This window comes from Enterobacter sp. N18-03635 (genome assembly GCF_004006055.1).
GTDB classification, from domain to species: domain Bacteria; phylum Pseudomonadota; class Gammaproteobacteria; order Enterobacterales; family Enterobacteriaceae; genus Enterobacter; species Enterobacter vonholyi.
Map to the genome: position 1 here is coordinate 3,040,653 of NZ_CP034769.1, position 57,671 is coordinate 3,098,323.

49 protein-coding genes and 2 pseudogenes (2 of these 51 cut by a window edge) are annotated in these 57,671 nt (G+C 54.5%); 19 read left to right on the forward strand and 32 right to left on the reverse strand.

From position 1 onward, the window contains the following. From ELK40_RS15195 to bglX, 5 genes are all read right to left on the reverse strand, one after another. A protein-coding gene (locus ELK40_RS15195) for an ABC transporter permease (protein ID WP_127731662.1) crosses the window boundary here: on the reverse strand, positions 1–476 show its 5' portion. The gene continues 262 nt to the left of window position 1, outside the view; only the first 476 of its 738 coding nucleotides appear in the window; its start codon is at positions 474–476; the stop codon falls past the left edge of the window. Beyond that, positions 460–1,410, reverse strand: coding sequence for an ABC transporter ATP-binding protein (locus ELK40_RS15200; protein WP_127731664.1), 951 nt, complete (start codon positions 1,408–1,410; stop codon positions 460–462). Before ELK40_RS15200 ends, ELK40_RS15195 begins: the two co-directional genes overlap by 17 nt. After that, positions 1,403–2,560: an ABC transporter permease gene (locus tag ELK40_RS15205; RefSeq protein WP_115875830.1), complete on the reverse strand. Its 1,158-nt coding sequence runs from the start codon at positions 2,558–2,560 to the stop codon at positions 1,403–1,405. The genes ELK40_RS15200 and ELK40_RS15205 overlap by 8 nt, the downstream gene beginning before the upstream one ends. A gap of 12 nt (positions 2,561–2,572) precedes the next feature. Beyond that, entirely contained in the window at positions 2,573–3,490 is a 918-nt protein-coding gene (locus ELK40_RS15210) for an ABC transporter substrate-binding protein (protein WP_115875831.1), read from the reverse strand. 147 nt (positions 3,491–3,637) lie between these two features. After that, positions 3,638–5,935, reverse strand: coding sequence for a beta-glucosidase BglX (gene bglX / locus ELK40_RS15215; protein ID WP_021241491.1), 2,298 nt, complete (start codon positions 5,933–5,935; stop codon positions 3,638–3,640). Between the two features lie 189 nt (positions 5,936–6,124). On the opposite strand from bglX, the gene dld reads away from it, so the two are divergent. Both dld and ELK40_RS15225 read left to right on the forward strand, forming a co-directional pair. Continuing rightward, positions 6,125–7,873, forward strand: coding sequence for a D-lactate dehydrogenase (gene dld / locus ELK40_RS15220; RefSeq protein ID WP_115875832.1), 1,749 nt, complete (start codon positions 6,125–6,127; stop codon positions 7,871–7,873). A 112-nt stretch (positions 7,874–7,985) separates the two neighbouring features. Continuing rightward, positions 7,986–8,540 carry a GNAT family N-acetyltransferase gene (locus ELK40_RS15225; RefSeq protein WP_115875833.1) on the forward strand — a complete coding sequence of 185 codons (555 nt, stop codon included), beginning with the start codon at positions 7,986–7,988 and terminating at the stop codon, positions 8,538–8,540. A 94-nt stretch (positions 8,541–8,634) separates the two neighbouring features. Here the strand turns inward: ELK40_RS15225 and pbpG are convergent, their stop codons facing one another. Then, on the reverse strand, positions 8,635–9,558 hold the full coding sequence (gene pbpG, locus ELK40_RS15230) for a D-alanyl-D-alanine endopeptidase (protein WP_111965977.1): 924 nt from the start codon (positions 9,556–9,558) through the stop codon (positions 8,635–8,637). Between the two features lie 167 nt (positions 9,559–9,725). Beyond that, positions 9,726–10,313 (reverse strand): Yip1 family protein, encoded by a 588-nt coding sequence (locus tag ELK40_RS15235; protein ID WP_023312454.1) that lies wholly within the window; start codon positions 10,311–10,313, stop codon positions 9,726–9,728. Positions 10,314–10,470: 157 nt separating this feature from the next. On the opposite strand from ELK40_RS15235, the gene ELK40_RS15240 reads away from it, so the two are divergent. Continuing rightward, complete coding sequence (locus tag ELK40_RS15240; protein ID WP_115875835.1) at positions 10,471–11,043, forward strand: DedA family protein; 573 nt, start codon at positions 10,471–10,473, stop codon at positions 11,041–11,043. A gap of 63 nt (positions 11,044–11,106) precedes the next feature. Here ELK40_RS15240 and ELK40_RS15245 read toward each other — a convergent pair whose 3' ends face one another. The 8 genes and pseudogenes from ELK40_RS15245 to ELK40_RS15285 form a co-directional block, all read right to left on the reverse strand. Beyond that, positions 11,107–11,871: an SDR family oxidoreductase gene (locus ELK40_RS15245; protein WP_127731666.1), complete on the reverse strand. Its 765-nt coding sequence runs from the start codon at positions 11,869–11,871 to the stop codon at positions 11,107–11,109. Between the two features lie 50 nt (positions 11,872–11,921). Continuing rightward, on the reverse strand, positions 11,922–13,340 hold the full coding sequence (gene mdtQ / locus ELK40_RS15250; protein ID WP_127731668.1) for a multidrug resistance outer membrane protein MdtQ: 1,419 nt from the start codon (positions 13,338–13,340) through the stop codon (positions 11,922–11,924). Between the two features lie 326 nt (positions 13,341–13,666). Then, positions 13,667–15,061, reverse strand: coding sequence for a 6-phospho-beta-glucosidase (gene ascB / locus ELK40_RS15260; protein ID WP_127731670.1), 1,395 nt, complete (start codon positions 15,059–15,061; stop codon positions 13,667–13,669). A 12-nt stretch (positions 15,062–15,073) separates the two neighbouring features. Further along, a pseudogene (gene bglF / locus ELK40_RS15265) lies at positions 15,074–17,034 on the reverse strand (PTS beta-glucoside transporter subunit IIABC); the annotation flags it as partial. Between the two features lie 29 nt (positions 17,035–17,063). Next, the gene (bglG, locus tag ELK40_RS15270) at positions 17,064–17,897 is read right to left on the reverse strand and encodes a transcriptional antiterminator BglG (protein ID WP_115875840.1); all 834 of its coding nucleotides are present in this window, start codon (positions 17,895–17,897) and stop codon (positions 17,064–17,066) included. 166 nt (positions 17,898–18,063) lie between these two features. Beyond that, positions 18,064–19,410, reverse strand: a complete 1,347-nt coding sequence (locus ELK40_RS15275; protein WP_127731674.1) for a carbohydrate porin — start codon at positions 19,408–19,410, stop codon at positions 18,064–18,066. A gap of 301 nt (positions 19,411–19,711) precedes the next feature. Beyond that, a complete protein-coding gene (gene dusC / locus ELK40_RS15280; RefSeq protein WP_127731676.1) occupies positions 19,712–20,644 on the reverse strand; it encodes a tRNA dihydrouridine(16) synthase DusC in 933 nt (310 codons plus the stop codon). Positions 20,645–20,685: 41 nt separating this feature from the next. Continuing rightward, on the reverse strand, positions 20,686–21,483 hold the full coding sequence (locus ELK40_RS15285) for a helix-turn-helix transcriptional regulator (RefSeq protein WP_115875843.1): 798 nt from the start codon (positions 21,481–21,483) through the stop codon (positions 20,686–20,688). A 59-nt stretch (positions 21,484–21,542) separates the two neighbouring features. Between ELK40_RS15285 and ELK40_RS15290 the strand changes: the two genes are divergently transcribed. The 6 genes from ELK40_RS15290 to ELK40_RS15315 all read left to right on the forward strand — a co-directional run bounded on the left by ELK40_RS15290 (position 21,543) and on the right by ELK40_RS15315 (position 26,896). Further along, positions 21,543–22,247: a type 1 glutamine amidotransferase gene (locus ELK40_RS15290; protein WP_127731678.1), complete on the forward strand. Its 705-nt coding sequence runs from the start codon at positions 21,543–21,545 to the stop codon at positions 22,245–22,247. Positions 22,248–22,437: 190 nt separating this feature from the next. Continuing rightward, positions 22,438–22,833, forward strand: a complete 396-nt coding sequence (locus ELK40_RS15295) for a CidA/LrgA family protein (RefSeq protein WP_111965323.1) — start codon at positions 22,438–22,440, stop codon at positions 22,831–22,833. After that, positions 22,830–23,525, forward strand: coding sequence for a CidB/LrgB family autolysis modulator (locus tag ELK40_RS15300; RefSeq protein WP_111965322.1), 696 nt, complete (start codon positions 22,830–22,832; stop codon positions 23,523–23,525). The genes ELK40_RS15295 and ELK40_RS15300 overlap by 4 nt, the downstream gene beginning before the upstream one ends. A gap of 129 nt (positions 23,526–23,654) precedes the next feature. Beyond that, positions 23,655–24,539, forward strand: coding sequence for a cytidine deaminase (gene cdd / locus ELK40_RS15305; protein ID WP_127731680.1), 885 nt, complete (start codon positions 23,655–23,657; stop codon positions 24,537–24,539). 127 nt (positions 24,540–24,666) lie between these two features. After that, positions 24,667–25,383, forward strand: coding sequence for an outer membrane permeability protein SanA (gene sanA, locus ELK40_RS15310; RefSeq protein WP_008500918.1), 717 nt, complete (start codon positions 24,667–24,669; stop codon positions 25,381–25,383). A 124-nt stretch (positions 25,384–25,507) separates the two neighbouring features. Next, entirely contained in the window at positions 25,508–26,896 is a 1,389-nt protein-coding gene (locus tag ELK40_RS15315; RefSeq protein ID WP_127732815.1) for a glutamine synthetase family protein, read from the forward strand. Between the two features lie 50 nt (positions 26,897–26,946). Here the strand turns inward: ELK40_RS15315 and mglC are convergent, their stop codons facing one another. The 7 genes from mglC to ELK40_RS15355 form a co-directional block, all read right to left on the reverse strand. Further along, the gene (gene mglC / locus ELK40_RS15320) at positions 26,947–27,957 is read right to left on the reverse strand and encodes a galactose/methyl galactoside ABC transporter permease MglC (protein ID WP_008500921.1); all 1,011 of its coding nucleotides are present in this window, start codon (positions 27,955–27,957) and stop codon (positions 26,947–26,949) included. A gap of 15 nt (positions 27,958–27,972) precedes the next feature. After that, positions 27,973–29,493: a galactose/methyl galactoside ABC transporter ATP-binding protein MglA gene (gene mglA / locus ELK40_RS15325; RefSeq protein ID WP_047174129.1), complete on the reverse strand. Its 1,521-nt coding sequence runs from the start codon at positions 29,491–29,493 to the stop codon at positions 27,973–27,975. 79 nt (positions 29,494–29,572) lie between these two features. Beyond that, positions 29,573–30,571 carry a galactose/glucose ABC transporter substrate-binding protein MglB gene (gene mglB / locus ELK40_RS15330; protein ID WP_008500923.1) on the reverse strand — a complete coding sequence of 333 codons (999 nt, stop codon included), beginning with the start codon at positions 30,569–30,571 and terminating at the stop codon, positions 29,573–29,575. A gap of 294 nt (positions 30,572–30,865) precedes the next feature. Further along, the gene (galS, locus tag ELK40_RS15335) at positions 30,866–31,888 is read right to left on the reverse strand and encodes an HTH-type transcriptional regulator GalS (RefSeq protein WP_115875849.1); all 1,023 of its coding nucleotides are present in this window, start codon (positions 31,886–31,888) and stop codon (positions 30,866–30,868) included. A gap of 155 nt (positions 31,889–32,043) precedes the next feature. Further along, positions 32,044–33,201 carry a DUF418 domain-containing protein YeiB gene (yeiB, locus tag ELK40_RS15340; RefSeq protein ID WP_115875850.1) on the reverse strand — a complete coding sequence of 386 codons (1,158 nt, stop codon included), beginning with the start codon at positions 33,199–33,201 and terminating at the stop codon, positions 32,044–32,046. Between the two features lie 19 nt (positions 33,202–33,220). Then, on the reverse strand, positions 33,221–33,889 hold the full coding sequence (folE, locus tag ELK40_RS15345; RefSeq protein ID WP_023312471.1) for a GTP cyclohydrolase I FolE: 669 nt from the start codon (positions 33,887–33,889) through the stop codon (positions 33,221–33,223). Between the two features lie 102 nt (positions 33,890–33,991). After that, a complete protein-coding gene (locus ELK40_RS15355; protein ID WP_127731682.1) occupies positions 33,992–35,140 on the reverse strand; it encodes a YbfB/YjiJ family MFS transporter in 1,149 nt (382 codons plus the stop codon). Between the two features lie 138 nt (positions 35,141–35,278). Between ELK40_RS15355 and fghA the strand changes: the two genes are divergently transcribed. Beyond that, positions 35,279–36,106, forward strand: a complete 828-nt coding sequence (gene fghA / locus ELK40_RS15360) for an S-formylglutathione hydrolase (protein WP_127731684.1) — start codon at positions 35,279–35,281, stop codon at positions 36,104–36,106. A gap of 99 nt (positions 36,107–36,205) precedes the next feature. On the opposite strand, the gene cirA is transcribed toward fghA, so the two are convergent. The 3 genes from cirA to yieE all read right to left on the reverse strand — a co-directional run bounded on the left by cirA (position 36,206) and on the right by yieE (position 40,894). Continuing rightward, positions 36,206–38,176, reverse strand: a complete 1,971-nt coding sequence (gene cirA, locus ELK40_RS15365) for a catecholate siderophore receptor CirA (RefSeq protein ID WP_127731686.1) — start codon at positions 38,174–38,176, stop codon at positions 36,206–36,208. 224 nt (positions 38,177–38,400) lie between these two features. Then, complete coding sequence (locus ELK40_RS15370; RefSeq protein ID WP_024908170.1) at positions 38,401–39,870, reverse strand: amino acid permease; 1,470 nt, start codon at positions 39,868–39,870, stop codon at positions 38,401–38,403. Between the two features lie 157 nt (positions 39,871–40,027). Then, positions 40,028–40,894: a DNA-binding transcriptional regulator YeiE gene (gene yieE / locus ELK40_RS15375; RefSeq protein WP_047346566.1), complete on the reverse strand. Its 867-nt coding sequence runs from the start codon at positions 40,892–40,894 to the stop codon at positions 40,028–40,030. A 97-nt stretch (positions 40,895–40,991) separates the two neighbouring features. Between yieE and ELK40_RS15380 the strand changes: the two genes are divergently transcribed. Together ELK40_RS15380 and nfo are read left to right on the forward strand one after the other, a co-directional pair. Beyond that, positions 40,992–42,038 carry a YeiH family protein gene (locus tag ELK40_RS15380; RefSeq protein ID WP_127731688.1) on the forward strand — a complete coding sequence of 349 codons (1,047 nt, stop codon included), beginning with the start codon at positions 40,992–40,994 and terminating at the stop codon, positions 42,036–42,038. Between the two features lie 64 nt (positions 42,039–42,102). After that, the gene (gene nfo, locus ELK40_RS15385; protein ID WP_127731690.1) at positions 42,103–42,960 is read left to right on the forward strand and encodes a deoxyribonuclease IV; all 858 of its coding nucleotides are present in this window, start codon (positions 42,103–42,105) and stop codon (positions 42,958–42,960) included. Between the two features lie 47 nt (positions 42,961–43,007). On the opposite strand, the gene fruA is transcribed toward nfo, so the two are convergent. The 3 genes from fruA to fruB are packed head-to-tail and all read right to left on the reverse strand — an operon-like array spanning position 43,008 to position 46,778. Then, positions 43,008–44,693 carry a PTS fructose transporter subunit IIBC gene (gene fruA, locus ELK40_RS15390; RefSeq protein WP_127731692.1) on the reverse strand — a complete coding sequence of 562 codons (1,686 nt, stop codon included), beginning with the start codon at positions 44,691–44,693 and terminating at the stop codon, positions 43,008–43,010. Between the two features lie 16 nt (positions 44,694–44,709). Further along, the gene (fruK, locus tag ELK40_RS15395; protein WP_115875857.1) at positions 44,710–45,648 is read right to left on the reverse strand and encodes a 1-phosphofructokinase; all 939 of its coding nucleotides are present in this window, start codon (positions 45,646–45,648) and stop codon (positions 44,710–44,712) included. Continuing rightward, positions 45,648–46,778, reverse strand: coding sequence for a fused PTS fructose transporter subunit IIA/HPr protein (gene fruB, locus ELK40_RS15400; RefSeq protein ID WP_111965334.1), 1,131 nt, complete (start codon positions 46,776–46,778; stop codon positions 45,648–45,650). Before fruB ends, fruK begins: the two co-directional genes overlap by 1 nt. 361 nt (positions 46,779–47,139) lie before the next feature. Between fruB and setB the strand changes: the two genes are divergently transcribed. Then, positions 47,140–48,321, forward strand: a complete 1,182-nt coding sequence (setB, locus tag ELK40_RS15405) for a sugar efflux transporter SetB (protein WP_127731694.1) — start codon at positions 47,140–47,142, stop codon at positions 48,319–48,321. Here the strand turns inward: setB and ELK40_RS15410 are convergent. Beyond that, positions 48,318–48,503, reverse strand: a complete 186-nt coding sequence (locus ELK40_RS15410) for a Fe-S-cluster oxidoreductase (protein WP_127731696.1) — start codon at positions 48,501–48,503, stop codon at positions 48,318–48,320. The genes setB and ELK40_RS15410 overlap by 4 nt on opposite strands. An 89-nt stretch (positions 48,504–48,592) precedes the next feature. Between ELK40_RS15410 and ELK40_RS15415 the strand changes: the two genes are divergently transcribed. From ELK40_RS15415 to ELK40_RS22890, 4 genes are all read left to right on the forward strand, one after another. Continuing rightward, positions 48,593–50,509, forward strand: a complete 1,917-nt coding sequence (locus ELK40_RS15415; protein ID WP_127731698.1) for a recombinase family protein — start codon at positions 48,593–48,595, stop codon at positions 50,507–50,509. 505 nt (positions 50,510–51,014) lie between these two features. Continuing rightward, entirely contained in the window at positions 51,015–51,776 is a 762-nt protein-coding gene (locus ELK40_RS15425) for a lysozyme inhibitor LprI family protein (RefSeq protein WP_206529366.1), read from the forward strand. Then, positions 51,766–52,134, forward strand: coding sequence for a hypothetical protein (locus tag ELK40_RS15430; protein WP_127731702.1), 369 nt, complete (start codon positions 51,766–51,768; stop codon positions 52,132–52,134). Before ELK40_RS15425 ends, ELK40_RS15430 begins: the two co-directional genes overlap by 11 nt. Beyond that, positions 52,118–52,702, forward strand: coding sequence for a hypothetical protein (locus tag ELK40_RS22890; RefSeq protein ID WP_063929242.1), 585 nt, complete (start codon positions 52,118–52,120; stop codon positions 52,700–52,702). Before ELK40_RS15430 ends, ELK40_RS22890 begins: the two co-directional genes overlap by 17 nt. 77 nt (positions 52,703–52,779) lie before the next feature. Here ELK40_RS22890 and ELK40_RS15440 read toward each other — a convergent pair. Then, positions 52,780–52,976: pseudogene (locus ELK40_RS15440) on the reverse strand (integrase core domain-containing protein); the annotation flags it as partial. A gap of 269 nt (positions 52,977–53,245) precedes the next feature. Between ELK40_RS15440 and ELK40_RS15445 the strand changes: the two are divergent. After that, the gene (locus tag ELK40_RS15445) at positions 53,246–54,454 is read left to right on the forward strand and encodes a type II restriction endonuclease (protein ID WP_127731704.1); all 1,209 of its coding nucleotides are present in this window, start codon (positions 53,246–53,248) and stop codon (positions 54,452–54,454) included. 40 nt (positions 54,455–54,494) lie between these two features. On the opposite strand, the gene ELK40_RS15450 is transcribed toward ELK40_RS15445, so the two are convergent. After that, the gene (locus ELK40_RS15450; protein ID WP_050863415.1) at positions 54,495–55,913 is read right to left on the reverse strand and encodes a DNA cytosine methyltransferase; all 1,419 of its coding nucleotides are present in this window, start codon (positions 55,911–55,913) and stop codon (positions 54,495–54,497) included. Positions 55,914–56,312: 399 nt separating this feature from the next. On the opposite strand from ELK40_RS15450, the gene ELK40_RS15455 reads away from it, so the two are divergent. Further along, the gene (locus ELK40_RS15455; protein WP_127731706.1) at positions 56,313–56,927 is read left to right on the forward strand and encodes a recombinase family protein; all 615 of its coding nucleotides are present in this window, start codon (positions 56,313–56,315) and stop codon (positions 56,925–56,927) included. Between the two features lie 246 nt (positions 56,928–57,173). On the opposite strand, the gene ELK40_RS15460 is transcribed toward ELK40_RS15455, so the two are convergent. Further along, a protein-coding gene (locus tag ELK40_RS15460) for an EAL domain-containing protein (RefSeq protein WP_244599389.1) crosses the window boundary here: on the reverse strand, positions 57,174–57,671 show its 3' portion. 78 nt of this gene lie beyond the right edge of the window; only the last 498 of its 576 coding nucleotides appear in the window; its start codon lies off the right edge, out of view; its stop codon occupies positions 57,174–57,176.

A 57,671-nucleotide genomic window follows, 5' to 3' on the forward strand; every position in this document is an offset into this window, starting at 1 on the left:
AGCCGCTGGCCGCGACTCATCCCCATCCCTTCTGCCACGCTCAGCACTGACGCCGGTACCGCCGCGAGGCCCGCTAGCGTGCCCTGCAGCACCGGCAATACGCCGTATAGAATCAGCGCAATGATCGCCGGCTGCTGACCAAAGCCCATCACCGGAACCGCTATCGCCAGCACCGCCACCGGGGGAAACGTCTGACCAATGGCCGCAATCGTCTCCACCAGCGGGCGAAACTCCCGACCCGCAGGCCGCGTGACCGCGATGCCCGCCCCCACGCCCAGCACGATCGCGACAGCGCTTGAGAGCGCCACCAGCCAGAGATGCGCCAGGGCGAGATTAATAAAGCTCTCCTGCTGATACACCGGCCGCGGCAGCCCGGGAAAGAGGCTGTTAAACAGCGCCGCGCTGTGGGGCATCAGAAACAGCAAGGCGACAAAGAGCGCTACCAGCCAGAGGAGCGGATCACGCAGAGCCTTCACGCGTCACCTCCCCGGCCAGCAGATCGCGAAAATGTAAGGTTCCGCACGGCGTCCCGCCGGAGTCCGAGACGGGCAATACCTCGCACTGTCGCGCGACAAACGCGGAGAGGGCATCCCGCAGGCTCATCTGCGCCTGCAGCGGTTCGCCGCTCACCGGCACCGCATCCCGGCGCATATAGTCGCTGACCGTCCGCAGGGAGAGCAGCCTGACGCCCAGCTCGCTGCGGCCAAAAAACTCGCGCACAAAGTCGTTCTTCGGCCAGGTTAACAGCTCAAGCGGCGAGCCCTGCTGCACCACTTCGCCATGATCCATCAGCACCAGATGGTCGGCCAGGCGCAGGGCTTCATCAATATCGTGCGTCACGAGAACGATCGTGCGTCCGAGAATGCGGTGGATGCGGGTCATCTCCGCCTGCAGCGCCCCGCGCGTGACCGGGTCCAGCGCGCCGAAGGGTTCATCCATTAGCAGTACCTGCGGGTTGGCCGCCAGCGCGCGCGCCACGCCCACGCGCTGCTGCTGCCCGCCGGAAAGCTGGTGCGGATAGCGATCGCGCAGCGCAGGCTCTAACCCCAGCAGGGACATCAGTTCATCCACCCGGTCAGCGATTTTCGCCCGCGACCACTTCTCCAGCTGCAGCACGGTGGCGATGTTCTGCGCCACCGTCCAGTGCGGAAACAGGCCGATAGACTGAATGGCATAGCCCATCCGACGGCGCAGCTCCAGCACCGGCAGGCTGCGGATCTCTTCTCCGGCAAAGCGAATCAGCCCGCTGTCATGCTCAACCAGACGGTTGATCATCTTCAGCGTGGTGGATTTTCCCGAGCCCGAGGTGCCAATCAGCACGGAAAACGCCCCCTCGGCAAAGTTCAGGTTCAGATGGCTCGCCGCCGGGCGACCGGCAAAGGTTTTACTGACATCATGAAATTCAATCATTGGCTCTTCTCCCGAGCAGCGCGAGCCATAAGGCAAACAATGCGTCTACGACCACCGCCAGCGCAATCGTGGGCACCACGCCCAATAGCACCAGATCCAGAGCGCTGCTCAGCAGCCCCTGGAACACCAGTGCGCCAAAACCACCCGCGCCAATCAGCGCCGCAATCACAGCCATGCCGACGGTCTGGACCGCCACCACCCGCAGGCTGCGCAGCAGCAGGGGCAGCGCCAGCGGGAGCTGAATTTTCCAGAAACACTGCCGGGCGCTCATTCCCATCGCATGGGCGCTTTCCAGCACGTCAGGTGCGACCTGACCTAAGCCCGCGACCACGCCGCGCACCAGCGGCAGCAGCGCATACAGCACCAGCGCGATTAGGGCGGGCGTTAACCCCGTTCCGGCAATACCGAGCGTTCCCAGCACAGGAAATGACTTCACCAACCCGGCCAGCGGGGCAATCAGCAGGCCAAACAGCGCAACGGAAGGAATGGTCTGGATAACATTGAGCACGGTAAAAACCCCGCCCTGGCGTGAAGGATGGCGATAGCACCACATGCCAAGGGGGATCCCAACCAGAAGCGCCGGAACGAGCGTACCGAAGAGGATCGTCAGGTGCTGCGCGAGGGCATCATCAAACACCTCCTGACGGTTGGCGTACTCTTTTAACAGCGAGAGGTTGTTCAGCTCACCGCTGAACAGCAGGAGTAAAGGAATACACCATATCTGCGCATGGAGCACCCAGCGCCAGACCGCGCTGGCGATGAGTCGACGAATGGCATCGCTGCAGGCCAGCAGACACAGCGCCAGCCACAGCCACAGGCCGCTGCCGATAGTGGTTCTCGCCAGCGGACTTTCCGCCGATGCCATATGCGTCGCCGCCAGTCCGGCGCTCCAGAACAGGAGGATAAACAGCCCTTCAGAGAGGAGCAGCGTCAGCCACTGCGCCGGGCGTCCCTGCCAGAGCGACAGGATCACCCACGCGCTCAGCGACGCCACAAGCCACGCCGGCGTAAACGACCAGACCTGCCAGAGCGCTTTGCCCTCCCCCGACATCAGGCGGTTTGGGGCAACGTTGACAAACGGTAACGCGACCGCCGCGATGGCCACGCAGGCCAGCAGCAGCAGGACGCGGTTATGACATTTTATTGGCACAGCCCTTTCCCGTTACTTCACAAGCCCTTGTTGTTTCAGGAAGTCGGCGGCCACTTTTTTGGCATCCAGCCCCTCGACGGCAATGCTGGCATTCAGCTGCTGCAGCGTTTTTTCATCAAGCTTTTCGAAAACCGGTTTGAGCCATTCGGCAATCTCCGGATAGGCTTTCAGTACCGCCTCACGCACGACCGGGGTCGGAGCGTAAATCGGCTGTACGCCTTTAGGATCGGTCAGGGTTTGCAGGCCGAGCGCCGCCACCGGGCCGTCGGTGCCGTAGGCCATTGCCGCGTTAACGCCGGAGGTTTGCTGCGCCGCCGCTTTGATGGTTACCGCCGTGTCCCCGCCCGCCAGCGAGAGCAGCTGAGCCTGGTCGAGCTTGAAGTCGTAGGCTTTTTCGAACGCAGGAAGCGCGTCGGGACGCTCGATAAACTCCGCGGACGCAGCCAGCTTAAAGTCGCCCTTCTCTTTCAGGTAGCGGCTGAGATCCGCCAGAGAAGTCAGCTTCCCTTTCTCCGCCACGTCCTTGCGCACGGCGATAGTCCAGGTGTTGTTGGCCGGTGCCGGGGTCAGCCAGACCAGCTTGTTCTGTTCCGCGTCGAGTTTTTTGACTTTCTCATACCCGGCCTTGGCGTTTTTCCAGGCAGGATCGTTTTCATCTTTGAAGAAGAATGCGCCGTTGCCGGTGTATTCCGGGTAGATATCCAGCTCGCCGGAGGTAATCGCGCCGCGCACGACGGGCGTGGTGCCGAGCTGGACTTTATTGACCGTTTTCACGCCGTGACTTTCCAGCACCTGCAAAATAATATTGCCGAGCAGCGCGCCTTCGGTATCGATCTTTGAGCCCACTTTTACCGGCTCCGCCGCCTGTAACGGCAGGCTCAGCGCCGCCAGTAACACCGCAGATCCCAACATCCCCTTTGCAATCGTCATTCCGCTATCCTCATTTTTTTGCTGCCTTTTTCAGAGGCTTGAGAGAAAAGCGTAGCTTAAAACGGCGGAATTAACCGTCAAAATGCCTTTTTAGCATAAGGTAAGACGCCTCCCCCGCAGGACGGGGGGAGGCAAAGGAGGGAAAGGTTACAGCAGCTCGAACTCGCCTTTATTCACGCGGGCGGAGTCCACGCCGATAAAGACGTTAAATTTGCCTGGTTCCGCATCATATTTCATCTGCTGGTTCCAGAACTTCAGCGCATCCACGTCGATCGGGAAGCTGATGGTTTTGGTTTCCCCTGGCTTGAGGTTGACCTTCTCGAAGCCGCGCAGCTGCTTCACCGGACGGCTCATCGACGCGGTAACATCCTGCACGTACATCTGAATCACCGTAGCCCCTTCGCGCTTGCCGGTGTTGGTTACCTCGACGCTGGCGGTAACGTTGCCGTCACGCTTCAGGGTCGGCGCCGACATTTTCACGTCAGAGACCTTAAAGGTGGTGTAGCTCAGGCCGTAACCAAACGGATACAGCGGGCCGTTAGCTTCGTCGAAGTAACGAGACGTGTACTTGTTCGGCTTGTCGGCATTGTACGGACGACCGGTGTTCAGGTGGCTGTAGTAAACCGGGATCTGCCCGACGGAGCGCGGGAAGGACATCGGCAGCTTGCCCGACGGGTTGTAATCACCAAACAGCACGTCGGCGATGGCGTTACCGCCTTCGGTACCGGCGAACCACGTTTCCAGAATGGCGTCAGCCTGCTGGTCTTCTTTCACCAGCGCCAGCGGGCGACCGTTCATCAGCACCAGCACCAGCGGCTTGCCGGTCGCTTTCAGAGCAGCGATCAGATCGCGCTGGCTCTGTGGAATCGTGATATCGGTACGGCTGGAGGCTTCGTGCGCCATACCCTGCGCTTCCCCCACGACCGCGACCACGACGTCAGACTGCTTCGCGGCGTTCACCGCCTCGTCAATCATCTCCTTCGGCGTGCGCGGATCGACCTTCACCGCTTCCTCGTACTGGTTGAGGAAGGTCACGATGTCTTTATCGTTGGTGACGTTCGCCCCTTTGGCATAGACCACTTTGGCATTTTCACCGACGGCACTCTTGATACCGGTCAGCACGGTCACGGACTGGTCAGCCACGCCCGCGGCAGACCAGCTACCCATCACGTCGCGCTTGCTGTCGGCCAGCGGGCCCACCACGGCAATGGTGCCGGATTTTTTCAGCGGCAGCGTGTCGAGGCGGTTCTTCAGCAGCACCAGGCTTTCGCGCGCGACGTCACGCGCCTCTTTGCGGTGCAGGCGGCTTTCAGCGTTGGTATCTGCCGGGTCAGAGTCTTTCGGACCCAGGTGGCTGTACGGATCGTTAAACAGCCCCATGTCGTATTTCACGTTCAGCACGTGGCGCGTGGCATCGTCCAGCTCCGCCATCGTCACCTTCCCGCTCTTCACCAGCCCCGGCAGGTATTTGCTGTAGTACTCGTCGCTCATGCTCATGTTGATGCCGGACTTGAGCGCGACGCGCACCGCGTCTTCCGGATCGGAGGCGGTGCCGTGTTTGATCAGCTCTTTAATCGCGCCGTGGTCGGATACGGTGATGCCCTTAAAGCCCCACTGGTCGCGCAGCACGTCTTTCAGCAGCCAGGAATCGGACGTCGCAGGCGTGCCGTTCAGCGAGTTCAACGCTACCATCACCGCGCCGCTGCCCGCATCCAGCCCTGCCTTGTACGGCGGCATGTAGTCGTTGAACAGGCGCTGCGGGCTCATGTCGACGGTGTTGTACTCTTTCCCGCCCTCCACCGCGCCGTAGGCCGCGAAGTGTTTGACGCTGGTCATCACCGAGTAGCGGTCCGCCGGGCTTTTACCCTGCATCGCTTCCACCATGGTTTTACCCATCGTGGAGGTTAAGTACGTATCTTCACCAAAGCCTTCCGAGCCGCGGCCCCAGCGCGGATCGCGCGAAACGTCCACCATGGGCGCCCAGGTCATGTTCAGGCCGTCGTCCGCCGCTTCATAAGCCGACACGCGCCCGACGGTTTTCACCGCATCGAGGTTAAAGGAAGACGCTAAGCCGAGGCTAATCGGGAAGACGGTACGCTGGCCGTGCACCACGTCATAGGCGAAGAACAGCGGAATCTTCAGGCGGCTGAGATCCATCACCTGATCCTGCATCTTGCGGATATCCTGGCGGGTGACGGTATTAAAGATGGCCCCTACCTGCCCGTCTTTGATCATCTCGCGGATGGCCTCTTTCGGGTTATCCGGGCCGACGCTGATCAGACGCAGCTGGCCGATTTTCTCATCGACCGTCATTTTCTTGAGCAATTCCGTGACAAACGCATCCCGCGCTTCAGGCGTGAGCGGGTGATTGCCAAACAAATCCTCTGCCAGCGCAGGTTGCAGCGCCAGGCTGACGGCGACACCTACAGAACATAGCCATTTCATGTCGTTTTACTCTCTCATCAATAACCGCCGGACGATCTCGGCCATACCGTGCGAAAAGCGCAGTGTGCCACAAACCCTCTGAACGTTGCAGGGTTATTCTCTGATTTTTCTCGTGAATACTCGACCCCTTAACAGTTAATCGCGCTATGCTTTACAGCGAGAAATTTGCCCCACCACAAGGAGTGGAAGATGTCTTCTGTTCGAACTGACGATAACAAAGCATTTATTAACGAACTGTCGCGCCTGGTTGGCTCCTCTCACCTGCTTACCGACCCGGCTAAAACCGCCCGCTACCGCAAGGGCTTCCGCTCCGGTCAGGGCGAGGCGCTGGCGGTGGTTTTCCCCGGCACGCTGCTGGAACTGTGGCGCGTGCTGAGCGCCTGCGTCGCCGCCGACAAGATTATTTTAATGCAGGCGGCCAACACCGGCCTGACCGAAGGCTCCACGCCGAACGGCAACGATTACGATCGTGACATCGTGATTATCAGTACCCTGCGTCTCGACAAGCTGCACCTGTTGGACAAGGGCGAGCAGGTGCTCGCGTTCCCCGGCACCACGCTTTACTCCCTCGAAAAAGCGCTTAAGCCGCTGGGCCGCGAACCGCACTCGGTGATTGGCTCCTCCTGCATTGGCGCCTCGGTGGTCGGCGGGATCTGCAATAACTCCGGCGGCTCGCTGGTGCAGCGCGGCCCGGCGTATACCGAGATGTCGCTGTTCGCCCGTATTGACGAAAACGGCAAGCTGACGCTGGTGAACCATCTGGGAATCGATCTCGGCGTGACGCCAGAACAGATCCTCAGCAAGCTTGACGACGATCGCGTGAAGGACGAAGACGTGCAGCACGACGGCCGTCATGCGCACGATCACGACTACGTGACCCGCGTACGGGATATCGACGCCGATACGCCGGCGCGCTACAACGCCGACCCGGACCGCCTGTTTGAATCCTCCGGGTGCGCCGGGAAGCTTGCCGTTTTTGCTGTGCGTCTGGATACCTTCCCGGCAGAGAAAAAGCAGCAGGTATTTTACATCGGTACCAATCAGCCTGAGGTTCTGACGGAAATCCGCCGTCATATTCTGGGCGAATTCAGCAATCTTCCGGTGGCGGGCGAGTACATGCACCGGGACATTTACGACATCGCCGAACGTTACGGCAAAGATACCTTCCTGATGATCGACAAGCTCGGCACCGACAAAATGCCGTTCTTCTTCACCATGAAGGGCCGCACCGATGCGATGCTGGAGAAAGTTTCGCTGTTTAAACCCCACTTCACCGACCGCTTTATGCAGAAGCTGGGCAACGTTTTCCCGGCGCATTTACCGGAGAGAATGAAAACCTGGCGCGACAAGTACGAACATCACCTGCTGCTGAAAATGGCCGGGGACGGGATTGCCGAAGCGCAGTCCTGGCTGACCGAATACTTCAAAACCGCCGAAGGGGATTTCTTTGCCTGTACGCCTGAAGAGGGCAGCAAAGCCTTCCTGCACCGTTTTGCCGCCGCAGGCGCAGCCATCCGTTACCAGGCGGTGCATTCCGAAGAAGTGGAAGATATTCTGGCGCTGGATATCGCCCTGCGGCGTAACGACAGCGACTGGTTCGAGCATCTCCCGCCGGAAATCGACAGCAAGCTGGTGCACAAGCTCTATTACGGCCACTTTATGTGTTATGTCTTCCATCAGGATTACATTGTCAAAAAAGGGGTCGACGCACACGAACTGAAGGAGCAGATGCTCGCCCTTCTGCGTGAACGCGGCGCACAATATCCTGCGGAACATAACGTCGGACATCTTTATGAAGCCCCTGACGCACTTAAGCAGTTTTATCGCGAGAATGACCCTACAAACAGCATGAATCCCGGCATTGGTAAAACAACGCGGAAGAAATACTGGAAAGAGAGCGCAGACGCGGAGCAGCGCATAACGCAAACGTCTGATTAATTCCTACAGCCAAATTTGAGAGATTGTTAAGCGCTCCTTAATCGTAATAGAGTAACTGCTTATCGCCGGAGAAACGTTCCTCCGGCTTTCTATAACGAGGAGCAGGCACATCATGTCGGCTGTTGATGTTTTATCCGAGACCGAACTGGAAGTGCGCGACGCCCTTCCCGATGATGTGCATGCTATTGCCGCCATCTATGCCTGGCATGTGCTTCACGGGCGCGCGTCGTTTGAAGAAGTCCCCCCCACCATCGACGAAATGCGACATCGTATGAAAAGCGTGGCTGAGCACGGTTTACCGTGGCTTATCGCGCTGTATCGCGGCATCGTGGTGGGCTACTGCTACGCCACGCCTTACCGTCCACGGCACGCCTACCGCTATACCCTGGAAGAGTCGATATACGTTGATGCCAGCATTACCGGGCGCGGTTTTGGCTCGGCACTGATGGATGCGTTGATTGAACGCTGCGAGCAAGGGCCGTGGCGGCAGATGATTGCCGTGGTGGGAGATGGCAATAATAATGCCGGCTCGTTGCGGCTGCATAAAAAGCACGGCTTCGAGATTGTCGGTCAGCTGCGCAGCGTGGGGTATAAGAAAGGCGACTGGCGGGATACGGTGATTATGCAGCGCCCGCTCAACGATGGTGACTGGACGCTGCCGGAATAAACGCAAAACGGTAACCTGGGTTACCGTTTTTAGTGTTTTCTCCCTCTCCGACAGGGAGAGGGTCGGGGTGAGGGCATCTGCGGGCAGAGGGAAATTAATCGTTCTGCGCCGTCGCCATCTGCTCGGCTTTCTGCTTTTTATACGTCAATGCCGCGGCCGGTACAGGCTGCACTTTTCCGGTTTCAATCCAGGTACGCAGGCGGCTCGCGTCCGCGAAGTGGGTATATTTGCCGAAGGCATCCATCACCACCAGCGCCACCGGCTTACCGTTAAACACGGTGCGCATCACCAGACAGTGTCCTGCCGCGTTGGTAAAGCCGGTTTTCGTTAGCTGAATATTCCAGTTATCGCGGTAAACCAGATGGTTAGTGTTGCGGAACGGCAGCGTATAGGCCGGGTTCGCAAAGGTCGCCATCTCTTCACGGGTGGTACTGAGCTGACCAATCAGCGGATACTGTTTGCTGGCAATCAGCAGTTTCGTCAGATCGCGCGCCGTGGAGACGTTGTTGATCGACAGCCCCGTCGGTTCAACGTAGTGCGTATTATTCATCCCCAGCGCTTTGGCTTTTGCGTTCATCGCGCGGATAAAGGCGTCGTAGCCGCCCGGATAGTGGTGCGCCAGGCTCGCCGCCGCGCGGTTTTCAGACGACATTAGCGCCAGCAGCAGCATATTTTTACGGCTGATTTCACTGTTCAGCCGCACGCGGGAGTAGATCCCTTTCATCTCCGGCGTGTGGCTGATATCTACTTTTAGCTTTTCGTCCAGCGGCAGATGTGCATCAAGCACCACCATCGCGGTCATTAATTTGGTAATCGAGGCGATCGGGCGCACCAGGTCCGGATGGCTGGCGTAAATCACCTTATTGGTGTTGAGATCGACAATCATCGCGCTGCCGGACGCAATTTGCGGTTGAGCAGCGGCGGCGCTCACCGCGGGCGTTTTGGCGACGGCCGGCACGGCAGCGGACGCGCCCAGCAGCAGCGCCAGGCTAAGTAAAGAGACTCGGAATTTCTGCATGGTGAGACTTCTGATAATTATTCACGCACGTCATGACGTACACCGCCTGTATCAACGGATAAACACAGGCTGGCTTCGGCATCATAGCGGTCACAGAGCGTTGTCGCTAGCGGATAATCGTGAACAGATGCTGCATTGCTGGCATTTACGCCAGCAATGCAGTGAACTCAGAAGAGACGGTATCCGTAACCCCAAAGAATAACCGTCAGCGCCAGTAGCGCCTCCAGCACCAGCACCCCAATGGCGAGTGTTGAACTGGAAAAACTCAGGCCTTCTTCTTTATTGATATTCAGGAAGGTTGGAACCCCCAGATACAGCAGATACCCGGTGTAAAAGAGGGCAATGGTACCGATCAGCGCGCACAGCCAGACCAGTGGATAGAGCGCAACAATACCGCTTAAGAACAGCGGGGTCGCGACATATCCGGCAAAGACCATACAGTGCGCCAGCGATGGACGCTGCGGATAGTTACGCGCCATCCAGTGTATGACGCGCCCCATAACCGCCACACCCGCCAGCATCAGGCCATAAAAAACGATGGCCAGATAAAGCCCGGTAAACCAGGAAAGCTGAACTACGGTGCCGTCACCGAAGTTCCAGCCGATTTGTGTTGTTCCGATAAAGGCGCATATTACCGGCACCGCAGCCATCAGCAGCACATGGTGCGTGTAATGATGCGAGACCGTTTCGTTCTCACTTTTAATGACATGCATTTCACGATCGGGATGGGAGAAAAGTCCCCAGACATGGTTCATAGCGCCCCCTTGTTGTCGGCCCGTCAGCGATACCTTAAGTATAATGCAGGCTTTAGATTATTTTATGTACAGTGGGAAATTTCCGTTGATTTCCCCGCTGTTGATTCACGGGGTATATGATTAAACGAGGTACGCTGAGGGAGATAACATTTACGTAATGGATATTAACGCACTCATTGAGCAATATGGCTATGCCGCGCTGGTCATCGGCAGCGTGGCAGAAGGTGAAACCATCACGCTGTTAGGGGGCGTCGCCGCGCATCAGGGGTTACTGAAGTTCCCGCTGGTCGTTGCCGCGGTCGCGCTGGGTGGAATGATTGGCGATCAGCTGCTCTACTTTCTCGGGCTGCGATTTGGGCCAACGCTGCTTAAACGCTTCGCAAAGCATCAAAAGAAAATCCGCCGCGCTCAGCGGCTCATTCAACGTCATCCCTATCTGTTCGTCATTGGCACGCGCTTTATGTATGGCTTTCGCATTATCGGGCCGATACTGATTGGTGCCAGTCATCTGCCGCCAAAAATTTTTCTGCCGCTCAATATTTTGGGCGCGGTTGCCTGGGCGCTGATCTTTACGACGCTCGGTTACGCAGGGGGCGAAGTGATTGCGCCATGGCTGCATAATCTCGACCAGCACCTGAAACACTGGGCGTGGTTGATTCTGGTGGTTGTGGCGGTGATTGGGGTTCGACTGTGGCTGAAGCACCGGGAAAAGACGCGGGATGAGGAGTGAGTGCGGTCTCCTCCCCTCACCCCAGCCCTCTCCCTCAAGGGAGAGGGAGAGGGAGAAAGGTTACTACCCCTCCGGCTTAAACTGCGGGTTCGCCAGCATAAAACCCCCGTCGACGATAAACGATTGCCCTGTGGTATAGCTGGCGTCGCTGTCGCAAAGCCATGCCACCAGGCTGGCGATCTCTTTAGTGTGGCCCGGCCTTGCCAGCGGTATTTCCGGCATTGAGCCTTCCTTCACTTCGCTGTCGTCCATGTCATTCATCGGCGTGGCAATGGCACCCGGCGCGACGGCGTTCACCAGAATATTGTGCTTAACCAGCTCCATCGCCATGGATTTGGTTAACCCGCCGAGCGCGTGTTTCGCCGCCGTGTAGGCGCTGGCCTCCGGCAGGGGCGTGTGTTCATGTACCGAGGTGATGTTCACAATCCGCCCCCCTTCCCCCTGCTTCACCATCTGCCTTGCGGCTATCTGTGAACAGAGAAACGCCCCGTCCACGTCGACGGTGAAAATATTCCGCCAGTCGTCAAACGGCATTTCAAGGAACGGCGCTTTGGTCATCGCACCCGCATTATTGACCAGCACGTCCAGCCGGCCAAAACGCGCAATCAGCGTTTCAATAGCCTCTGCGCCTTCCGGCAGTGTGCCTAAGTCAAGATGGATAGCCTCTGCGCGCTGCCCCTGCGCTTCAACTTCGCGGCAGGTTTCCAGCGCCCCTTTTTCATCCGAATGCCAGGTGACGCCAATATCAAACCCGCGCTCTGCAAGCATCAGCGCCGTGGTTTTACCGATCCCGGAATCCGATGCGGTCACAATCGCTACTCTGGTCATACTCACCTCCTGAAAAACTGCAAAGAGGTAAGTATAGATAATGACCTTTTTTAGCCATGATGATAGCCACCGCCCAGCACCGAGGTCAGCTGCAGCGAGGCGTCGACATACTGCCCCTTTAACAGTAATCCTTCGAGATGTTCTTTTAGGGCAGGTATTCTGGCTTCACTGACCCGAGAGCCCGCAACGATCCCCGCGCTGAAACGCGCCTGGGCAAGCGCCACAACGCGTGCCGCATCTTTTTCAACCTGCTGCTGGTGGCTATTCTTCGCCGTCAGCGTTTCGACTTCACTGGCCGTGCGTGCCACCTGATTGACGGCTTCGACCACCGCTTTGTTGTAGTTCGCCACCGAGAGATTATTCTGCGCCTGTGCAATATCCAGGCTGGCGTTCAGCCTGCCGCTGTCAAAAATCGGCAGCGTCAGCCCGGCGGTCATGCCCATCTGCTGCGCGGAAGAGCGGAACAGATCGCTCAGGTGCAGGGCATCCTGCTGTAAGAACGCCATCAGGTTCACGTCAGGGTAGAAAGCCGCTCGGGCAGCCTCCACTTCGCTCATAGAGGCTTCGATATACCAGTGCGCCTCCTGAAGATCCGGACGACGTGCCAGCAGTTCATAGCCGAGCGTCGACGGTAACGAGGCTTCCACCGTCGGCAGGGCGTGCCGCGTCAGCGTCACGGAAGAGGCGTTCGTCAGCGCGACCAGGCGCGCCTCAACGGCTTTCATCTTCCCGTTGACTTCTGCCAGCTGCGCTTCGGTTTTGTTGGCGTTGATATCCGTTTCGACGCCCTCCACGGAGGAGGTGATGCCGTGTTGATACAGCTCGCGATCGGCACCGATAATATTGTCCTGCTCATGTTTGATCTGGGCGAGAACCTCCCCCACGGCGGCCTGCGTTTGCCACTCCCAGTAGAGCCGCGCCACGCTGCTGGCCAGCAGCTGACGCGTCTGCTCCAGCTCCGCTTTTTGCGCATTCACTTTGCCAATCCGGGACTCGACCCGGGCGCGATTTTTTCCCCAAAGATCGAGATCCCAGCCTGCGGTCAGGCCAAAGGTGCCGTTGGTGTACCACGGCCCGGTGGTGCCTGCAGCCGGGTCGGTAAAGGCAAACGGTCCCATCAGCCCTTCGGCGGACATTTTCTGACGTTCCGCATCGGCGGAAAAATTAATCTGCGGACCGTCGGCTGCCATTACGGATTTGGCCTGGGCTTCGGCAAGCGTAATGCGCTGACGGGCAATCTGCATATCCGGCGCATCACTTAATGCTTTCGCAATAAGCCCGTTAAGTTCGGGATTGTTATACTCTTTCCACCACTCATTTTTCGGCCAATCGGTATGACGAAGCTGCGTATTCACCGACGCCGCAGCGGTTTGCGTTTTAATGGGAGATACCGTGGCATGTTCAGGCGCACAGGCAGCCAGAATAAAAACGAAGGGAGCACTCAGAGAAAAAATAAGAGAACGTTTCATGACGCCATAAACTCAAAAAATAAAGGCGCACGTTACGCTCAGTGTCGTTCATTTTTTTAGTAACGCGTGGCAATCCGCAAATTGTCATACATCTTAATACACGGAAATTTATTCCTAAAAATAATGATTAAATTTAATACATTCATGCCAACCATAAATACGCTGCTACACTTATTCAGGACATACATGAGCGGGAGAAGGGAATGAAAATATTACTGTGGGTTATTTTGATTATATTTCTGATAGGTCTCTTAGTGGTTACCGGTGTATTCAAGATGATTTTCTGATTCCTTTGCCCGGCGCATCGCCGGGCAACGTCCATGATATCAGGCTTTCAGCGAAGCCCCTTTCGTAGCAATAACCTCTTTATACCAGTAGAAACTCTTTTTGCGGCTGCGCGCCAGCGTGCCTTTTCCGCTGTCATCGCGATCGACGTAAATAAAACCGTAGCGCTTAGAGAGTTCAGCTTTAGACGCGCTCACCAGATCGATTGGCCCCCAGCTGGTATATCCCATCACCTCAACGCCGTCATCAATTGCCTCACGCACCTGTACCAGATGGTCGTTAAGGTAGCTGATGCGATAGTCATCCTGCACCACACCGTCCGCATCCGGTTTATCCTTCGCCCCGAGGCCATTTTCCACGATAAACAACGGCTTCTGATAGCGATCCCAGAGCACGTTTAACAGGGTACGCAGGCCGATGGGGTCAATCTGCCAGCCCCATTCGGAACTTGCCAGATGCGGGTTTGGCACCATGCTCAGGATGTTGCCGCGCGCCTGCTGGTTGAGAGCTTCATCCGCGGTAACGCAGCCCGTCATGTAGTAGCTGAAGGAGATAAAATCGACGGTCGATTTCAGCGCCTCGCGGTCGGCGTCCGTGACCTCAAGCTGAATACCGCTGTCGCGGAAGAAGCGCTGCATATACCCCGGGTAGGCGCCGCGGCACTGCACGTCGCCAAAGAACTGCCAGGTGCGGTTTTCCTGCAGCGTCTTCAGAACATCTTCCGGCTTGCAAGTCAGCGGATACATCAGGCCGCCCAGCAGCATGTTGCCAATTCTGGCATCAGGAACGATCTCGTGGCAGGCCTTCACCGCCAGCGCGCTGGCAACCAGCTGGTGGTGGATTGCCTGATACACTTCACCTTTGCTGCTGGTTTCCGGCAGGCCCACGCCGGTCATCGGCGCGTGCAGAGACATATTGATCTCGTTAAAGGTAAGCCAGATCTTCACCTTCTCTTTGTAGCGCACGAACACAGTACGGGCATAGCGTTCAAAGAAGTCGATAGTCTGGCGGCTGCCCCACCCGCCGTACTGCTTCACCAGCCCCCACGGCATTTCGTAATGCGACAGCGTCACCAGCGGGGTAATGTTGTGCACAGCAAGCTCGTCAAACAGCCGGTCGTAAAACGCCAGCCCCGCCTCGTTAGGCTGCTGCTCATCGCCGTTCGGAAAAATGCGGGTCCAGGCAATGGAGACGCGCAGGCAGCTAAAGCCCATCTCAGCGAACAGTTTGATGTCTTCGGGATAGCGATGATAGAAGTCGATGGCAACATCCTTGATGCCGCTGTCACCCGCCACGCGCTCAACCACCGGGCCAAAGACACCGCGCGGCTGAACGTCTGAGGTGGACAGCCCTTTTCCCTCTTCCAGATACGCGCCCTCTACCTGATTCGCGGCAACCGCGCCGCCCCATAAAAAATCGTCCGGGAAAGTTTTCATCACGTTCTCCTGTTATTGATGGCTTACGCTGAGTAACGGCGCACCGGCACTGACGGACGTTGCCGCCACGGTCACCACGTCGCGATACTCATCGCTGTTACTGATAATAATCGGGGTCGCCAGGTCGAATCCGGCATCGATAATCGCCTGTCGGTCAAACTCCAGCAGTAGATCGCCGGGCTGTACTTTGTCACCCACCTTCACGTGGGCGGTAAACGGCCTGCCGTCGAGCTTCACGGTGTCGATACCCACGTGGATTAACACTTCAATCCCGCTGTCGCTAAGCAGGCCGATGGCGTGTTTGGTCTGGAAAAGAGAGGCCACCACGCCGGCAAACGGGGCAACCACTTTGTTATCGGAGGGAATAATCGCGGCACCGCTGCCCAGCAGGCCGCTGGCAAAGGTGGTATCCGGCACCTGGTCGAGCGCCAGAACGGTGCCGGTCATCGGTGCCAGCACATCGTTTTCACCCGCGGAGACCGCCCCTTCTGTCGCGGTGTTTCCTGGCATACCGGCGACCAGCGTCAGGCCGCAGCTCAGCACCAGCGCCACCGCGGTGCCGATAATGCCGCCCCACAGCGTGGCGTCCACGCCGCCAGGCGGGATCATCTGGGCGACAGTAAAGATATTGGCGAAGCCGAAAGAGTAAACGTGGGTGTCGCTGAAGCCGACAATCGCCCCGCCGATAGCCCCCGCCACGCAGCCAAAAATAAACGGACGGCGCATCGGCAGGTTTACGCCATACACTGCGGGTTCGGTGATACCGAAAATACCTGCCGTCACGGATGAACCGGCCAGCATTTTCTGACGCGCATCGCGGGTGCGCAGGAAAATGCCCAGCGCCGCCCCCACCTGACCAAACACCGCGGGCAAGAGCATGGGCAGCATGGAGTCATGCCCCAGCACCGCCAGGTTGTTAATCATCAGCGGCACCAGCCCCCAGTGCAGGCCAAAAATAACGCAGACCTGCCATAGCGCGCCCATCGCCGCACCCGCCAGCCACGGCGCCAGAACGTAAATACTCTGATAGCCGTTCGCCAGCAGCTGGCTCAGCCAGGTCGCCAGCGGCCCGATCACGAGGAAAGTCAGCGGCACGGTTACGCCCAGACAGATCAGCGGCGCGAAGAAGTTTTTCATCGAGGAAGGCAGCAGCCTGGTGCTCTGTTTTTCAAGCCAGCAGCTCACCCACGCGGCGAGAATAATCGGGATCACCGACGAGCTATAGTTGAACCAGGTGACAGGGATGCCCAAAAAGGCGTCCGACACCGCGTCCGGCTGCTGGCTGGCGTTAAACGCCGCAATCATTACCGGATGGGTGAGCGCCCCACCGATCACCATGGTAATAAACGGGTTGCCGTCGAATTTTTTCCCGGCGGTATAGCCCAGCACCATCGGGAAGAAGAAGAACAGCGCGTCGCTGGCGGCAAACCAGATTTTATACGTGCCGCTCCCGGTCTTGAGCCAGCCGCATACCACGGCCAGCGCCAGCAGCCCTTTCAGAATACCGGACGCGGCCAGAATACCGATAAACGGGGTGAAGATCCCGGAGACGATGTCGATCAGGCGGCCCAGCAGGTTCCCCTTTTCACCCTTCTCTTCCACAACAGGGGCGTCATCCGTAAGGCCTGCTTCATTACGGACAGCCTGCCAGACGTCGTGAACGTGGTTGCCAATCACCACCTGAAACTGGCCGCCGCTTTCGACCACCATGATTACGCCCGGATTTTTCTTGAGCCCTTCCGCATCCGCCCGTTGATTCTCTTTCAGTTTGAAGCGAAGCCGGGTCGCGCAGTGCACAAGACTGACGATGTTCTCTTTTCCGCCAACGTGGCCGAGAATATCCTTCGCTAAAGCCTGGTATTCCATCTCGATTTCCTTACATCCGATGCCCGCAGGCACCTGTTGACTGAGTACAAAAAATAAAAAAACCCGAGAACGGCCTTCTGACGAAGGCCGCGCTCAGGTTTTGCCTGCGTAGTGCAGTAACAATCCTGTTTGAGGCTTAACGCCCCTCTTTTCTCACCCGCTCGATATGAATGGCGAGGAACATAATTTCTTCGGTCGTCAGCTCACGCTGATAGCTTTTGTTCAGGTGCTGGGCGATTTTCTCGGCGCATTTCCACGCTTTCGCGTAGTTGTCTTTTACTGCCGTATGCAGCGAGACATCGTCATCTTCCACCACGGTGCGGGTGAGCATCCGCTGGGCAAAAAACTTCAGGTGGGTGACAAAACGCTGATAGCTGAGCGACTCTTCGTCATACTCAAGCTGCAGCTGATACTTCACCAGCTGGAGGATCTCCTGCATCACCCGCGTCACGTGCATCACCTCCGGCATTTCGCTGTTCAGCTGCGCGGTGACCAGATGCAGCGCGATAAAACCGGCCTCATCCTCCTCCAGTTCGACGTTCAGGCGTCTGGCGATAATGGCCCGCGCCTCCTGCCCTAACTCGAACTCCTTCGGATACAGCCGTTTGATATCCCACAGCAGCACGTTTTTGATGGCCAGCCCGTTCTTCTGCCGCTCAATAGCAAAGTAGCAGTGATCGGTGAGGGTGATATACAAGCTCTCCTGAAGCTTGCCCAGCCGCTGCGTCGCCAGCCCGATGATGCGATCGCAGGTGGTCATCACCTCCAGCGGAATTTGACTCAGCAGCTCTCCGAGCCGACGCACCAGTTCATCGCTTTGTAATGCAAACACCTTTTCAACCAACGCGGTATCCAGCGCTTCACCGACGCGCTTCTGAAAGGCCAGCCCACGGCCCATCACCACCTGTTCGCGCCCGCGCTCATCCTGAACAACCACCACGTTATTATTGAGTATCTTGGCGATTTTCATCGGAACCCCAGAAACAAAAAAACCTGACCTCCGGCAGATGCCAGAAAATCAGGTTTTGCCTGCATAAGCAGTAACAATCCAGTTCTGGCACTCTATCAGTTTCATTCGTAGCCTCAATGCGTCACGCGTCAGAAACGTGACGCGGATCGAACTTGCTACGGTGATATCAGAAGGTCACCACCGTTTTCAGCTCGGTGACCCAGGCATCCTGGGTGCGGCTGACCCCGCCGGGATGATGCCAGTACTGAATGCCCGGCTGCAGCTCGAGCCATGACGCCGGACGAAAACGGTAGTAAAACTCGCCGTTCAGGGAATGGCCCGGCACCGGGTGATACGCCGGATTGTCATAATCGCTTACGCCGCTCAGGTTGTTCAGGTAACGCTGGTTGCGGGCGTACTGGCTGCTCATATCAATCCAGGTTAAGCCAAAGCCAATCCAGTCTTCCGGTCGCGCATCAAACAGCCCGCGGTAGCGCAGCGAGGCGGCGTATACCTGGTGCATGTAGTTACTGCTCTGCTCCGCAAGGCTCATGCTGAACGAGGTACTCAACCCGCGATTCGGATCGTCCTGATGCTGCGTTAGCTGCTGGTTCAGTCCGGCGTACATAAACCAGGTCCGGCTGTGCGTATCGAATCCGTCCGGGTCCGTCGCCCCCGCCCCACCCGATTTGCCGCGATAGAGATCGGTTTGCGGCGCGTTGGTAAATACCACGCCCAGGTTGTACGCGCCCGGCAGGCCGTTAATCAGCGGACGCGCTTCGATTTCAACCGGCAGTAAGATCCCTTTGCTGCCCTTCGTCGACCAGCTCCACGCATGGCTGCGGCTGGCGGCCTGCGGATTCTGCTCCATCACGCCGCCTTTTAAGGTCAGCGTCGGCGTGAGTTTATAGGCAAGCGTGGTGCCCCAGGTGTGCACGTTCCAGTTGTTCCAGGTCAGCGAGTTGGCGGACTTTCCGCCGCACTGGGACAGCAGCTGGAAATCACAGGGGATAATTTGATCGAAGGTCTGTACCTTGTTCATCATCCCTATGCGCCAGGTCAGACGCCGGTCGTCAAAGCTGCGGGCAAAGGTCAGCCAGCCCAGACGGGTAATCGACTGCCCGCCCCAGCTCTCCTGGGTCAGATCGTTGAAGTTGACGCGCGGATCCTGCACGCGTTTGGTGGTGAGATCGTCATTGTGGTTGCGGTTAACGATGTTTCCCTCGATACGCGCGTCCGGGATACCGGTCCAGCGCTCCAGGTCCTGGTTGAAGGTCAGCGCGAACTGGTCAATATAGGCCACGTGGGAGTCGTGGTTATAGCCACCGCCGCCGTTCCAGCCGATCTCATTCAAATAGCCGAGATTGTACGTAAAGCCGTTATCGTTGAGAATTTTACGCACACCGACCATATTGCCGAGAAGCGGCGCCGGTGGAGCCTCAAAACCTAGTACCGTACCGTTCCAGTCTTGCGCCATCGACAGCGGGGATATCGCCAATAAGGCGAACGCATAGAGTTTATTTTTATATGCCATGATAACAACCTGTGATTGAGTATTGAGTGCGTAACCGGCCGCAGGAAATTTTTCTATTTCCTGTCGATAATTCATTTTTTAAAATCATTAAAAAGCGCTAAGCCAAATGTCTCTCCTGCGTAAACGACAGGCAAAAAAAAACCTAAGCGCTCCACAGCGAAAATGCTGTGAAACGCTTAGGTTTTGCCTGTTAACCAGTAACAATCCTGCGTTGAAAACAGTGGCACCTTAACACCGTCGCGCCACGTTGAAAACCTGAACTGTTTTCTGTTTTAAAAAAGTGTGAGCAATTTAACGCTTATTATTTCGACTGAATTACCCGGGCAATATCAGCCGACGTCTGTAATGTCCGAATCTCCTGAAATAACCCCAGCGCTTCATCATACTCTTTGCGTAAATAACTCAGCCACTGTTTAACACGCGCGACGTGATACAAACCGGTATCGCCCTGCTTTTCCAGACGGCTGTATTTTTGCAGCAGCGTGACGACGTCTGCCCACGGCATTCGCGGCTCGTTATATTTCACCACCCGGCTGAGGTTGGGCACATTCAGGGCGCCGCGACCGATCATTACCGCATCGCAGCCGGTGGCCTGCAGACAGGCCTGCGCGCTCTCGTAGTCCCAGATTTCGCCGTTAGCGATCACCGGAATAGAGAGGCGTTTGCGGATCTCGCCGATCGCCTGCCAGTTTATGCGCTCGGCTTTGTAGCCGTCTTCTTTGGTGCGGCCATGCACCACCAGCTCGGTGGCTCCGGCCTGCTGCACCGCATCGGCGATTTCAAACTGCCGCGCGTCGCTGTCCCATCCCAGGCGCACCTTAACCGTCACCGGCAAATGCGCGGGCACGGCCTCGCGCATGGCTTTCGCGCCGCGATAAATCAGCTCAGGATCTTTCAGCAAGGTCGCCCCGCCGCCGCTGCCGTTCACCAGCTTCGACGGGCAGCCGCAGTTGAGATCCACTCCGTATGAGCCCAGCTCAACCGCGCGGGCGGCGTTTTCCGCCAGCCATTCGGGGTACTGGCCGAGCAGCTGAATTCGCACCAGCGTGCCGGAAGAGGTCCGGCTCTGGTTGTGCAGCTCGGGGCACAGGCGAAAGAAGGATTTTACCGGCAACAGCATATCGACCACGCGCAGAAATTCCGTCACGCAGAGATCGTAGTCGTTCACCTCGGTCAGAAGCTCGCGCACGAGGGAGTCGAGCACGCCTTCCATTGGGGCCAGTAAAACACGCATAGCAGTACCTGTGAAAAAAGACGCGCTATAGTAGCCGCTCTCTATATCGCTGGGAAGCGCTTCTGTTCAGGGAGAAAGTCAGCCGGAGTTGCCCCGACAACGGCGCGAAACGCCGCCGCAAATGCCGCCTGCCCTGAAAACCCCAGCATCCAGGCCACCTGCTTAACCGGGTATCCGTTGGCGAGCAGGTCCAGCGAGGCACAAATCCTTGCGCGCTGTCGCCAGGCCCGGAAGCTAAAGCCGGTATCTTTGATAAACGCGCGTGAAAACGTGCGTTCAGACATCGCGGCCCGTTCCGCCAGCCTTTCCAGAGAAAGATCCCAGAGATTGTTGGCAATGATGTCACAGGCAACGCGATGTAAGCGCTCATCCACGGGCATCGGTAATTCGGCCGAGATTTGCTGAGCTTCACTGAGAATATCGAGCAGCAAAACGGCCATGCTGCGCTGAGTGGCTGGCCGGTATTCCGCACTGAACAGCCCGGCTATCAGCTCTTTGAACAACGCTGTCGCCATAATGACGTGAACCTCTTCTTTCCGTTTAAAAGATCCGCATTGCGATATCAGCGCAGGGCTAAACCAGACCGCCCGGAGCTCCGTTGCGGATAACACGCTGTAGGTATGCTCCTGAAAGGGAGGGATCCACAGCGCGCGCTGCGGCGGTATGACCCAACGCTTATTGCCGGTTTCGACCAGCATCACCCCTTTGATGGCAAACAAAAGCTGTCCCTGTGAATGCTGGTGAGGCGGATCCACTTCGCCGCGCGTATAGCTAATAGCCCCTCTGGACCATCCGATGTCATCGTCATGAATTGGCGTTTTATCGATAACGGTTGGCATCTCACATTCCTCCCTTCCACTTATGATGCTGCTTGTACACGTAACCGGAGAGAGACGCAATGCACATTCAATTTATCATTCATGAACATTTCGAAGCGCCGGGCGCCTATGAAATCTGGGGGAAAAGCCGCAGCCATACTCTGAGCTACACCAGAGTTTATCAGGGCGATCCTTTACCCGAGGAGCTGGGGAGCACGGACCTGCTTATCATCATGGGAGGCCCGCAGTCCCCCGCTACCACGCCTGAGGAATGCCCCTGGTTCGATGCACAGGCGGAAAAGGCACTCATCAGCCGCGCGATAGAGGCAGGTAAAACGGTGATAGGCGTTTGTCTTGGCTCGCAGCTTATCGGCGAAGCGCTGGGGGCAGCGTTTAGCCATAGCCCGGAAAAAGAGATCGGCAAATTTCCCGTCAGGCTCACCGATGCAGGCAAGGCGAACCCGCTGTTTGCGGATTTTGGCCACGAATTGAACGTCGGTCACTGGCATAACGACATGCCAGGGTTGACGCCGCAGGCTAAAGTGCTGGCTTACAGCGAGGGCTGCCCCCGTCAGATCGTGGAATATGGCGAACGGGTTTACGGTTTTCAGTGCCATATGGAGCTGACGCCGGAGGTTGTAGAGTTGCTGATTGAGCATTCGCAGAATGACCTCAGCCGCGCGGATGAATTCCGTTTTGTCGAAACGGCGGAAAAACTCCGCTCGCATGATTATCGCGAAATGAACCAGGTGCTGTTTTCTTTTCTCGATAAACTGACCGCCTGACGCTGATGCCTTCTCTGGCGCGTTACTTCGCCAGTGCAATTCCTTTCCTCTAAACTATTGCCTGCACCAGTAAGATGATACCGGACGTTCCATTCCGGAATGTCTGGTATGCTCAAATTTCATGATGTGATCCGTGGCACATTTTTGGGTTTAATTGTATGATGAATGCGTTTCAGCAAGGACTATCACCATGAGCAAAACATTGAACATTATCTGGCAATATCTGCGCGCATTCGTCCTGATTTATGCCTGTCTGTATGCCGGGATTTTCATCGCGTCGCTGCTGCCCATCACCATTCCCGGCAGCATTATCGGCATGCTGATCCTCTTCGTGTTGCTGGCGCTGCAAATCCTGCCTGCAAAGTGGGTCAATCCCGGCTGCTTCGTCCTCATTCGCTATATGGCGCTGCTTTTCGTGCCTATCGGCGTCGGGGTCATGCAGTATTTTGATTTGCTCAAGGCCCAGTTCGGCCCGATTGTTGTCTCCTGCGCGGTCAGTACGCTGGTGGTTTTCCTGGTGGTGAGCTGGAGTTCGCATCTGGTGCATGGCGAACGTAACGTGATTGGGGAGAAAACAAAAAAATGATGGCCAATATCTGGTGGTCGCTGCCGCTCACCCTCGCAGTATTCTTCGCCGCACGTAAGCTTGCCGCGCGTTTCAAAATGCCGTTGCTGAACCCGCTGCTGGTGGCAATGGTGGTGATTATTCCGTTCCTGCTGCTCACCGGCATTCCTTACGAACGCTACTTTGCCGGCAGCAAAATTTTAAACGACCTGCTGCAGCCCGCCGTTGTGGCGCTCGCCTTTCCTTTATACGAGCAGCTGCACCAGATCCGCGCCCGCTGGAAATCCATCATTACCATCTGCTTTGTCGGCAGCCTGGTGGCGATGATCACCGGTACGTCAGTGGCGCTGTTGATGGGGGCCTCCCCGCAAATTGCCGCCTCTATTCTGCCTAAATCTGTGACCACGCCTATCGCGATGGCGGTTGGGGGTAGCCTCGGCGGTATTCCAGCAATTAGCGCGATGTGCGTTATTTTCGTCGGTATTCTCGGCGCGGTGTTTGGCCACAGCCTGCTGAACGGTATGCGCATTCATACTAAAGCGGCACGAGGACTGTCGATGGGGACAGCTTCCCACGCCCTGGGCACTGCCCGCTGCGCGGAGCTGGATTATCAGGAAGGGGCGTTTAGCTCGCTGGCGCTGGTGATCTGCGGAATTATCACCTCCCTGCTGGCCCCGTTCATTTTCCCGCTGATTCTGGCGGTGATGGGCTAAAATTTGCGATGCGTCGCGCAAATTTCATTTTGCTTTCATAAGTTGCATACATAATGAGAAGTGGATCACATATAAAGCCCTAACGGCTCCGTAAACTACCGATCCATTAACCTTTATGAGGCAAACGCCATGCACCCACGTTTTCAAGCTGCTTTCGCCCAGCTTGCAGAGAATTTGCAGTCAGCCCTGGCTCCCGTTCTGGCAGATGCACACTTCCCCGCCCTGCTGACCGCGGAGCAGGTCACGATGCTGAAACAGGCAACGGGACTGGACGAAGACGCGCTGGCTTTCGCACTGCTTCCTCTGGCTGCCGCCTGCGCGCGGGCCGATCTCTCCCATTTTAACGTCGGGGCCATTGCGCGCGGCGTCAGCGGAACTTGGTACTTCGGTGGCAATATGGAGTTCCTGGGCGCGACCATGCAGCAAACGGTTCACGCCGAGCAGAGCGCCATCAGCCACGCCTGGCTGCGCGGTGAAAAAGCCCTGAGCGCCATTACCGTTAACTACACTCCGTGCGGCCACTGCCGTCAGTTTATGAACGAGCTGAACAGCGGGCTGCAGCTGCGCATCAACCTGCCGGGTCGCGCGCCGCACACGCTGGGCGATTATCTGCCTGACGCATTTGGTCCGAAAGATCTGGAGATCAAAACGCTGCTGATGGACGATCAGGACCACGGTTACGCCCTGTCCGGCGATGACCTGAGCCAGGCGGCGATTACCGCCGCCAACAAGAGCCACACGCCGTACAGCAAGTCCCCGAGCGGCGTGGCGCTGCGGTGCCGTGATGGCCGAATCTTCACCGGCAGCTATGCGGAAAACGCCGCGTTTAACCCAACGCTGCCGCCGCTGCAGGGCGCACTCAACCTGCTGAGCCTGAACGGCTATGATTATCCGGACATTCAGCGCGCCATTCTGGCTGAAATTGCCGATGCACCGCTGATCCAGTGGGATGCCACCGCCGCAACGCTCAAAGCGCTGGGCTGTACGACGATTGACCGCGTACTGCTGGCGTAATCCTTCCGGCGGGCAAAAATGCCCGCCCGTTTGCTGAAAAACCCCTCAGTTGAGTCGCTGTTTCTTGCGCTAACCAGGCGGGTAAAGTAGCCTGAATTAAATTTCACCTTCGGTACGAGCCATCTGCATGTTAAAGCGCGTTTTTTACAGCCTGTCTGTCCTGGTCGGCATACTGCTGTTGATCGTGCTGGGCCTCGACCGCTGGATGAGCTGGAAAACCGCCCCCTACATCTTTGATGACCTGCAGGACCTGCCGTATCGTCAGGTTGGCGTGGTGCTCGGCACCGCCAAGTATTACCGCACCGGCGTCATCAACCAGTATTACCGTTACCGCATTCAGGGCGCGCTGAACGCCTACAACAGCGGCAAGGTGAACTACCTGCTGCTGAGCGGCGATAACGCCCTGCAAAGCTACAATGAACCGGTGACGATGCGTAAGGATTTGATTGCCGCGGGCGTGGATCCGGCCGATATCGTGCTCGACTACGCCGGGTTCCGCACCCTGGACTCCATCGTGCGCACGCGCAAAGTCTTCGACACCAACGACTTCATCATCATCACCCAGCGCTTCCACTGCGAGCGCGCGCTGTTTATTGCCCTGCATATGGGCATTCAGGCGCAGTGCTACGCGGTGCCGTCGCCAAAAGATATGCTGAGCGTGCGCGTGCGCGAGTTCGGCGCCCGCTTTGGTGCCCTGGCCGATCTGTATATCTTCAAACGCGAACCGCGCTTTTTAGGCCCGCTGGTGCCGATTCCGGCGATGCACGAAGTGCCGGAAGACGCGCAGGGTTACCCGGCCGTCACGCCCGAGCAGCTGCTCGATATGCAAAAAAAAGAGAAATAGCGGGACCGCCTTTATACTTTCTTTACGGCCGGCCTGACGCTTTTTATCTCCCCTTTACGTCTGCTCTTTTAAGCTGAGTTCATTGCCGCTACGGCTTCATTGAAGAATGACTATGAACTCGATAATGAATGCGTTTTTCCTCAAAAGTCTCCGCCCGTACTTTAACTTTCCCGGCTTATCACTCCCTGGCGCACTTACTTCTGGTCTCTGGCTGGATGAAAAAATTTACGCCCTGCAGCACAACGTTGCCGTGGAAGTAGCCGATTACCTGGAACGTTACCCTCAAACGAAACATGTTGACGTTTACCTGAACGATATCAACGGCACGATGCGCGGCAAGCGTCTGTCGGCTGAGAGCATGCTGAATCTGGAAAAAGGCTGTTATTTTCCGCTTTCCGTCTACTCGATGGATCAGAAAGGAAAAATTGCCGCGCCGCTTCATGATGAACCCGACCGGCTGTGCGTCCCGGTCGCCGGCTCCCTGCGCCCCTGTCCGCAGGATCCGGAGCACACCGCGCAGATCCTGCTGACGATGAAGGACAGCGACGGTAATCCCTGCCCGCTTGAGCCGCGCGTGATACTGCAGAACGTGCTGGCCCGCTTCCACCAGCACGACCTCTTCCCTGTGGTTGCCCCGGAAATCGAGTTTTACCTGACGGGACATGACGAACGCGATCCGCAAAATCAGGGCTGCTTTCATATGGATACCTCGTCGGCGCATGCGGCGCTGTTTGACGAGCTGGAACAGCTGGCCCACCTGCAGCGCATCCCGCTGTCAGGGGTCGTGGCGGAAGCCGAGTCCGGACAGTACGAATTAAACCTGAAGCACAGCCATCGCGTCGTTGAGGTCTGCGATAACGTGCTGGCGCTTCGTCGCCTGACCCGTTACGTTGCTGAAAAGCACGGTCTGCAGGCCAACTTTATGGCTAAGCCTTTCAGCCAGCTTGCCGGCAGCGGTTTGCACTTCCATTTCAGCCTGAACAATCGTCACGGCGAAAACGTCTTTGCTTCCCCGGTGAACGCGCTTAACAGCATGATACGTTTGTGCGTCGCGGGCCAGCTGGCGCTGATGCCCGCCTCCGTCGCCATTCTTGCGCCAGGCGTCAACGCGTTTCGTCGCCTGCGTAAAAGCCTGACGGAACCCGTCTTTAACTCCTGGGGCTATAACACCCGCTCCGCCGCCCTGCGTATTCCCTGCTCGGATGAGAGTAACCGTCGTATCGAGTACCGGCTGGCCGGGGCCGATGCGAATCCGTATCTGGTGGCGGCCACTATCCTGACCGGCATGCTGTATGGGCTGGAACATATCGACGAGGGGGATCTCCCTGAACCGCAGCACGACCAACCGGAACTGCCGCTGTTCCAGCAGGAGGCGATTGAGGCCTTTGCCCGCTGTCAGTATCTCACCGACAGCCTGGGCGATGCCTTTTCCGAACAGTGGGTCGCCCGCAAGCTCTCTGAACTCGACTGGTTTGAGCGCATTGTGACCCGAGAGGAGTCCCATCTGGCATAGAGCATAAAAAAAGCCCGCTCGGTGAGCGGGCCGGGTATGGAGAGAGACGATTACTTCTTACGGGCGTACTTCAGTGAATCCAGCGCAACCGCGAAGATAATGATGGCGCCCTTGATGATGTACTGCCAGTACGGGTTCACGCCGATATAGGTCAACCCGTAGTTGATGACGGTGAAAATGATCACACCGGTCACCACGCCCAGTACCGTACCCACACCGCCGCTGAAGGAGACGCCGCCCACCACGCAGGCTGCGATCGCATCCAGCTCATACATGAAGCCGAGGTTGTTGGTTGCAGAGCCGATACGGCCCGCTTCCAGCATCCCACCGAAGGCGTAGAACACGCCGGACAGGGCATAGATGATGAGCAGGTTCAGAGCTACGTTAACGCCGGAGACTTTCGCCGCTTCCGGGTTACCGCCGATGGCGAAGATGTTTTTGCCGAAGCGCGTTTTGTTCCACAGGATCCAGACGAAGGCCACCGCAATCAGCGCATAGAAGGTGATGTACGACAGGCGGAAGCTGCCAAGCGCAATAAACCCTTGCGTAAAGGTCGAGAAGCCGCTGTCAAAGCCCGAGATTGGCGAAGCGCCGACGAAGTCGTAGTACAGGGAGTTGATACCGTAAACGATGATCATCGTACCCAGGGTGGTGATAAACGGCGTCACGTTCAGGTAGGCGATGATAATTCCGTTGATCAGACCAATCACCGCACCAATGGCGCAGACAATCAGGATCACCACGAAAATCGGCATGGTGGCCATTTCCGGGAAGACCTTGTTAGCGTTTTCCATCGACTGCAGCAGAGTTGCCGCGATAACCGCCGCCAGACCCACCTGACGACCGGCAGAAAGGTCCGTCCCCTGGGTCACGATCAGGCCCGCCACGCCCAGCGCAATGATAATACGCACGGAGGACTGGGTCAGAATGTTACTCAGGTTCAGCAGGCTTAAGAACGTAGGGTCCTGGAAAATAATGATAGCCAGCAGTACTAAAAGAACAACGTAAATACCGCCTTCTTTCAGGTAAGTGAGAAAACTTTTTTTATTTAACGCACTCATGAGGAGCCCCTGATCTTAAAGGTGCAAAGACGCAAGACGCAAAATTTCATTTTGCGTTGTCGTTTTAGTGTCAACAATACCGGCGACGAGACCATTGCTCATAACCAGAATACGATCCGTGATCCCTAACAATTCCGGCATTTCGGAAGAAATAATAATGATCCCTTTATTCTTTTTCGCCAGCTCGGCAATCAGCTGATAAATTTCAAACTTCGCGCCGACGTCAATACCGCGGGTAGGTTCATCCAGCATCAGAATTTCTGGCTGGGTTAATAACCAACGGCCGATAATCACTTTCTGCTGGTTACCGCCTGACAGCGAACCAATTTGGGTGCGATGGCCTGGCGTTTTCACGCGCATGGAGTCAATCACCCATTGGGTATCGCTTTTCATGCGGGAGTTATCCAGCAGCCCGACTTTGTTTTTGTAATTGCGAATGTTAGAAATTAACGAGTTAAAGTTAATATCCAGATAAGCATAAATACCGGTCGAACGACGCTCTTCCGTCACCAGCGCGAAACCATTATTAATAGCTTCGTTGGCGTTGTGGTTGTTAATTTTCTTACCGTGCAGCGTAATGGTGCCTTGAGCCTTCTCACGGATACCAAACAGGGTTTCCACAATATCGGTACGTTTTGCCCCGACCAGGCCGGCAATCCCCAAGATTTCACCTTTATGCAGGTCGAAGGAGACATCGCGTATAGACGGCTGACGTAACGAGGTCAGGTTGCGCACTTCCAGAATCACTTCACCCGGCTTGTTTTCTTTGTCAGGGAAGCGCTGGTTCAGGGAACGGCCGACCATCATGGCGATGATCTTGTCCATGTCCAGCCCTTCCAGCGGCTGCGTGGCAATCCACTGACCGTCGCGCAGGATGGTGATCTCATCGCACAGCTGGAAGATCTCTTCCATTTTGTGGGAGATGTACACAATGCCGCAGCCGCGATCTTTTAGCTTACGAATAATGGTAAAAAGGTGGTTAACCTCTTTTTCCGTTAATGACGATGTTGGTTCGTCCATGATGACGATTTTCGCATCATAGGAGAACGCTTTGGCGATTTCGATCATCTGCATCTGGGAGACGGATAATGTTCCCACGCGGGCGCGCGGATCGATATCAATATCCAGCTCGTCGAAAATCGCTTTGGTGTCGCGATACATTTTGTCCTGATCGACAAAGACACCTTTGGTTGGATAACGTCCCAACCACATGTTATCCATAACTGAACGCTGCAGCACCAGGTTTAATTCCTGATGAACCATCGAGATACCGTTTTCCAGTGCTTCTTTCGCTGAATGGAAATCGATCTCTTTCCCCTGAAAAAGAATGCTGCCAGAATCTTTTTGATAGATCCCAAAAAGACATTTTAATAATGTTGATTTACCCGCACCGTTCTCCCCCATTAAGGCATGAATAGAGTGAGGACGAACTTTTAAATTAACATTATCGAGTGCCTTAACGCCGGGAAATGACTTGTTGATACCGCTCATTTCCAACAGGTATTCACCGGATGACTGAGTTGTTGTGCTGACCATAATTATACCTTGTTGGCCTCGCATATCGCGTTATAAAAGGGCGCAACGAATTGCGCCCAGTGGAGACAGTACCGCTAACTTATTTACCGATAAACTCAGCCAGGTTGGACTGGTCTACGCCCACGTAAGGTACGCGAACGATTTTGTTGTCAATTTTCCAGTTGGTGCCATCTGCCGCGCCTTTGCCATCGGCGAGGTTTTTCGCCAGATCGAAGGTGGCTTTCGCCTGGTTGTTGGCATCGTTCAGCACGGTACCGGCCATCGCACCGGATTTAACCAGCGCCAGCGCTTCTGGCAGTGCATCCACGCCGAATACCGGGATTGAGGATTTGTTGTGTGCTTTCAGCGCTTCTACCGCACCCATTGCCATCGCATCGTTGTTGGCGATAACGACTTCGATTTTGTTGGCATTAGGGCCAGACAGCCATGCGTCCATCTTATCTTTCGCCTGAGCGGTATCCCACATCGCGGTATCTAACGCCAGCTGCTGGGTTTTAAGGCCTTTGTCGTTAAGCTCTTTGATAACGTAGGTAGTACGCGCTTCAGCATCCGGGTGGCCTGGCTCGCCTTTCAGCAGCACGAACTGAATCTGACCGTCTTTATTCAGGTCCCAGTTCGGGTTCGCCGCCCAGTGTTTCGCGATCAAATCGCCCTGAATAATACCGGACTCTTTGGAGTCAGTACCGACGTAATACGCTTTGTCGTAGCTATCCAGCGCCTTACGGGAAGGTTCTTTGTTGAAGAAGACGATCGGCACGTTCTGACCGCGCGCTTTTTCAATGACCGTGCCTGCTGCAGCCGGGTCAACCAGGTTGATGGCCAGGGCTTTCACGCCTTTCGCCAGCAGAACGTCGATCTGGTCGTTCTGTTTGGACTGGTCATTCTGGGAGTCGTTCATCAGCAGCTGAACGTCTGGCGCTGCTTTCGCATCTTTCTCAATCGCTTTACGCACAACAGACATGAAGTTGTCGTCGTATTTATAGATGGTCACACCAATACGGGTATCCGCAGCGTGCGCTGCTGCACCAAAAAGCATGCTTGCCATTACAGCAGACAGGGTCAACACCTTCTTATTCATGGTATCTCCGGTTTTTTTATGCAGGGTAGTTCTTGTGAATAACGATCGGCGGGCAGGTGTTAATAAAACGTTACTGACAGCCGAAGTTCACTTATAAAATTTCTATCTTCCGTGTTCGGTAACGCTCCAGAAATGCGTTTTATTCGTTGTTTGCGGCACATTGGCTATAGTGAAAGTGAATAATCACTGTTACATAGCGTTTCAGCCCCTAAAACGCTGACATCATAGTCAGCGCCTTGTTAAGATACTGTGAATTTACTCACAGATTGAAAACGGTTACATCACCTGATCTAATCAGTTAGTGATCGGAACCACAATTTGCCGGGCCGCGACGGAGTGGCGACGTACTAAAGTCGGCATGAAACAGTGCGTTGCGCCCGGATCCAGCAGCCCTGCCGCTCCCTGTAATGCCAGCTCAGTCGCCAGTTTCGCCATAGAGGCAATGGGGTAGCGCACCGTTGTCAGCTGCGGGTCGGTGTAACGGGCAATCGGGATATCATCAAAACCAATGAGTGACAAATGCTGTGGCACCGCAATGCCGTTATCCTTCAGCGCCGTCAGGGCGCCAGCCGCCATGCTGTCGTTATAGGCAAACACCGCAGACAGCTGCAGATTGCGGCCCAGCAGCTCCACCATTGCCGCCTCACCGCCCTGCATGTCCGGCGTGCCGGTTCCCACCCAGCTTTCGGATGGCGTAATGCCGTGCTCTTTCAGGGCATTTTGCCACCCCTCGCGCCGCAGTTCGTCATCTTCAATCTGATGGCTGGAGGCCAGATAACCGATCCGCTGATGCCCGTTGTTGATGAGCATTTTCGTGGCCATCATGGCGCCGCTGACGTTATCGAGCCCGACGCAGCGGTGGGCATAGCCGGGGACAATGCGGTTGATCAGCACCATGCCCGGGATCTGCTCCATCAATCCGGTTAGCTCTTCATCGCTCAAGGCTTTTGAATGGACAATCAGGGCGTTACAGCGCTGGCGGATCAGCACTTCAATGGCATGGCGCTCTTTTTCCGCCTCATGATAGCTATTACCGATCAGGACATATTTCTGATGCTGCTGTGCCACCATGTCGACCGCTTTCACCAGCGCGCCGAAAAAGGCATCCGAGACATCCATCACCACCACGCCGATGGTGTCGCTGACCTGCGTCGCAAGCGCCTGGGCATTGGCATTTGGCCGGTACCCGAGCTGGGTCACGGCTTTCATTACGGTTTCTCGGGTTTCAGGGCTGACCAGCGCGCTATTATTGAGCACGCGTGAGACGGTAGCCACAGAAACGCCCGCCTGACGGGCGACGTCACGAATGGTGATCATATTCACCATCCTTCAAAGGATTGCAGCAACTCACAGACACCCCCTGTGTTTAGCAAGGTGGCTATTTTGGCAGCGAGAGAAAGGGGACTACGTGAAGAAGCTCACAGTCATGAAAACGCTTACATCCGTTTTGTTAATGATTGTGATCCAGATCGTTATCTGGATGTGTTTTTCAATGATACCCCTGAAGCATATGCGGTTAACTGACGCCACACCCACTCCAGCGGTCCCTGGCGGAAATAGCGTAGCCAGAGAATAGAAAACGCCAGGTTTACCACCCAGACCGGAATAACAAACGCCAGCAGCGTAAGGCGGTCGAATTTCATAAACAGGCCAAAACGATAGAAAAGCGTGGTACATATGAGCGTTTGTAGGAGGTAATTGCTCAACGCCATTCGGCCCACGCAGGCGATAGCGCTGACAATCCACAGGCGGGAAAGCGTTGGCCAGAAGCCATAGATCAGCGCCGCGTAGCCGATGGTCTGGAACGGCGCGCTCAGTTCACGCGGCACCTGGAGCAGAAACGCGCACCAGCGGTAATCCCAGTGGATATGCCACTGCACAATCACCGCCGGGAGGTTAATCAGCACGCCGAGCAGCACCAGACCGGCGCCGGTACAACGATAGTGACGCAGGCTGAATTCTCCTTTCAGCCAGCCGGTGCGCATCAATGACGCGCCCATCAGCATCATGCCCGCCAGCTGCCAGCCGTATTGCGCGCCCAGCGCAAGGAGGTTGTCCCCCAGCATATCCGCACGGTTGCTTATCGCTTCCGTACCGCCTTTCAGCTTCCAGAACTGTTCGTACTGCAGGTTAGCGGCATCCGGGATCCATGAACGGTTTGTCGCCTCGCCGGAGATCATCCCCAGCAATAGCAGGACGCCAAGCCCCATCACATACAGCATCACGCCGGTGTTAAACAGGCTTTTTACGCTGTGCGCATCGCGAATGAGACGCCAGCAGATGAGCCCGACTAACCCATACGCGAGAAGAATATCGCCGTCCCAGAAGAACAGGCCGTGGATAAAGCCGAGGAGAACCAGCAGCGTCAGGCGCGACTGGATCCAGCGCGTACCGCGTTTGAGGAGAAGCTGCAGGCCTGCGCCAAACAGCAGGGCAAAGAGCGTGAGGAATTTGACCTGCGCAAAGAGATCGAGGATCGCCCACGTCCAGGCATCACTGCGCGTGATGTCGCCATACCACGCAGGATTGAGATAAGCCGCCTTCGGCAAACCGAAGGCGGCGATATTAAGCAGCAGGATACCGAGAATGGCGACGCCGCGAACAAAATCGAGCGTGACGTTTCGCTCCATGGTCCCTGCCCTGTAAGACTTAGTTGTGATGACGTACGGCGCGCAGGAACTCCTGGCGGGTATTCTGGCTTGACTTAAACAGGCCGCCCAGCGAGGTGGTGGTCGTTGCACTGGTCGCATCACGCACGCCGCGCGCCTTCACGCAGTAGTGAACCGCGTCGATAGAGACGGCCACGTTATTGGTGCCCAGCAGCGTTTGCAGCGCGGTCAGGATCTGCTGCGTCAGACGCTCCTGCACCTGCGGACGCTGGGCAAAGAACTGCACGATGCGGTTGATCTTCGACAGGCCAATCACCGTATCTTTGGGGATATACGCCACGGTCGCTTTACCGTCGATGGTCACGAAATGGTGTTCGCAGGTACTGGTCAGCGTGATATCGCGCACCGTCACCATCTCATCCACTTTCATCTTGTTTTCAATGACGGTGATTTTCGGGAAGTTGGCGTAATCCAGGCCGGAGAAAATTTCGTCGACGTACATTTTCGCGATGCGGTGCGGCGTCTCCATCAGACTGTCGTCACTCAGATCGAGATTCAGCAGCTCCATGATTTCGGTCATATGACCGGCAATCAGACGCTTGCGGGTTTCATTGTCCAAATCCTGTACGGGCGGACGCAGTGGCGTTTCAAGACCGCGCGCAACCAGGGCTTCGTGGACCAGGGCAGCTTCTTTACTGAGTGATGACATTTTGTTCTCCTGCAGGTGTGGCGTCTTTTGCCCTCGTTGTGGCAAAAGTATGCGCTCATTGTGCGTGAGGCGACGCACATAATCCAGTATTCACGACGATAATTATTGCAATTGCTGTTGCCTTTCAGCGTGACGATTCCAGACCAACGCTCCTCCAACGAACAGCGCAATGCCCGCCAGGCCAAGCGCGGGCTCCAGCCGGTGGGTAAGCCAGGTTGATAACGCCGAGGTGACCGGCCCAATCAACTGACCAATCGCATACCCGGTGGTGAGCAGGCCTGCCATATAGCGCGTGTGGTTTGGCGCCAGCTCGCGACCGTATAAAAGAGAGAGCTGCACGGCACACAAAAAGCCGCCGCCCACCAGCAGCCCACCCGTCAGCAATCCGCCAATCCCCGGCAGCAGCCAGGCCGCCAGCACGCCCGCCCCCTGTAACCACAGGACTATAGCCAGCCTGCGGTTAGCCGTTGAGGTATGGCGTAAAAGAATACTGAGCATTATCCCCACCACGGCGGCGATACCAAAAATCGGCCAGACGAACTGCGCAAACAGGCTGCCGGGAAAACGCACCGCCGCCATTTGCGACAGGAATGTCGCCGGGAGGATATATCCAAAGCCAGCCAGACTGTAGCTCCAGACCAGGCGTTTTAAATCCGCCGTCAGCACCAGCGGCTCTGGTGCGGTGCCCGGTCGATGGAGCTGACCGGATCGCGGCAGGTAGCGCGCCACCAGCACAATCAGCACCAGCGCCAGCACGCCGTAGATTTGCCATGCCGCCCCGGCCGACAGGGACTTCGCCTGGATATAGACGGCGAGCAGCCCGCTCAGGGCAATGCCCGCCCCCGGTCCGGCAAATACGGCAGCGCTCAGGCCCGGTTTACCCAACTGCCCAAGCCGTTCGTTAGTCCAGGCGGCAATCAGTACCATCGACCAGCCGCTCATGCAGCCAATCACAAAACGCAGCAGGCCGTGTACGACGGCGTTATCCGCCGCCGCGGAGAGCAGCGTCAGCGCCACCGCGCCGGTGATGCCAAGCCAGAGGCGCGTTTCCACAAAGCGGTGCGCGCGCATGGCATCCCATGCGCCCACCAGATAGCCCAGATAGTTCATCGCCGCGACCAGACCCGCGCTGGTCAACGTAAGCTGCCCGGCAGCAATCATCAGCGGCACCTGAGGCGTAAAGGCAAAGCGTCCTATCCCCATCGCCACCACCAGAACGACAAACCCACTGAGCGCAATACGCAGCGCCATGACCGCTCCAATTGTTAAAGAAAAGTAAATTTATGATGCAGCATCTGGCCGTCAGGCGAAAGTGAAAGTTGCTCACAGGTCAATGAAAAGGCTGTATTATGGTTTTTATGAATACGCATTCTCATTAAGGAGCCCTGCATGGAACTGCTCGAAGAGCACCGTTGTTTTGAAGGTCGACAGCAGCGCTGGCGGCATGACTCCACCGTCCTGAACTGTGCGATGACCTTCAGCATTTTCCTGCCGCCGACGGAAAATCCGCCGGTTCTGTTCTGGCTTTCCGGCCTGACCTGCAACGACGAAAACTTCACCACCAAAGCGGGGGCGCAGCGTATTGCCGCCGAGCTGGGTATTGCGCTGGTGATGCCTGATACCAGCCCGCGTGGTGATGATGTGGCCGACGATGCGGGATACGACCTGGGTAAAGGCGCCGGGTTTTATCTCAATGCCACCGAGCAGCCCTGGGCGCGCCACTACCGCATGTATGATTACATTCGCGATGAACTTCCTGCGCTGGTGCAGTCGCAGTTTGCGGTTGGCGAGCGCTGCGCGATCAGCGGCCACTCGATGGGCGGACACGGGGCGCTCATCATGGCGCTGAAAAATCCGGGGAAATACGTCAGCGTGTCGGCATTTGCGCCAATTGTGAACCCAACGCAGGTGCCGTGGGGGCAGAAAGCCTTCACACACTATTTGGGTGAGGATGCGGAAAAATGGCAGGCATGGGACAGTTGCGCGCTGATGCTGGCCAGCAAAGCTGAAGAGGCCATTCCCACCCTTATCGATCAGGGTGATGCGGACCAGTTCCTCGCCGGTCAGCTGCAGCCTGCGGTGCTGGCAGAAGCGGCACGCCAGAAAGACTGGCCGCTGACGCTGCGCATCCAGCCGGGATACGACCACAGCTATTATTTTATCGCGTCCTTTATTGAGGATCATCTCCGCTTCCATGCGGAGCATTTGTTCGGCTAAGTGCGGCCGATTGCCGGGTGGCGGCCTCGCCTTACCCGGCCTACATTCGTGGGTTTTGTAGGCCCGGCAAGCGAAGCGCCACCGGGCATCCAGGCTACATCAGAACTTATAATCCACGCCGACAAAGTAGCGACGGCCATCTTCCGTGTAGCTGTAATCGTCGCGGCTCAGATCTTTGTCCAGCAGGTTCTGCACGCCCGCACGCAGCTTCACGCTTTTCGTCGCCTGCCACGCGGCGCCGGTATTCCAGATGACATAGCCACCCGGCGTTGGAGCGCTGCTGGTCAGCGCGCGTTTCTCACCGGTGTAGTTGCCCTGAACGTAGAACGACCAGTCCTGCGTCGCCTTCCAGTCAACGGTACCGTTGGCGGTGTGGAACGGCAGATCGGACAGCGGCTTGTTGCCGCCGTTGCTGATATCACGACCGTCGTTGTAGGTGTAGTTCAGCGTCAGTTTCCAGTCGTCCGCCAGCGGGAGTTTCAGCTCGGTCTCCACTCCGCGGATGCGCGCCTTGTTAACGTTGTAGTAGCGGAAAATCGGTTCACCGTCCGCATTCAGGCCAACGTAGTTAGGGTAGCCCTGGGCCTGTTTCGCATTCGCCGTACGGCTGATGCTGATACGGTCATCCACATTATTCTGGAAGGTGGTGACGCTGGCCTGCACGCCCTCTAACCAGCCCTCTTCCCCACTGTAGTACAGACCGAATTCGAAGCTCTCGCTGGTTTCCGGCTTAAGGTCCGGGTTACCGACAATCTCACAGGCACCGCGACACGAGCCGGTGACCCAGTCCGGGCTCAGCTGCAGCAGTGACGGCGCTTTAAACGCGGTAGCCCAGCCCCCTTTCACCGTTACGGTATCGGTCGCGTTGTAGACCAGATAGGCGCGCGGGCTCCAGTGGTCGCCGTAGGTATCATGGTCATCCATACGGATGCCGGTGGTCAGCGCCAGAGGTTCAAAGATACGCCACTCATCTTCAAGGAACAGGGCATACTGGCTTGTCGACGTACTGCTGCTGGAACCGCCCGTCAGGTTGACAGGATCCTTCAGCTTATCGTGACGCCATTCGCCGCCGAAGGTCATCAGCTGGTTGATTTCGCCCAGCGGCAGCACGTATTTTCCGTCCACCGCGTTGCTCTCGGAGGTGATCGGATTGCTGTTGCCCGGGTTCTTGTTATCTACCTTTTCGCCGTAAACCTTCAGCTCGCTGTTGCCGACGCCCCAGCGGCCGTTGTGGCTGAGCGAGTAGTTCTGCCGCTCAAGGCGGTTTTTGTCGAGGGAATCCGAGTCACGATCCTGACGGTCGAAGCCGTAGCCCGCCGTAAAGTCGTGGTTTTCAGACGGTGTCCAGGCGAACTCCACATTCGCATCGCGGCTGGTGAAGCCCTCAATGCGCGGCGTTTCACCGCTCGCCGTGGTAGAGGACTTCTGCTGACCGTCTTTCTCACGCTTCGCGAGGCTACCGTAGGCTTTCAGCCCCAGCAGACCGTCCACCAGCGGACCGCTGGTATAGAACTGACCGTTATACGTGTCGCCACGGTCGCGATGTTCCTGAATTGTGGAATCGGCGCTCAGGGTTCCCGTCCATTTCTGGCCGATTTTTTTGGTGATAATGTTTACCACGCCGCCCAGCGCATCGGAGCCGTAAAGAGAAGACATCGGTCCGCGCACCACTTCAATTCGTTCGATGGCGTCAACCGGCACCCAGTTGAGGTCGAAATCATTATGGCGGAACACCGCGTTACGGGAATTGACGCGCTTGCCGTCGATCAGGATCAGCGTGTAGCTGCTGTCCAGTCCACGGATACTAACCCCTTTACGGTTGTCCCCTTCGCTCGTGAGCTGAACGCCCGGCACATCCCGTAACACATCTTTCAGGTTCTGAACGGGTTTGCGCTGCAAATCTTCCTGGGTAATCACGCTGATGCTTGCCGGTGCGTCTTTCAGGTTTTGCTCGGTCGCGGAGGCCGTGACAACCATTGTGTCGCCGGATTCCGCTGCGATAACAGGCAGGGCCAGGGACATTGCGGACGCACAAAGTCCTCCCCTGACGAAGGGATTCAACCTAAACATTCCATATCTCCATGAGGTAAATACAACTAAATCAAATCATCATTGCTCACAGCGTCTTCCCTGCCGCCCACATCTGCGGTGGGTCGGTGACACGCTTATTTGTGATAACGATAAAGCAAACGATAATTATTATCAATTAAATTGTTAAGAAATATATCTTTGTTTCAGGATACGGGAATAAAAAAACCCGCTCGAATGAGCGGGTTAAAAGAGAGGAAGTGCGGTTATTGTTTAAATCGTTCCGGGAATTCCATTTCACTGTAGCGAACGAATTTTGTTCCTTTCGTCAGCTTGTAGCCAAACCAGATAACGAGGAACAGCGGAATACCAATGTAGGTCGCCGTGACGGCGCCCCAGTCAATGGTGTCCGCCAGGAACGCTTCATAGTTCTGTCCCAGTGTAATGATCAGGCACAGAATGAAGGCGAAAATGGGACCCAGCGGGAAAAACCCTGAGCGATACGGCAGCGAGTTAATATCGTGACCCTGTTTGACGAAGCCACGGCGGAAACGGTAGTGGCTAATGGCAATCCCCAGCCAGGCAATAAAGCCCGTCATCCCGGACGTGTTAAGCAGCCACAGGTAAACCGTCTGGTTGCCAAACATGGAGGTCAGGAAGCACAGACCGGCAATGACCGTTGTGGCATACAGCGCGTTACGCGGTACGCCGCCACGGGAAAGTTTCGCGAAAATACGCGGCGCTTTACCGTCGCATGCCAGCGTATAGAGCATACGGGTGGACGCGTACATCCCGGAGTTACCGGCTGAAAGCACAGCGGTCAGGATAACGGCATTCATCACTGCCGCAGCTGAAAGCAGACCGGCGTGCTGGAAGACCAGCGTGAACGGACTGACGCTAATGTCTTTAACGTCATTACGCAGCAGGCTTGGATCGGTGTACGGAATGATCAGGCTGATAATCAGGATCGCGAACACATAGAACAGCAGGATACGCCAGAAGACCTGACGAACCGCGCGCGGAATATTCTTCTCCGGGTTTTCTGACTCACCGGCCGCGATGCCAATCAGCTCGGTCCCCTGGAAGGAGAAGCCGACAATCATTGCCACGCCAATCATTGCCGACAGTCCACCGGCAAACGGCGCATCGCCTGTTGTCCAGTTACTCCAGCCCGCAGGTTCTGCGCCTTTGAAAATACCAACGATCATCGCCACACCGACGACGATAAAGATGATGACGGTTGCCACTTTGATCAAAGAGAACCAGTATTCCGCTTCGCCGAAACCGCGCACGGAGATGTAGTTCAGCAGGAAAATAACGGCGAGGAACAGGGCGCTCCAGATCCAGCCTGGCGTATCCGGGAACCACCAGTTCATCACCAGCTGCGCGGCGACAAGGTCAACGGCGATAGTGACCGCCCAGTTGTACCAGTAGTTCCAGCCCAGCGCGAAGCCAAAGCCTTCTTCAACGTATTTTTGACCGTAGGTCGAGAACGAACCGGATACCGGCATGTACGCGGCCAGTTCGCCAAGACTGGTCATCAGGAAGTACACCATCAGGCCAATCAGGATATAAGAGAAAAGTGCCCCACCCGGGCCTGCTGCCGAAATCGTTGCGCCAGAGGCAACGAAAAGACCTGTACCGATGGAGCCGCCAATGGCGATCATCGTCAGGTGACGCGCCTTGAGTTCACGACGTAGCGTGGGCGCTTCTGTGGTTTTAATTTCTGAAACCATATGAAAATGCTGTCCATTTAATAAATGAGGCGCGATTGTAGCAGACGATCCGCGTTCCTTCCGGCAGAAATACTCAGTTATAAGAGAGCTTCATGACTGGGCCTGGATTATAAGTAAAGCATAATTTTTCCCTCTCCCCTTTGGGGTGAGGGGAAGATTACATCTCGCAATAGCGCAGAAAACGCTGCAAAGAACTGGAAAGGTGTTTCTGACGATGATGAATGCACCACAGCGTGCGCACCAGTTTCGGGAGCGGGATGGGGATTTCAACCAGCGATCCGGTCTCCAGCTGTTCGGCAATAACGCGCCGGGAAAGACAGCTGATGCCGAGCCCGTGGCGCACCGCGTGCTTGATGGCCTCAGAGTTCCCCAGCTCCATCCCTAACTGGAAATGCGGCAGATGAGAAAGCAGCAGATAATCGACAATTTCACGCGTGCCGGAGCCCTGCTCGCGCAGGATCCACTGCGCCTGCGCCAGGCGCTCCAGCGTCACCTCGCCCTGCAATAACGACGAGGCCGGGGAGGCAAACACCACCAGCTCATCTTCCAGCCAGGGCTCGGCAATAATATCGACGTTATGGCAGGGTCCTTCGATGAGGCCGATATCCACGCGGAAGTCGATCACCGCGTTGATGACGTCCTGGCTGTTCCCCACGCTCATCTCCAGCGGCAGGGTCGGGAAATCCCGGCGGTAGCGGGCAATCACTTCCGGCAGGATGTAGTTCCCGATGGTGCTGCTGGCGTAGACGCGGATCGCACCGTTGTCTTCGCGGAACAGCTGCTCGATTTCGATAGCCTGCTCCAGCAGCGCCAGCGCGCGCGGATAAAGAAGACGACCGTGCTCGTTGACCACCAGACGCTTCCCTACCCTGTCAAAAAGCTGAACGCCCAGCTGTCCTTCAAGATCGGTTAACGCCGCGCTGACCGCAGACTGCGAGAGCGCCAGCATTTGTGACGCCTGGGTCGTCGAGCCGCTTTTCAGCACCTCGGCAAACACTTCCAGCTGACGCAAAGTAATGTGCATGGTTGCTTACCACTTATATAGATTGATTATAAGTATATAATCAATTTTATTTTTAAGCCAGAGCGCCGTAACCTTTAGCCAGACAAAGGAGAAGGTTATGTCAGAAATCACCTTACAACATCATCGTACAGTGTGGCACTTCGTGCCGGGTCTTGCGCTCAGCGCCGCAGTGACCGCCGTCGCGCTATGGGGCGGCAGCATCCCGGCCATCGCAGGCGCAGGTTTCAGCGCGCTGACGCTGGCCATTTTGCTGGGCATGGTCGTGGGTAACACCGTTTATCCACATATCTGGAAATCCTGCGACGGCGGCGTGATCTTTGCCAAGCAGCATCTGCTGCGTCTTGGGATCATTCTCTACGGCTTCCGTCTCACCTTTTCGCAGATTGCGGATGTGGGCGTGAGCGGGATCGCCATCGACGTCCTGACCCTGACCAGCACCTTTTTACTGGCCTGCTTTATCGGGCAGAAAGTCTTTGGCCTGGACAGACAAACCAGCTGGCTGATCGGTGCCGGGAGCAGTATCTGTGGGGCCGCGGCGGTGCTGGCAGCGGAACCCGTCGTTAAAGCCGAAGCCAGCAAGGTGACGGTGGCGGTAGCGACGGTGGTGATCTTCGGTACGCTGGCGATTTTCCTCTACCCGGCCATGTATCCGCAGGTTGCCCACTGGTTTAGCCCGGAAACCTACGGCATCTATATCGGTTCGACCATGCACGAAGTGGCCCAGGTGGTGGCGGCAGGACATGCTATTAACCCTGAAGCCGAAAACGCGGCTGTGATTGCCAAAATGCTGCGCGTGATGATGCTGGCGCCGTTCCTGATTTTCCTTGCAGCACGGGTTAAACAGCTGGCACCGGCGGACAGTAATCAGAAAAGTAAAATCACCATTCCATGGTTTGCGATCCTGTTTATCGTGGTCGCTATCTTTAACTCCTTCCACCTGCTGCCCAAATCGGTAGTGGATATGCTGGTGACGCTGGATACCGTACTGCTGGCGATGGCCATGGCGGCCCTGGGGGTGACTACACACGTCAGCGCACTGAAAAAAGCCGGTGCGAAACCGCTGCTGATGGCGCTGGTACTCTTCATCTGGCTGATTGTCGGCGGCGGCGCGATTAACCTCGCGGTCCATAGCCTGATGGCATAAACCACTACATCCTTCTCCTGTTAACCCGCTATCATAGGCATTTCGGGTTAACAGGAGTCCCTTTATGAAATATGTTGGAGCGCACGTCAGCGCTGCAGGTGGCCTTGCGAATGCCGCCATTCGCGCCGCCGAAATTGAGGCGACCGCTTTCGCCCTGTTCACCAAAAATCAGCGCCAGTGGCGCGCCGCACCGCTCACCGCCGAGGTGATTGACGATTTCAAAGCTGCCTGTGAGAAGTACCACTACGGGCCAGGCCAGATCCTTCCCCACGACAGCTATCTCATTAACCTCGGGCACCCGGTTGAAGAGGCGCTGGAAAAATCCCGCGAGGCGTTTCTTGATGAAGTTCAGCGCTGTGAGCAGCTTGGGCTGACGCTGCTGAACTTCCATCCTGGCAGCCATCTGATGCAGATCGATGAAGATGCCTGCCTCGCGCGCATTGCCGAATCCATCAACATCACGCTGGACAAGACCAAAGGCGTCACCGCGGTGATTGAGAATACCGCCGGTCAGGGCAGCAACCTCGGCTTTAAGTTCGAACATCTGGCGGCGATTATCGACGGCGTGGAGGATAAATCCCGCGTCGGCGTGTGCATTGATACCTGCCACGCGTTTGCCGCCGGTTATGACCTTCGCACCACCGAGGCAACGAAAAACACGTTTGATGAGTTCGAGCGCGTAGTTGGCTTTAAGTACCTGCGCGGAATGCACTTAAACGATGCGAAAAGCGCCTTTGGCAGCCGCGTTGACCGCCACCACAGCCTGGGCGAAGGCAACATTGGCCACGATGCGTTTCGCTTTATCATGCAGGACGCCCGCTTCGACGGTATTCCGATGGTGCTTGAAACCATTAATCCGGACATCTGGGCAGAAGAGATTGCCTGGCTGAAGGCTCAGCAAACTGCTGAACAGGCGGCATAAAAAAAGCCGGGTGCGTAATGCGACCCGGCTTTTTTATTATTTATCGCTTACGCTGCTTTTGCCACAACTTCCGCTTCCGGACGTTTCAGCACCGCGTAAGAGAGACCCGCGACCAGCGTACCGGCGACGATGGCCAGCAGGTAGCCCAGTACCGGCGTGATGGCGCCAGGGATCAGCAGAACAAACAGACCGCCGTGTGGTGCCATCAGCTTCGCGCCAATCGCCATGGAGATCGCCCCGGTCACTGCACCACCCGCGATACAGCACGGCAGTACACGCATTGGGTCACGGGCCGCGAACGGAATCGCGCCTTCGGTGATGAAGCACAGACCCAGCACCAGCGCGGCTTTACCGCCTTCCTGCTGCGCTTTATCGAACTTACGACGGGCAATAATCGTCGCCAGGCCGAGCGCCAGAGGTGGCACCATACCTGCCGCCATGATCGCTGCCATTGGCGCGTAGGTCTGGGTACTCAGCAGGCCAACACCAAAGGCGTACGCCGCTTTGTTTACCGGACCCCCCATGTCGGTACACATCATGCCGCCGAGAATTGCCCCCAGCAGAACCGCGTTCGCGGTACCCATGGTTTGCAGCCAGTGGGTCAGACCCGCCAGGATGCCTGCAACCGGCTTACCAATCAGGTAAATCATCGCCAGACCGACCACCAGGCTGGAAATCAGCGGGATGATCAGAATCGGCTTCAGCGCTTCCATACTCTGCGGCAGCTTGAGCTTCGAGCTGATGAGCTTCGCGACGTAACCGGCGAGGAAGCCCGCGATGATACCGCCGATAAAGCCGGAACCGGTGCTTACGGCCAGCATACCGCCGATAAGACCCGGCGTGAGGCCAGGACGATCAGCGATGGAGAAAGCAATAAAGCCTGCCAGAACGGGTACCATCAATGCAAATGCGGAACCGCCACCAATCTGCATTAACGCAGCGGCCAGCGTGCCTTGCTCTTTAAACGCGGTAATACCAAATGCGAACGAGAGCGCGATACACAGACCACCCGCAACCACCATCGGCAGCATGTAAGACACGCCGGTCAGCAGGTGACGATAGGCGCCTGCGGACTCTTTCTTACCTTCCGTCGCGGTTTGACGCGCGCCAGTTGCCTGATACGGCTTCGCTTCCACCAGCGCTTTATCAAACTCCTGCGCAGTCTTTTTCAGCGCCAGGCCGGTAGACGTGCGGTACATTGGCTTACCGGCAAATTTCGCCAGGTCCACTTCGATATCCGCCGCCACAATCACCAGATCGGCCTCAGCCACTTCTTCAGGGGTGATAGCGTTGCCGGCACCGACGGAGCCGCGCGTTTCAACTTTAACCCACCAGCCGCGTTTTTTCGCTTCGGTTTCAATGGCTTCAGCCGCCATAAAGGTGTGAGCCACACCCGTCGGACAGGCCGTCACCGCAACAATGCGTTTCGGGCCCGTGGCCGCAGCCGGTGCCGTCGCGACGGGCGCGCTGTAAACAGACGCGTGACCTTTCGCTTCGCTCAGGAACAGTTCCGGATGAGCCACCGCGCGATTAATATCGCCCAGCCACACTTTTTTGCCGTTCAGCGCACTGTCAGCCGGGATTTTGTCGCCCAGTACAATGGCCAGTTCGGCATCGCCAGGGTTATCAGTCATCTCGAGATGTGCTTTGTTCGCCGCCGCTCCCAGCAAGGTCTTCGCCATATAGGCGCGAGCCTGTCCGAGACCGGAGTCAATGATCAGCAGCGTTTTCATTATTCCTCTCCTGCTGTTAGTTAAAAGGTTTTAAGTCAACGCGCGCCATCATCGCGGCTAACTGGGTACGATCGGTAATACCGACATTGCTCTGGCTTACGGCCAGGGCAGCAACGGCAGTGGCAAGACGTAAAGTATGTTCACTGGATTCACGCATCAGCAGGCCGTAAATCAGGCCGCCAACCATTGAATCCCCTGCGCCAACGGTACTCACAACTTCCATTGACGGCGGTTTGGCGATCCATTCGCCAGACGCGTTAACCCACAACGCGCCTTCTGCACCAAGCGAGATAACCACGTGAGCGATACCCTGCTCGCGCAGCGCATGGGCAGCTTCAATCACATCTTTTAGTTCTGGCAGCTTACGACCCGCCCAGATTTCCAGCTCGCGGCGATTCGGCTTCACCAGCCACGGCGAGGCTTTCAGACCGGCGACCAGCGCGTCGCGGCTGCTGTCAAAAATAATGCACGGGCACTGGCTGCGAAGGCGCGTCATCCAGTCGGTAAACGCTTCCGGGCTCACGCCGGACGGCAGGCTGCCGCTGACGCAGACCATGTCAAACTGACCCAGCCAGGTCAGAGAATCGTTAACAAAACGCTCCCAGTCTGACGGCGTCACTTCGAAGCCAGAGAAGTTCAGATCGGTCACTTCACCGTCTTTCTCAGTCAGCTTAACGTTGATTCGGGTACGGCCCTGAACAACCTGAAAACGGTTGGCAATGCCCAGCTCGCTGAACAGCTGCTGGAAACCATCCTGGTTATCTTTACCGAGGAATCCCCCCACGGTGACGTCGATACCGAGATCCTTGAGCACTTTCGCGACGTTAATCCCTTTGCCCGCAGCATGCAGGCCGGTGGTACGCACGAGGTTGACTTCGCCGCGCTCAATTTCCGGGCAAAATCCTACCAGGTCATAAGCCGGGTTCAGCGTAATAGTCGCAACACGTCTGCTCATTATGCGCCCTCCCCCAGACCCGCCGCGATGGCGTCGCCAATCGCTTTCAGCGCCTGTTCAGCATCAGCACCCTGCGCGGTGAAACGCAAACGGTGACCTTTCTTCACGCCCAGCGCGACAACTTTCATCAGACTACGGCCGTTGGCCGGTTTGCCCGTGCCGTCAAGATTCGCCACGGTGATCTCACTCTCGAATTGTTTAATGGTATTCACCAGCATGGTACCCGGACGGGCATGCAGGCCGTGTTCGTTACGCACCACGAACTCCGCAGTTTGCACGTCATCCGTCAGCACATCATCACTGGTCAGCAGTGCCAGCACGGTGGAGGCATCAGCGTTCAGCAGTTTTTCAGCTTTGTTGTTCAACAACAGGTCGCCCAGACGCTTCAGCACGGAAACCGGCTGTTCATCAGCCATCGCCACGGTCACCAGCATGGCCGCGCGCTCGCCTTCTACGTCAAACGCGTTGGCCGCGCGGCTCACGGCGATAGCGCTGCGCAGGTTGCCTTCAGCACTGTCGTTCAGCCAGATACCCTGACCCAGATTCAACGGCTTATCGTTAATCACGCGCGTCACAAAGGTGGCATCCGCCGCGCCGGCTTCTTTCAGACGACCGGCGTTCAGCGCCTGCAGCGTCACCAGATCGGAAGCAACCACGTCCAGCGTCAGCGTTTCATTATCCAGTTTCAGCGCTTCGCTCTGTTTTTCGCCCATCAGCAAGGCGCGCAGCTCTTCCGCTGTGGTGGCGGACTTAAGCTGTTCAGCCACCGCGTCATCACTCAGGACATGCGTCAGCTGACGCAGCAGACCTAAGTGTTCATCGCTGCTGGCCGCGATACCGATAGCCACATAGGCTACCTGACCGTCTCCCCAGAGCACGCCCTGCGGGAACTGGTAAACCTTAACGCCGGTTTTCAACACCTGATCGCGGGTGTCGGTGGTGCCGTGCGGAATGGCGATCCCATTGCCGAGGAAGGTTGAGGTCTGCTGCTCGCGCGCCAGCATGCCGTTGACATAGCCGTCCGCGACGTTACCCGCCTGCACAAGCGCAGCGGCAACCTGGCGAATAGCCTCTTCTTTATCCCCGGCCTGAGCGCCCGGGTGGATATCCTGAACAGATAACTGGAACATGGTTCTCCACTCCTGCTGAAATTGAATCGTTTCAGCTTTAATGAGAAAAAATGCGCTAGCCTGCTCCGTTTGTTTAAACAAGATAGCGCTGAAACGTTTCAAAAAGTCTTGCGTTTTCTGCAATACCTTGCAAGTAAACTCGTCTTTCTGATGTCAGAATTTAGAGATACAGCACATTTCTTCTTCGTTCAGCTGAATTTTGCTGAAGTTCAGCAAGTCAGTTTCAGCTAAGGTCAGCCGATGTGGGTGTAAGATGAAATGCCATTTTGATTTTTCGTGGCATCATTGACCGCGCCCACTGTTTATTTTTTAGCTGACGGCGTACACTCCGCCCCTCTCTGCTACTCGCTAATTATAAAACATGCATAACACCCCTGCGGCTGCCTCGCCGAAGCCCTTTGATTTAACCTCAGCGGCCTTCCTGATTGTTGCCTTCTTCACGGGCATTGCCGGTGCGTTACAGACGCCGACGCTGAGCCTATTTCTGACAAATGAGGTTCATGTTCGTCCGGCGCTGGTTGGCTTCTTTTTTACCGGAAGCGCCATCATCGGCATCCTGGTCAGCCAGTTTCTGGCGGGACGCTCCGACAGAAAAGGCGATCGTAAAAGCCTGATCGTTTTCTGCTGCCTGCTGGGGGTCATGGCCTGCGTTCTGTTTGCCTGGAACCGCAACTATTTCATTCTGCTCTTCGTCGGGGTATTCCTGAGCAGCTTTGGCTCAACGGCTAACCCCCAGCTGTTCGCCCTTGCCCGCGAACACGCGGACCATACCGGACGTGAAGCGGTGATGTTCAGCTCAGTCCTGCGTGCTCAGGTGTCTCTGGCATGGGTGATTGGCCCGCCGCTGGCCTACGCGCTGGCGATGGGTTTTGGCTTTACGGTGATGTACCTGAGTGCCGCTGTCGCGTTTGTGGTATGCGGCGCGCTGGTGTGGTTCTTCCTGCCGTCCATGCGCAAAGAGCCCAAAGTGGCAACGGGCGTACTGGAAGCGCCGCGCCGTAACCGCCGCGATGCCCTGCTCCTGTTTGTTGTCTGCACGCTGATGTGGGGCACCAATAGCCTGTATATCATCAATATGCCGCTGTTTATTATTGATGAACTGCACCTGTCGGAAAAGCTGGCGGGAATCATGATGGGCACCGCGGCCGGGCTTGAGATCCCGACCATGCTCATTGCGGGCTATTACGCAAAGCGCTTCGGAAAGCGTTTTTTAATGCGCATTGCCGCCATCGCCGGTCTGCTGTTCTATCTCGGCATGCTGACGGTACATACGCCGGGGCTGTTGCTGGCTTTACAGCTGCTGAACGCCATCTATATTGGCATTCTCGCAGGGATAGGCATGCTCTATTTCCAGGATTTGATGCCCGGCCAGGCAGGCTCTGCCACCACCCTTTATACTAATACCACCCGCGTGGGCTGGATTATTGCCGGCTCAATGGCCGGTGTTGTGGCAGAAATTTGGGACTATCACACGGTGTTCTGGATTGCGCTGGTGATGTGTACGCTGACGATTGGCTGTCTGGCGAGGATTAAAGACGTTTAAGGTGCGGTGAGCGATTCAAGCTCAAGAAGGTACGTCATCGCCTGCTCGCGCGTGCTGCCGCACATTTCGGCCGTGGGCTGAAGCCCGGAGCAAACTCTCGGGCGCAGCGGTGAGCCAAAGATCTTGCAAAGATTATTTTCAGAGAGCTGAACGCAGCGGGTATTGGCAGGCTTGCCTAACATATAATTATTCACTGTTTAAAATTCACATTCCTGCTGTTAGCATCAGGTCCATCTGATCAATCAATACCATCCGAAGGGAATCACACTTAATGAAACCTAAGCTGTATTCGTACGTGCGTTTTTCATCTGTGAAACAACGGGAAGGCAACTCCCTGGAGCGTCAGCAAGATACCGCTCTAAAAATTGCGACCCGTTATAATCTCGAACTTGATACAACGGCTTTCCATGATCTCGGCATGTCCGCGTTCAAAGGAAAAAATGCTCATGAAGGGAAGCTATCGGAGTTCATCAAGCAGATTGGGGTTAAAGTTCCCGTTGGTTCGTGGCTGGTAGTCGAAAATCTTGACCGCATTAGTCGTGATGATGCCTGGAGCGCTTTGGATATATTCAAGAGCATACTTAGCAAGGGGATAGTCGTTGTTACTGGTATGGATGAAAAGGTCTATAAGTACGCGGACGTAAAGAATAATCCAACCGATTTAATCATTTCGTTGTTGATGTTCACACGCGCCCACGACGAATCGTTGATAAAAAAGAATCGGGTTGAAGCCCAGGCTCGTTCGCTGATAAGACACAACCTGACAAGAGAACCGGGAACACCAGCAAAAGCCATAGAATCAGTAGGTCAGAATGTCTGGTGGGTAGACACAAAATCAGGATACGTTACCCCACACTCCATTTATTTTGCCGCAGCGCAGAAGATTATCGAACTAAAACAAAACGGTGAAACTCTTCTTGGTATCCAACGATATCTTAACGAACACTACACTGCCCCTAAAAAGAGGGTTTATAAAGACAAGACAGGTCAAGCGCTGACACCCAAAACGGAGCAATGGGGCAAACATTTGATCAGAACCTTTTTGAATCCCACTGTTCACGGACAAAAAATCTTCACGCTGGATAAACGCGATGAATCAGGTGCCATCATATACGATTCCGAATCAGATGAACCGTTGAAAGAAACATTCATTATTCCGGATTACTATCCAGCACTTATGTCGGAAGTAGACTACTTGACACTTTCGAAGTTAGATCGACATCGTGCTGTCACTCGTAGTTCATCAACATATCCAGGAGGTAATCCTGAACCTGAAATACCGCTACTCTCAGGTATCGGTATTCTTTTTTGCGGTAAATGTGGATCTTTCATGTTCAAATCTGGTTCAAGTGAAAACAAGTACCGATATATATGTGGTTCAAAAATCGTTCAGGGTAAACCTTGCGGTAAAAAAGGATTTACGTCATACCAACTTGAGCACACTGTTTTACAACTAATCGCTGATCACGTCTGGAACAACCACCAAGAGGATAAAACAGCATGGTACGAATCTGAGATTGAAAAGGCATCTGAAGCTGTTAAGAAGCTGCTAAAACTAGCAACTTTGACAGACAACATCGAAGAATTGGCAGATCAGATTAATGCCAATAAACAAAAAAAAATTACGCTTGAGAAAGAGTTTCAACAGTACAAAATCAGCCGTTCAGAAATTCAAACTACTGGCTGGGATCAATTCCGACATTTCGATGTTCATGACACAAAGAATCCTGAGCGTAAGCGGATTAGACTGAAGGTAAAGCAAGCTATCAAACGTATTGATTGTTATGACATTGATGGTCGGCACAGTCATTTTGAAGTGACCTTCGCCGACGAAACAAAGCAGAGAATAGTGATTAAGTTTAATCGCAACAGATCACCTGGTATTTCGTATGTAGAGGCACAAACAGTAAACGATCATGACTTACTAAAAATGCAGGGACTTGTGTTGCACTCCTTCATTGATGAACTGATTTCACCTGAAAAATTTGCGCAGCATATTAAAGACAAACACGAAGTCAGCATTCTAAACCCGACATTTATAACCGAGCTGGAGGATGGCGTAACCCGAGACGAAGACAGTGGAATGGCTATCAGGGTAGATGGCATTACGAGCAAATCATATGCAACTGTCAACGGCATTAAGTACGAGATTAACTCACTGGAAGACTTAAAGAAACTTTCACAGTAAATAACACGCTAAATCACTCTCCCCTTGCCTACCTGACAAGGGGAAAGCAACCAAACCGTCCCGCAGATACCATTCCATACCAAAGCCCCGTAAAACTTGATACCGAGCGTTTTAGAGCAAGGGTTCAAATTACATCGTATTCATTATGCCTACGAACAGTGCGAGTTGCACCGCTTCTTATCGAAACACCTCTATGGTTGCCGGAAACCCCACACAAAGTAGATGGTTATGTCTTTCAATCGCAGTATTCAAGACTAAGCGCAGCCCCACATTAGCGTCAAGCATATGAACCATACAAAAACCCTGTAAATACAATCGACTTAGTAACAATCCCCTCTCTTCCTCCCACGTCAATTGATCGTTTTTATAGATCAATTTTGCAATATTGATAGATTTCATAGATCAATGTAAGATCATGATTCTTCGGTTGGTGTTTCTCGTAAACAAGACTCATGGAATGAATACTCTGTCCACGATGGAGTGAGAACGATAGGAGGCATCCAGAATGACTATCCTTATAAAAACCTTAAAAATCATGGCGTCAGGTGTTGTTTTCGTTTCAGGTATAACCACCGCCTCCAGTACCGTCTATTTCTTGCCAGAGGCAAAATCAGCAGGTGTCGCAAGCAGCGACAAAAACGCCCTGATGTTTCTCGGGATGGACAGGGATGTAAATCTGAAGGGGATATGCTTCGCGATGACAAAGCAATCCTCATCAATCGTTCCGCTGGTAGATATCACTGCTACAACTGATAACGGCAGATTCACGATGCACGGGTTACGCCCTAATGTCAGTGATACTAAAGAAGTCGCTTGTTCCTTCGGGTCCGAAGCTGGTGATTTCTTGACTGGCATTTCGAAGTCAACAACCGTTAACGTGAAGCTGGATTTCAATGGCGAGATCCGCAATTACAGTTTCGACACCACAGAGTTCGGAAAAATGTTGACTGCCAATGGGAAAGGCGTGTGGGAAAAAGCAGCTAAAGATTACGCTCAGGGAGTACGTGCACCCGTTTTCTATAGCAGCGGTAGCGAAGCTCCCAAAAACAATGCAGTAACCTCAAACGTCGATACACACAGTTATAAAGTAAGCGATGAGAAACTTAATTCGGTCTGGAAAAGCCTTAGCCCTGAAACCCGAAAACGATTGCTTCCTTCTCAAAGAGAATGGATAAAGCACAAATCCGGCTGCAATAATGAACAGAAATGTCTTACCGACATGACGAACAATCGCATTCGTGAACTGGAGTCTGAAAATGGAAAATAATGCACTGACTTTGGTTTTAAAAAACGATTGGGTAGCTTCGTCTTCTGGTAATACCTATACCGGAAAATACACGGTTGGAAGGTTTCACCTGACAGATACGTTCATCGTTGTGTATATGAAGCTGATACATGGAATTGAAATACCCGATTTATGGGTCAGTAGCAGCTTCACTAACATACCAGATACCGATACCCGAAGGGTTATGTATATGGAAGGCTGCGATATTTTATCGAAAGATACAATGAACGAAATCCGTAATGCAGTGAAGTCCCCGCCTGACAAGCTGAAAATATATCGTAATGGAGAGCGTATTATTAAAATAGAAGTTATGGAGAAACAAAATGACCTCAAAATTTAAAAAATCAACGACAATTGTTGCCTTCTTCTTTGGACTTTATATATTGAACGGAATAGCAATAACACCCAGCCAAGCCAGAACATCTGAATCAATACATTTCTCGAACGGAGGTTCAGCATCTTTACAACAAAACGAACAATCAACAAAATCATCGATAATAGATATACTTCCAAGGCTGTATACAACCGAAGAAGTTTATGCACGATTTCAGGAACATGAGTTCAGAGCAACAAATGACTTCAAAAAGTGCCGATTGATGGTTACAGGAAAAATAAAAAAGATTAGCGCAGCCACCTTCAGTAAAAATCCGTTAGTAACGTTACACATCCCTGATTCAAGTGAAGGCTTGAAATTCCTTTTCGAAAATACGGATTATGATAACAATACTGTAGCAGCATTAAACGTGGGCGATACAGTGATTATTGCTGGATGGAATGCACGACCAGGAACATTTGGGGACATTTTTTTAGATGATTCGCAAATCATGACAAAAATGGTTTCAAAGAAGAAGAAGCAAATGCTGGCTTTAAACGGTGGAATTTATGATCGGGAGATTTGTCATAAGTGACGTCAGGCAAATGCTTGGGACCATCCTCCAGATCTTGACCTGATCTTGACACGATATTTCCGGACAGCTTTTGTGTCTTAAGTTAACGCTCCCCGCAGTCGCCGGTAATCCCTCGGGGAGTGATATCCCTGAGCGCTGTGTGGGTGGTTTTCATTGTAATGTATGAACGCTGCCGCAAGGTTTCACAGTGCTGTTCTCACATCCGGCTTTAGCATGAACGCGATATAGCCTCCTTCATCGTTTTCACGAACCGTTCGGCCATGCCAATACTCTGCGTTTAATGCACGGTATAAGCAGGACCGTTATGCCTGCTCATTCTCCTATAAAGCTGTTTGGCATTTACCGATGGTAGTCCCTTTGTAAGACCTCACTTACTCAGGTTCCCACAGACGTCGATAGCCGTATCTGGGCATATCGCTAAAGATGTCGGGCATAATAATATCTGCTCTTGTTCACTTAAGTAATCAGGAAAACTTTGCTGGCTCCCCCTGCATTTCTGTGGAAAAATCGAACGTTGAACTTTCAAACAACAGAGGGATGTTTATGTCGGTTTTTCATGACTGGCTGCTCAGGATAGCTGGTGAAAATTACTTTCTCTATATCAAACGATTGTCTGCTAATGATACTGGTGCAACTGGTGGACATCAGGTAGGTCTATATATATCTTCCGACATCGCTGAAAAACTGCTCCCGTCCATCAACAATACACAAGAACAGAACCCGTCTGTTTATCTAACCGCGCATGTTTCATCGCATGAATATCCGGAAAGTAAGGCCCGCGCTATCTATTACAATAATCGTTTTTTTGGCGGGACCCGGAATGAGAGAAGGATCACTCGCTGGGGAAGAGGGAGTCCCCTTCAGGATCCTGAAAACACAGGAGCCCTAACGGTTCTGGCATTTAAGCCAGATGAACATGGCGGTGATAGTTCAGAGTTGGACATATGGGTCTGTGTCAACCCTGATGAAGAGGATATTATTGAGTCCGTAATAGGTGAAATCATCCCAGGGACACTTCTATTTGGGTCGTCCAGTGAAATCCTGGGGGGGCTGTCACTACAACATGCATCAGTGAATCATAAATATAATATTCCTGACGCCTGGAAGAAGCAGTTCCCTTCAGGAAATGAAATTATTCAATATGCAGGTCTGCACTATGCAAAAAACCCTGATAACCCGGACGAACAGCTCATCGAGCGACGCCGTATAGAGTATGACATTTTTCTGTTGGTAGAAGAGTTCCACGTACTGGACATCATCCGTAATGGATTTGGCTCTGTCGATGAGTTTATTGCGCTGGCTAATTCCGTCAGTAATCGCCGAAAATCCAGAGCTGGAAAGTCACTTGAACTACATCTTGAACATCTTTTTGTTGAGCATGGTTTGCGACACTTCGCCACACAGGCAGTTACAGAGGGCAATAAAAAACCTGACTTTCTATTCCCATCAGCTGAGGCTTACCACGATATTGGATACCCCGAAGAAAATCTTCGTATGTTAGCCGTGAAGACAACATGTAAAGACCGCTGGCGTCAGATATTAAACGAGGCGGACAAAATCAGAGAGATACATCTTTTCACACTACAGGAAGGAGTTTCTCAGACTCAGCATAAAGAAATGAAGGATGCTGGGGTAAAACTGGTTGTACCATCATCATTACACAGGAAATATCCGGAAGCGGTGAGAGGTGAACTAATGACGCTAGGGGCTTTTATCGCTGAACTTACAGGGCTCTACGCAGAACTGCCATAAGAAACTCCCGGCATGTGAAAGCCGGGAGTTTAAGTTATGCCTAATCAGGCTTGGCAGAAACAGCCTTGAGAATGTAAGGCTCCAGTAGTCTGGCTACTGCTTCAAAGACAGGGACCACAACGGAGTTACCGAACTGACGATATGACTGAGTGTCAGAAACCGGAATCCGGAAAGGCTTGCCGTCTGGCGTTTCAAAGCCCATGAGGCGTGCGCACTCGCGGGGGGTCAGTCTACGTGGGCGGCGAGCTTGGTTTTCAGGATTCGCAAAATCGACTTCACCTGCAGCCATATCCCAGCCACGGTCTATCAGAATCTCGGAGCCATCTTTATGATAACGGGCAGAAAGTGTGCGGGCCACGCTTTCTTTATCTTCAGGGTTAACGAGACCAAAACCAAAACCGTTCCCCTTAGCGGCATGCTTTTTAGCATAGTTGTAAAGGTACTCCCAGAGTTTAGGCGTCAGTATATATTTGCTATCAACCACTGGTTCCAGTAGCTCACCAAATGCTGGACGTCGTTCGGGATAAAATCGACTGACGTCGCGAAGGGTGAAGCCATTGTGAATATTCAGGTCGCGACGGAAACCCACCAGAACGATACGTTCACGATGCTGAGGAAGAAAATGCTTACCATCGATGACTTTAGGATCGCTTTTCCCCATCTCATTCGCATCGGCAACTTCATAGCCCAACTCGTCAAGTGTCTCCATGATGACCTTAAAAGTATTACCTTTGTCATGGCTTTTCAGGTTTTTGACGTTCTCAAGCACAAAAATGGCTGGTTTTTTTGCCCGGATAATACGTGCCACATCAAAGAAAAGAGTTCCTTGTGCTTCACACTCAAAACCATGCGCGCGACCCAGCGAATTTTTCTTACTCACTCCCGCAAGGCTAAATGGCTGGCAGGGGAAGCCAGCCAAAAGCACGTCATGGTCTGGAACATGTTCGTCGATATAAGCATAAGCATCTGTCTCTGATACCTCAGGCTTGTCACTAAGGGTGACTTCTCGGATATCGAGATTAAATGTATGCGCTTGCTCGTCATTAAACCAGTTAGCTTTATAGGTGCGTACCGCTTGTTTATTCCATTCGCTTGTAAAGACACACTGGCCCCCGATCGCTTCAAATCCCTTACGAATTCCGCCAATCCCGGCAAACAGGTCAACGAAACGAAACGCGTACTCTGGATGATTTGCTGGTGGTTCCGGAAGCATTTTTCGAAGAAGCGCCTCCTCGGCTGAAATCAGTGACCTGGGGGAGCATTTATCATTGATCCAACGGTTAAGTGTCTCCCGGCTCCATTCGTTTTTACCAACTTTTCTTAAGAGCTCTGCAACATACTTCTGATCATAGATTTCCAATACCTGCTCAATTAGTTTTCTATCATTTTCCTGTCGCTGCTTTTCTTCTATTTCCACTTTTTCAAGCAGATCCTGCGCCAGTAATTCAAATTCAGACATAACGCCTCCATAGGGTCTTATTAGTGACATCCTATCACTCATTTAACCCAGATGGAAACTTTATTACTGGGTATTTAAACAGTACTTAACATAAATCTGCCGGCTGTTGAAATCTTTCTTCAATGAAACCGCACAGACAATGAAAGTTTTCTCAGAACAACTTGGTGCTAACCAAACCAATACCGACACTAGTAAAGTGGTTTACCATTTTAATGTTAAGAGGGTATCCCCTTCCTTGCAAAATCGCAGATGTTTTCCTCCTTTTTATCGTCTCATTCGGGTATACCTGATAAAGACCATGATACAAAGTCTCAATAGGGTACAATTTAACTCTATTGACAACAAAAACCCGCAATGTATCATATGGGTATAAAATTAATACTTAAAAGAGAATTCATAATGAATGTCCGTATCTACTGCCGAGCATCTACTAAAAGCCAGCATGCCGACCGTGCATTGATAAGTCTGCGCGAATTTGCGCATAGCAAAAAATGGCAGGTAGCCGGAGAATACATTGAAAATGCCAGTGGTGCGAAGCTGGAGCGTGTGGAACTGATGCATCTCCTTGAGGAAGCACAACCCGGCGATCTGCTTCTCATCGAATCGATTGACCGACTCAGTCGTCTTCAACATGAAGAATGGGCTGAACTCAAAGCTACGTTGAACAGTAAAGGGCTGGTGATCGTATCAATGGACTTACCGACCAGTTGGCAGATGGTTGAAATGTCCGGTAGTGACCTAACCAGCGGCATTCTGAGAGCAGTCAATGCCATGCTGATCGATATCCTCGCGACAATGGCACGACAAGATTATGAAACCCGTCGTAAACGCCAGGCACAGGGTATCGCAAGAGCAAAACAGGCTGGTTTGTATACGGGAAAAGAAAAAGATATGGAAGCCCGTGAGACTGTTCGCGAAATGCTGGCGCAGAACGTTAAACCAGCCCACATCATGAAAGCAGCAGATATCAGCCGTACCACGTTTTACCGAATCAAGAAGGAGTTAGCAAACTAATTATATTTGTATTAGCTCGGAAGAGTGCTCTGAAATAATGCATTCGAATCTGACCGTCTGCACTGTTCGAGAAGCAGAAGTTTACAGCTCCAACCACTTATTTTTTAACATACTGACACACAGTTCTGCAAGAATAATATCAATAAATACTTAATGTCCCATTGAGTATCCTGCTTTCGGGGAAACTATATACAGATAACAGATAGAAAAATGCTGATAACCAATATTTTACAATACGTATTTAATTTATTTGTACACAATGGCCGGCCAGTAATAACCCTGTCCGAAACAGACTCCGTTATCTTTGAGATAATTGATATGATCAGATGTTTCTACCCCCTCAACGATAACTCTGTCATCAGAGCAGTGAGTTAACACTGAAAGTTGCGTCCGCGATCGATACATCGACCAGAATGCTTCTTTATCAATCTTTATACCCGGCCCGGTAGGGTCATTAAGGATACTCCAACCACAGACATCCACATCATCAATCCAGATCTTGATGCCTTCTGAGAGCAGAGTCTTTACACAATTCATAACCTCTGGCTTAAGAGTGACAGGATCATACTGTATCTCCAGATTAAGATCTGTAACAGTCAGGTATTCGCGCAAGGTTATCAGAAATCCTTTGCGTAAAAGCAGACAGAGTGGCAAATTTATAAAAAGATTTCTTAAACGTTCCGTGTCTAGCTTACATTGAGTAGTAAAAAAAGATAATTGTTCGTAAAAAACGGTTTCGAGTAT

What these genes read in the sequence shown, in the direction of transcription:
- ELK40_RS15200 (WP_127731664.1), bottom strand. Translation starts at nt 1,410, where the DNA reads ATGATTGAATTTCATGATGTCAGTAAAACCTTTGCCGGTCGCCCGGCG.
- ELK40_RS15210 (WP_115875831.1), bottom strand. Translation starts at nt 3,490, where the DNA reads ATGACGATTGCAAAGGGGATGTTGGGATCTGCGGTGTTACTGGCGGCG.
- bglX (WP_021241491.1), bottom strand. Translation starts at nt 5,935, where the DNA reads ATGAAATGGCTATGTTCTGTAGGTGTCGCCGTCAGCCTGGCGCTGCAA.
- dld (WP_115875832.1), top strand. Translation starts at nt 6,125, where the DNA reads ATGTCTTCTGTTCGAACTGACGATAACAAAGCATTTATTAACGAACTG.
- ELK40_RS15225 (WP_115875833.1), top strand. Translation starts at nt 7,986, where the DNA reads ATGTCGGCTGTTGATGTTTTATCCGAGACCGAACTGGAAGTGCGCGAC.
- pbpG (WP_111965977.1), bottom strand. Translation starts at nt 9,558, where the DNA reads ATGCAGAAATTCCGAGTCTCTTTACTTAGCCTGGCGCTGCTGCTGGGC.
- ELK40_RS15235 (WP_023312454.1), bottom strand. Translation starts at nt 10,313, where the DNA reads ATGAACCATGTCTGGGGACTTTTCTCCCATCCCGATCGTGAAATGCAT.
- ELK40_RS15240 (WP_115875835.1), top strand. Translation starts at nt 10,471, where the DNA reads ATGGATATTAACGCACTCATTGAGCAATATGGCTATGCCGCGCTGGTC.
- ELK40_RS15245 (WP_127731666.1), bottom strand. Translation starts at nt 11,871, where the DNA reads ATGACCAGAGTAGCGATTGTGACCGCATCGGATTCCGGGATCGGTAAA.
- mdtQ (WP_127731668.1), bottom strand. Translation starts at nt 13,340, where the DNA reads ATGAAACGTTCTCTTATTTTTTCTCTGAGTGCTCCCTTCGTTTTTATT.
- ascB (WP_127731670.1), bottom strand. Translation starts at nt 15,061, where the DNA reads ATGAAAACTTTCCCGGACGATTTTTTATGGGGCGGCGCGGTTGCCGCG.
- bglG (WP_115875840.1), bottom strand. Translation starts at nt 17,897, where the DNA reads ATGAAAATCGCCAAGATACTCAATAATAACGTGGTGGTTGTTCAGGAT.
- ELK40_RS15275 (WP_127731674.1), bottom strand. Translation starts at nt 19,410, where the DNA reads ATGGCATATAAAAATAAACTCTATGCGTTCGCCTTATTGGCGATATCC.
- dusC (WP_127731676.1), bottom strand. Translation starts at nt 20,644, where the DNA reads ATGCGTGTTTTACTGGCCCCAATGGAAGGCGTGCTCGACTCCCTCGTG.
- ELK40_RS15285 (WP_115875843.1), bottom strand. Translation starts at nt 21,483, where the DNA reads ATGCCAACCGTTATCGATAAAACGCCAATTCATGACGATGACATCGGA.
- ELK40_RS15290 (WP_127731678.1), top strand. Translation starts at nt 21,543, where the DNA reads ATGCACATTCAATTTATCATTCATGAACATTTCGAAGCGCCGGGCGCC.
- ELK40_RS15295 (WP_111965323.1), top strand. Translation starts at nt 22,438, where the DNA reads ATGAGCAAAACATTGAACATTATCTGGCAATATCTGCGCGCATTCGTC.
- ELK40_RS15300 (WP_111965322.1), top strand. Translation starts at nt 22,830, where the DNA reads ATGATGGCCAATATCTGGTGGTCGCTGCCGCTCACCCTCGCAGTATTC.
- cdd (WP_127731680.1), top strand. Translation starts at nt 23,655, where the DNA reads ATGCACCCACGTTTTCAAGCTGCTTTCGCCCAGCTTGCAGAGAATTTG.
- sanA (WP_008500918.1), top strand. Translation starts at nt 24,667, where the DNA reads ATGTTAAAGCGCGTTTTTTACAGCCTGTCTGTCCTGGTCGGCATACTG.
- ELK40_RS15315 (WP_127732815.1), top strand. Translation starts at nt 25,508, where the DNA reads ATGAATGCGTTTTTCCTCAAAAGTCTCCGCCCGTACTTTAACTTTCCC.
- mglC (WP_008500921.1), bottom strand. Translation starts at nt 27,957, where the DNA reads ATGAGTGCGTTAAATAAAAAAAGTTTTCTCACTTACCTGAAAGAAGGC.
- mglA (WP_047174129.1), bottom strand. Translation starts at nt 29,493, where the DNA reads ATGGTCAGCACAACAACTCAGTCATCCGGTGAATACCTGTTGGAAATG.
- mglB (WP_008500923.1), bottom strand. Translation starts at nt 30,571, where the DNA reads ATGAATAAGAAGGTGTTGACCCTGTCTGCTGTAATGGCAAGCATGCTT.
- galS (WP_115875849.1), bottom strand. Translation starts at nt 31,888, where the DNA reads ATGATCACCATTCGTGACGTCGCCCGTCAGGCGGGCGTTTCTGTGGCT.
- yeiB (WP_115875850.1), bottom strand. Translation starts at nt 33,201, where the DNA reads ATGGAGCGAAACGTCACGCTCGATTTTGTTCGCGGCGTCGCCATTCTC.
- folE (WP_023312471.1), bottom strand. Translation starts at nt 33,889, where the DNA reads ATGTCATCACTCAGTAAAGAAGCTGCCCTGGTCCACGAAGCCCTGGTT.
- ELK40_RS15355 (WP_127731682.1), bottom strand. Translation starts at nt 35,140, where the DNA reads ATGGCGCTGCGTATTGCGCTCAGTGGGTTTGTCGTTCTGGTGGTGGCG.
- fghA (WP_127731684.1), top strand. Translation starts at nt 35,279, where the DNA reads ATGGAACTGCTCGAAGAGCACCGTTGTTTTGAAGGTCGACAGCAGCGC.
- cirA (WP_127731686.1), bottom strand. Translation starts at nt 38,176, where the DNA reads ATGTTTAGGTTGAATCCCTTCGTCAGGGGAGGACTTTGTGCGTCCGCA.
- ELK40_RS15370 (WP_024908170.1), bottom strand. Translation starts at nt 39,870, where the DNA reads ATGGTTTCAGAAATTAAAACCACAGAAGCGCCCACGCTACGTCGTGAA.
- yieE (WP_047346566.1), bottom strand. Translation starts at nt 40,894, where the DNA reads ATGCACATTACTTTGCGTCAGCTGGAAGTGTTTGCCGAGGTGCTGAAA.
- ELK40_RS15380 (WP_127731688.1), top strand. Translation starts at nt 40,992, where the DNA reads ATGTCAGAAATCACCTTACAACATCATCGTACAGTGTGGCACTTCGTG.
- nfo (WP_127731690.1), top strand. Translation starts at nt 42,103, where the DNA reads ATGAAATATGTTGGAGCGCACGTCAGCGCTGCAGGTGGCCTTGCGAAT.
- fruA (WP_127731692.1), bottom strand. Translation starts at nt 44,693, where the DNA reads ATGAAAACGCTGCTGATCATTGACTCCGGTCTCGGACAGGCTCGCGCC.
- fruK (WP_115875857.1), bottom strand. Translation starts at nt 45,648, where the DNA reads ATGAGCAGACGTGTTGCGACTATTACGCTGAACCCGGCTTATGACCTG.
- fruB (WP_111965334.1), bottom strand. Translation starts at nt 46,778, where the DNA reads ATGTTCCAGTTATCTGTTCAGGATATCCACCCGGGCGCTCAGGCCGGG.
- setB (WP_127731694.1), top strand. Translation starts at nt 47,140, where the DNA reads ATGCATAACACCCCTGCGGCTGCCTCGCCGAAGCCCTTTGATTTAACC.
- ELK40_RS15410 (WP_127731696.1), bottom strand. Translation starts at nt 48,503, where the DNA reads ATGTTAGGCAAGCCTGCCAATACCCGCTGCGTTCAGCTCTCTGAAAAT.
- ELK40_RS15415 (WP_127731698.1), top strand. Translation starts at nt 48,593, where the DNA reads ATGAAACCTAAGCTGTATTCGTACGTGCGTTTTTCATCTGTGAAACAA.
- ELK40_RS15425 (WP_206529366.1), top strand. Translation starts at nt 51,015, where the DNA reads ATGACTATCCTTATAAAAACCTTAAAAATCATGGCGTCAGGTGTTGTT.
- ELK40_RS15430 (WP_127731702.1), top strand. Translation starts at nt 51,766, where the DNA reads ATGGAAAATAATGCACTGACTTTGGTTTTAAAAAACGATTGGGTAGCT.
- ELK40_RS22890 (WP_063929242.1), top strand. Translation starts at nt 52,118, where the DNA reads ATGACCTCAAAATTTAAAAAATCAACGACAATTGTTGCCTTCTTCTTT.
- ELK40_RS15445 (WP_127731704.1), top strand. Translation starts at nt 53,246, where the DNA reads ATGTCGGTTTTTCATGACTGGCTGCTCAGGATAGCTGGTGAAAATTAC.
- ELK40_RS15450 (WP_050863415.1), bottom strand. Translation starts at nt 55,913, where the DNA reads ATGTCTGAATTTGAATTACTGGCGCAGGATCTGCTTGAAAAAGTGGAA.
- ELK40_RS15455 (WP_127731706.1), top strand. Translation starts at nt 56,313, where the DNA reads ATGAATGTCCGTATCTACTGCCGAGCATCTACTAAAAGCCAGCATGCC.